The organism is Streptomyces sp. NPDC028305, assembly GCF_055569495.1.
In genome coordinates this window covers 838,977-894,048 of record NZ_JBVHTN010000001.1, presented here as the reverse complement: position 1 = coordinate 894,048, position 55,072 = coordinate 838,977, and the positions used below count along the sequence as shown (strand labels likewise).

Sequence of the window (55,072 nt, the reverse complement as noted above, 5' to 3'; positions counted from 1 at the left end):
GGAGTTCGGCGGCGACCGGGCTGCGCACGCCGACGACCTCGGGCTCCAGCCACAGCCCGGGGACCATGCCGCGCGAGCGGATGTGGTCGAGCACGGCCTGGATGCCGCCGCCGGGGAAGCGGCGGGCCGAGGGCTGCCAGGCGCCGACGCTGTCCCACCAGCCCTGGTCATCGTCGTCGTACCAGCCGGAGTCGATGCAGAAGTACTCCGCCCCGGCCTCGGCGGCGGCGTCGATCAGCGGCAGCAGCCGCTCGGTGGTGGGGTCGCCCATCAGGGTGTTCATGTAGTCGTTGAACACCACGGGCAGGGCGGTGTGGTCGGGGTGCGGGCGCCGGGTGGCGCGGCGGTAGGCGGTGAGGTGGGCCAGGGCCTGGTCGAAGCCGCCGTCCCGGGCGAGGGCCAGCGCGGCGGGGACGGTGGTGCAGGACTCGCCGGGGGCGAGCCGCGCGCGCCACTGGTGTTCGGCGTCGGTCGGCCCGTGGAGCGCGAGGTAGGTGCCGTGGGCCAGCTCCCCGGTCTCCCAGCGCCAGCCGGCCGGCGACTCGATCTGCCACACCCACGCCCGCCCGGTGGCGCGGTCGGTCAGTGCCCCCATGGCCAGATGGCCGTCGGTGGGCCAGCTGCCACGGCTGTGGCGGGTGAGGGCGGCGCGGCTGTCGTGCTGGTGGGCGTCGCGGCTGAGGTCGACGATCCGGTCGCGCAGGGGCTCGCCGTCCCAACGGCACTCGGCGAGCCAGTCGTTGCGGGCCCAGTGCGCGTCGAGCGCGTCGGGGGAGGGGAGCCCGCCGAGGGCGAGGCTGGTGACGGCCTGGACGACCAGCGGGTCCGTGCCCTCGTTGGTGAGCCGGACCTCGCCGCGCAGCACCGGCAGCCCGTCGGGGGAGGACAGCCGGACCTCGGCGGCCAGGCCGGAGTCGGGGTCGTGGAGGTCGACCGTCAGCCGGTGCCAGTCCTGTTCGTCCCGCATGTCCCGTACGGCCCGGTGGCCGCGGTGGCGCAGCCGGACGCCCAGCGCGGTCTCGATGCCGCGCTGCCCGGACCACTCGCTGCCGTGTCCGAGGGCCAGCACCTCGACGAGCGGCAGCGCTCCGTTGTCGGTGAACGGCCCGCCGTCGTCCGGAACCGCCAGCCGCACCAGCCGTACGACCCCGTCGGGGCCCGTCGCGAAGTGGGCGGTGAGCCCCGCGTGGCCCCAAGTGAACGTGTCCCGGGCGCCGCCTGACCCCGCCTCGGATGTCGTGTCGGATGCCGTATCGGTCAACGTGTCCCCTCCTGGTCCGCCTCGTGATTCCTCGTTGCGTTCTCTTGACGACCCCTATGTGACCGGTCACAATCCTGGCATGAATGTGACCGGTCACACAAGACGGCCCGGAATCCGCGATGTGGCGACGGCGGCGGGCGTCTCGTACCAGACGGTCTCGCGGGTGATCAACAACCATCCGAGCGTCAAGCCGTCGACCCGCGAGCGCGTCCTCGCCGCCATCGAGGAGCTGGGCTTCCGGCGCAGCGCCACCGCCCTCGCGCTGGCGAGCGGCCGCGCGCGCTCGGTCACCGTGCTGACCGCCGACACCACGCACTACGGCTACGCCGCGACCCTCCAGGGCATCGAGGAGGCCGCCCGCGCCTCCTCCTACGCGGTCGGCATCGGCGTACTGGAGACCGCCGACGAGGCCGCCGTACGCGACCAGGTGCAGCGCGCCGCCGACACCGGCGGCGGGCTGATCGTGATGGCGTACGACACCGCGGGCGTCCGGGCGCTGGCGGCGGTCCCCGAGGAACTCCCGGTGGTGGGCGTGGTGGAGACCCCCGCGAGCCCGCCCGGCGAGCACCGCCCCTGGGTGTGGACCGACGACCGGGAGGCGGCCCGCGCCGCCACCCGCCATCTGCTGGGCCTCGGCCACCGCACCGTGCACTACGTCGCCATCCCCTCCAGCACCCGCCGCACCGGCCAGCGCACCGCCGGCTGGCGCGACGCGCTGCGCGAGGCCGGGGCGGTCGAGCCACGCCCGGTGGCGGGCAGCTGGGACCCGGCCAGCGGCTACCGGGCGGGGCAGAAGCTGGCCCGCGACCCGTCGGTCACCGCGATCCTGTGCGGCAACGACGACCTGGCGCTCGGCGTGATCCGCGCGCTGCACGAGGCGGGCCGGGCGATCCCCGGCGAGGTGAGCGTGGCCGGATTCGACGACGCCCCGCACTCCGCGTATCTCACGCCCTCCCTGACCACCGTGCGGCTGGACTTCACGGGGCTTGGCCGGGCCGCGTTCGGGCTGCTGTACGGGCTGGTCGAACAGGCCGAGCCGGTCGCCCCGCACCCCGTGTCCGTACCCGAGCTGATCGTCCGGGAGAGCTCCGGCCCGCCGCCTCCCTAACCACGCCCCCGCCCGGCCCCGCTCCGCGCACCCCCCCACTACGTGTACGCCCCCGCCCCGCACTCCGACGACGCAGTGAGGCAGAGAACCGCGATGAGAAGAGTCCTCCCCGCCCTGGCGCTGATCTGCGCCACCGCCCTGACCGCCACCGCATGCAGCGACTCGACCTCCGCGGGCGGCGACGACACGGGCGGCGCGGCCAAGACGACGGTCGACCCCACGGCCCGGCTCGACGGCGTCAAGCTGACGATGTGGACCGCGCAGAACACGGTCAACGCCCCCAAGCAGGTCATCGAGGCGTTCGAGAAGGCCACCGGCGCCAAGGTCGACGTTCAGCCCATACCCGACCTCTACGAGCAGAACGTGCCGACCAAGCTCGCCTCGGGCGACCGGCCGGACCTGATGTTCTGGCAGCCCAGCATCTCCACCCTCCCCTTCATCCAGCCGTCGCGGAATCTGCTCACCCTCGACGGAGAGCCCTGGGAGGCGAAGCTCGGCGACACCGAGAAGAGCCTGGGCGTGATCGGCGGCAAGCGCTACGCCGCCATCGTCACCAGCCCCGCCATGCTCGGCGTCTACTACAACAAGGACGTCTTCAAGAAGGCCGGGATCGCCGAGAAGGACTTCCCCAAGAGCTACGCGGACCTGCTCGCCCTCGGCCACCGCATCAAGGACAAGGTGCCAGGCACCGCGCCCTTCTACGAGGCGGGCGGCGACAAGTGGCCCCTTCAGTGGCAGGTCCAGGTGCAGCTGACCGATCTGGACCAGCAGTGGTGGGAAGGGCTCAACAAGAACGAGAACAAGTGGACCGACCCCGCCGTCGTCAAGGCCATCACCACCTACAAGGACAAGCTGCTCGGCGCCGGGCTCGCCCAGAAGAACTACCGGACCGGGACCTTCACCGACTCCGCGGACGCCCTGTGGAACGGCGACGCGGGCATGGTCCTCAACGTCACGTCCTTCCAGACCCAGATCCAGGCCAAGCACGGCACCGCCGAGATCGACAAGAAGCTCGGCTGGTTCCCCGTCGCCAACTCCGGCGCCACCGGCCTGTACTCCCCGGACCAGACGAACGGCGTGGTCGCCTTCAAGACCGGTGACGAGAAGCGGCAGAACGCGGCCCGCCAGTTCCTCGCCTTCTGGCTCGGCCCCGACTACGCCGACTACATCAAGACGATGAAGATCCCGTCCGTCGAGCCGTCCGTGCCCACCCCCGACGGGCTGCCGCAGACCGCCAAGTCCCAGGTCGCCGAACTCCCCAAGGCCATCGGGGTGTTCCAGGCCAAGGCCATCGTCGCCCCCGATCTGCATCTCGCCCTCGCCGACATGATCTACGGCAAGAAGTCGCCGAAGCAGGTCGCCGAGTGGGTGCAGGGCCAGTTCGCCCAGGTGGCCAAGGCCCAGAGCGCTCCGGGCTTCTGAGCGAGGAGGGCCAGCCGTGGCAGACACCGCCGTACGAACGCGCGCCCGGGCCGCCGGGGGCAGCGGAGGCAAGAGGGCCGGGCGGCGCAAGAGCGTGGGGCGGCTGCCCAGGGCGGCCGTGCACCACCCCTGGTGGTTCGCGCTGCCGGCCGTCGTGGTTTTCGCGGGCTTCTTCCTGCTGCCGAACCTGCTGAACTTCTTCTATCCGTTCACCAACTGGTCGGCGTACCACACCGACATCTCCTTCGCCGGGTTCGACAACTTCACCACCATCGCCGACGACGGCTCCCTGCTCCGCGCCATCCGCACCACCCTGGTCTACGCGGTCCTCGCCGCGCTCTTCCAGAACGGCTTCGGGCTGGTGCTGGCCCTGCTGCTGGAGCAGGACACCCGCTTCAACCGCTTCTTCCGCGCGGTGTTCTTCCTGCCGGTGCTGATCTCGGCGCTCGCCGTCGGCTATGTCTTCCAGGCCCTGCTCGACCAGGACGGCGCGGTCAACCAGTTCCTCGGCACGGACATCCCGTGGCTGGGCTCCACCACCTGGACGATGGTGCTGGTCAGCGCCGTGCACGGATGGAAGTGGATGGGGCTGGCCATGCTCATCTACCTCGCCGGGCTCAAGGGCATCCCCGGCGACACGCTGGAGGCGGCCAAGGTCGACGGCGCGGGCGCCTGGCGCACGTTCTGGTCGATCCGTTTCCCGATGCTCGCGCCCGCGGTCACCTTCAACGTGACCACCGCGCTGATTGGCTCGATGAACACCTTCGACATCGTGCAGGCGACCACGGGTGGCGGTCCCGCGTCCTCCACCGAGGTCTTCAACATCTACATGTTCCGGGTCTTCGGACAGGGCCTGTACGCACAGGCGTCCGCGATGAGCCTGGTGCTCTTCCTGGTGGTCGTGGCCGTCGCGATCCCGCTCGTGATCGGACTGCGCCGAAGGGAGCAGATGCTGTGAGCGCACTCGTCATGAGTCCCACCGGCCGGGTCTGGCGGTACGCGCGGCCCGCCCTCGTCCTGCTGATCGCCGCGCTCGCCGTCGGCGTACCGCTGTGGCTGGTCCTGGCCACCTCGGCCAAGTCCCAGGGCGAGGCGGTCAAGCCCAACCTGGACCTGCCCGGCCACTGGCAGCCCGCCGCCAACTACGACCAGGCCCTCAGCGAGGGCGAGATGGTGCGCGGCTTCGTCAACAGCCTGCTGGTCGTGTTGCCCTCGGTGGTGCTGGTCCTGGTGCTGGGCGCGGGCGCGGCCTGGGTCTTCGCCCGGCGCCGGGGGCGGCTGGTGTCCGCCGCGTACGCCCTCACCATCAGCGGGCTGCTGCTGCCGCCCGCCGTGATCACCATCGTGATGGAGCTGCGGCAGCTGGGCCTGGCCGGCACCCGGCCCGGCATGATCGCCGTCTACACCGGGATGTACCTGTCCACGTCGATCTTCTTCATGACCGGCTTCATCCGCACCATCCCGCAGGAGCTGGAAGAGGCCGCGCGGATGGACGGCGCCTCGCCGCTGCGCGTCTTCACGCGGATCATCCTGCCGCTGCTGCGCCCCGTGATCGCCACCGCGACGATCATGGTGATGCTCTACGCCTGGAGCGACATCTTCTACGCCTTCTTCGTCCTGGGCGGCGGGGACAAGGCGACGCTCCCGCTGGGCCTCTACAAGGTCGCCAGCGCACAGCTCTACCTCAACAACTGGCATCTGGTCTTCGCGTATGTGGTGGTCATGAGCCTGCCCATGGTCGCGGTGTTCCTGATCGCCCAGCGAAAGATCGTTTCTGGAATCACCAGTGGAGCCGTCAAGTAACTGGAGGTCCTGTGAGAAGAGTTCCGATGAGAAAGCGACGAGCCCTCACCACCGTCATAGCCGGGGCGGCGCTGTTCGCCGCCGCGCTACCAGCCGCCTCGTACGCGGACAACCAGCCCAAGGCCGCCCAGGCCCAGCGCCTCTCCGTCGACCTCGCCGCGAGCGAGGGCCCGGTGCTGCACGGCGCCAACGGGGCGCTGTACGGGCTGAGCGACGACGGCGTGCCCAGCGACGCCGCCCTCGCCCCGCTGAAGCTGACCACCATCTCGCAGAAGCCGGAGGGCGGGGCGCAGCACCCCAACGGAGACGCGCTGACGGTCTCCAAGTCCTTCTTCCGCAACGGCGGGGACGCGGTCTACATTCTGCTCCAGGACATGTACACCCAGTGGCCGTACCAGGACCTGGGCATCGACGACTACCTCCCCAAGGTCGAGAAGATGGCCAAGGAGGTTGCGGGCGCGCCGAACAGCGAGCGCTTCGTCTATGTGCCGTTCAACGAGCCCGACCAGATCTGGTACAAGCTCGACTCCTCCGACCCCGCCGCCTACCAGAAGGGCCGGGACCGCTTCTTCGCCGAGTGGAAGACGGTCTACCAGCGCATCCGCTCCATCGACCCCGACGCCCGGATCGCCGGACCCAACGAGGCGGGCTACGACACCCGCTTCCTGCCGGAGTTCCTGACCTGGGCGAAGGCCAACAAGGTGCTGCCGGACGTGATGACCTGGCATGAGCTGTCGTCCGGCTCGCTGAGGGACTTCCAGTCCCACTACGACCACTACCGGGCGCTGGAGAAGAGCGTCGGGATCTCCCCGCTCCCGATCAGCATCGACGAGTACGCCAACCGCCGCGACCTGTCCGTGCCGGGCCAGCTGGTCCAGTGGGTGTCGATGTTCGAGCGCAACAAGGTGTACGCCAACCAGGCGTACTGGGACGCCGCGGGCAACCTCAGCGGCAATGTCGTCCGGTCGAACATCCCCAACGGCGGCTGGTGGTTCTTCCGCTGGTACGCCGGGATGACCGGCCGGACCGTGAAGGTCACCCCGCCCACCGCCAATGCCATCGACACCCTTCAGGGCCTGGCCTCGTACGACCCGTCCCGCAAGCAGGCGCAGATCCTGGTGGGCGGTTCGGCGGGCGACGCGGACGTGGCGGTCCAGCACGTCGACCGCGAGCTGTTCGGCTCGCGCGTGGTGGCGACCGTCTCCGAGGCCGAGTGGTCCGGCTACGAGGGCGCGGCCGCGCCGCCGCGTGTGCTGTCCCGCACCAAGCTCACGGTCGGCGAGGACGGCTCGGTGACCGTGCCGCTGACCGGCATGAAGCCCATGTCCGCCTACCGGATCACGCTCACCCCGGCCGGCACCGGCACCCCGCGGGCGGCCGACGTGCCGTGGAGCGCGTCGTACGAAGCGGAGGACCCCGAGAAGGCGACCATCACCGACGGCCAGGTCTACACCCAGGGCACCGTCTCCAACGCCAACGGCTACGCCGCCTCGGGCACCAAGGACGTCGGCTCCCTCAACAAGCCCACCAGCAAGGTCGCCTTCGACGTCGACGTCCCGAAGACCGGCACCTACGACCTGGCGGTCTTCTACGGCAACCAGTCCGGCGCCCCCTCCACCCAGACCCTGACCGTGGACGGCCAGTCCGCGCAGCCGGTCACCTACCCCTCCACGCTCAACTGGACCTACCGCGGCATCCAGCACATCTCCGTCCGGCTGAGCGCGGGCGGCCACACCCTCACCCTGGCCCACGACAAGGGCGAGGCCACCCTCGACAAGATCGACCTGACCGCCGCCGCCACCCCCGCCGCCTCGTCCGTCTCGTACGAGGCCACCCTGGCCGACCCCTCGGGCAGCCCCCGCTACGACTACTCCTCCGCGGCCGGAACCGGCACCGGATCCCTGGTCCTCGACGGCTCGGACACCGCGGTCTTCGACGTGTACGCGCCGCGCGACGGCTACTACACCCTGACCCCGCAGGGCTCCGGCGGCCGCGTCGAGCTGTCCCTGCACGGCACCACCACGGCCACCGCCCCGGGCCGGGCCGAGCGGCTCTTCCTCACCGCCGGCAACAACCGCGTCACCGCCGCCCCCGCCACCAAGTCCGCCGTCCGGCTCTCCTCCCTGGACGCGACGGGCGCGGGTGACACCAAGGGGCTCGCCTCGTACGAGGCGGAGAGCGGCACCCTCGGCGGGGCCGCCGCCAGGACCGCGAGCGACTACGCCTCGGGCGGCGCCTACGTCGGCTTCCTCGGCGACGGCGCGGCCAACGACCTGAAGCTGACCGTCCAGGCCCCCTCGGCGGGCCGCTACCTGCTGATCGTCCACTACGCCAACAACCAGCGCGCGGACGGCCACCAGTACAACACCAACATCATCTCCCGGACCGCCGATATCGCGGTCGGGGGCGGCGCGGCCCAGCGCGTCACGTTCAAGAACACCTGGACCTGGAACGACTACTGGAGCGTCGGCGTCCCCGTCGACCTGACGAAGGGCGCGAACAAGCTGACCTTCGCCAACCCGAGCTCGTACGCGCCGAACATCGACCGTGTGCAGCTCGCCCCCGTGAAGGGCTGAGCCGGACCCGGTGAAGGCGTGCCCCCGTATGGCGGATCAGCCCGCCATATGGGGGCGCGCCGCGTGCTGGTGCGCGGCGGCCTCCTCGGTGGGCGTGGGGCAGCCCACCGTGGCGGTCACGGCGGTCAGCAGCACCACTGAGTCCTCCACCGCGACCAGCCCATGGCGCTCCTGCGGGATGCGCTGCACCTGCCCGGCGATCAGCTCCATCCGGACATGGCCGGTCTTGCCCGCGGTGAGCCGGACATGCCCGTGCAGCACTTGGAGGCTGGCCGCCGGGGGCGCGTTGTGCTCGTCGAGCTGGCAGCCGGCGACCATGGCGATGACGCTCTGCCGCAGCGGCCCGTCGTGCAGGAACAGATGTGAGCTTCGGCCGTGCGGGTCGGTCTTGGCCCGGTCCAGGTGGTGACGTGCGAGTGTGGTGAGGTCGTCCATGGTGTCCCTCGATCGTCGCCGGGTCACCTCAATCGTGACCGGCTAGCGTGTTCCGCGCCAGTCGCACAGCCGGGACGCGTACAGAAGGGCTCTTCCGCCGTGGCCGACTTCCTGACCGTACTGACCACCACCGACACCCCCGAGAAGGCCGAGGCCCTGGCCCGCGGGGCGGTGACCGCGCGGCTGGCGGCCTGCGCGCAGATCAGCCAGCCCGTCACCTCGGTGTACCGGTGGCAGGGGGAGATCGAGACCGCGACCGAGTGGCAGGTGCTGTTCAAGACGACCGCGGCGCGGTACGGGGAGCTGGAGGCGCACCTCCGCGAGGCGCACGACTACGAGACGCCGGAGATCATCGCGACCCCCATCACCCAGGGCGGCGAGGACTACCTGGCGTGGGTGGTGGCGCAGACGACGATCGACTGAGCATTTGGCTCAGCGCGAGCCCTCGCCCTCCAGCGCCTTCTGGATCCCGCGCTCGCGCGGGCCCAGGAACTGCGGGTCCGGCTTGAAGGCCGCGTCCAGCGCCGCCTTGCCCGCCGCGACGGCCTCCCGCGCCCCGCCGAACAGCCACGTCGCGTCGCGCGGCTCGGCGACGCCGACCCCGTACGCGTCGATGCCCGCCGCCTCGCACAGCGCCAGCGCCCGGCGGATATGGAAGTCCTGGCTGATCAGCACCGCCCGGCGCACACCGAAGATCCGCTCGGCGCGGCTGCACGAGTCCCAGGTGTCGAAGCCCGCGTAGTCGCTGACGATGCGCCCGTCCGGCACGCCGTGCCGCACGAGATAGGCGCGCATCGCGTCCGGCTCGTCGTAGTCGTGCCGGCTGTTGTCGCCCGTCACCAGGATCGCGCGGACCTTCCCGCGCTCGTACAGCTCGGCGGTCGCGTCCAGGCGGTGCGCCAGATACGGGGACGGCTCGCCGTTCCACAGCCCGGCGCCGAAGACCACCGCCACCGGGGCGCTCGGGACGTCCGCGACCGTGCGGACCCGGGAGTCCGCGGCCAGCCGGAGCCATGTCGCGGGCAGCAGCGCGAGCACGCTGAGCGCCATCACCACCTGGACGGCGCGGCGCCGGCCGCGCCGGGTCCTGGGCAGCCGCAGCCGCGCCCGCACGGCTCTCCGTACCCGCTCTCCGGCACCCATCCGTCCACCGCTCCCTCCACTGTCCGACTGGACTGACGCTGATGACGGCCGATCGGTTGCTTGATCAGTTCGGCCGGCAGACGCCACCGCATTACTCTTGTCACCCTCCCCGTCAGCAAAAACAGCAGGTGATCCCGTCGTGCCCCCGACCCCGCCCCCGATCCCCAAAGCAGAGCTCCACCTCCACATCGAGGGCACCCTCGAACCCGAGCTGGCCTTCGCGCTCGCCGAGCGCAACGGCGTCGAGCTGCCGTACGCCTCCCAGGACGAGCTGCGCGCCGCGTACTCCTTCACCGACCTCCAGGACTTCCTGGACCTCTACTACGCGCTGATGGCGGTGTTGCGCACCGAGGACGACTTCGCCGACCTCGCGAACGCGTACCTCGCCCGCGCCCGCGCGCAGGGCGTCCGGCACGCCGAGATCTTCTTCGACCCGCAGGCGCACACCGCGCGCGGCGTCGCCATCGGCACGGTCATCGGCGGCCTGTCGCGCGCGCTGGACGCCGCGGAGCGGACCTACGGCATCACCACCCGCCTCATCATGTGCTTCCTGCGCGACGAGAGTGCCGAGTCCGCCCTGGAGACCTTCGAGTCGGCCCGCCCCTACCTGGACCGCCTCACGGCCGTCGGCCTCGACTCGGCGGAGGTCGGCAACCCGCCGTCGAAGTTCCGCGAGGTCTACGCGCGGGCGCGGGAAGCGGGGCTCAAGTGCGTTGCCCACGCGGGGGAGGAGGGCCCGCCCGCGTACGTCTGGGAGGCCCTGGACATCCTCGGCGTCGACCGCGTCGACCACGGCGTCCGCTCCCTGGAGGACGAGGCCCTGGTCGCCCGGCTGGTCGCCGACCAGGTGCCGCTGACCGTCTGCCCGCTCTCCAACGTCCGGCTGCGCGTCGTCGACCGGCTCGAGGACCACCCGCTGCGGGCGATGCTGGACGCGGGCCTGCTGGTCACCGTGAACTCCGACGACCCGGCGTACTTCGGCGGCTACGCGGGCGACAACTTCGACGCCGTACGGGACGCGCTGCGCCTGGACGACGCCACGCTGCGGACACTCGCCCGGAACTCGTTCCGCGCGTCCTTCCTGGACGAGGGGACGAGGGCGGCCTACCTGAAGGAAGTCGACGCGTACGAGGCCTGAGGCGCGGGCGGGAGCGCGCTACTCCCGCGGCGCTGCGCTCCGCGGCGGGTGCGGACCCGGCCCACCAGGAGACCCGGGCTACGCCCAGTACCAGTGACTTTCGCGTCCGAGGCCTGAGTTGTGGTGAGTATCGGACAGAGACTCGCCGACACTACGGCGTGTCTCTGTCCGATACTCACCGCACCGGTATAATTCCAGCAGCCAGGCGCGTGAAGAACCCGCTCTCTTCCCGAGTGACGCCACCGCCGTGCACAAGCACGACAGCGCGCGAGGCTGGCACGTCGGGGCACACGAGTGTGCCAGCCAGGTGCAGACCATCGAGCGTCCGAAGCGTCACGCTGTCCGATGTAGGCATGGCGCGAGAATCCACCCGACCCCACGGTACCGCCTTGACCTGCTGTGATATCGCCACTGGCGATCACTCCAGATCCACCCGTCTGGAGGATCGGGAAGGGGCGGGGCGGGGGACTAACCCACAGCCCGTTCCACCCGCACCGCGCACACCTTGAACTCCGGCATCCGGGAGACCGGGTCCAGCGCCGGGTTCGTGAGCGCGTTGGCCCGCCCCTCGCCCGCCCAGTGGAAGGGCATGAACACCGTGTCCGGCCGGATGTCCCGGGTGATGCGGGCCGGGGCGACGGCCCGGCCGCGGCGGGAGGTCACCGCGAGGGGGTCGCCCTCGGCGGCGCCCAGGCGCTCGGCGAGCTGGGGGTGCAGCTGGACGAACGGGCCGGGGGCGGCTCGGTTCAGCTCCTCGACCCGGCGGGTCTGCGCACCCGACTGGTACTGGGAGAGCACCCGGCCGGTGGTGAGAAACAGCGGATACTCCGCGTCGGGTTCCTCTGCCGCCGGGCGGTGGGACACCGGGACGAAGCGGGCCCGGCCGTCGTCGGTCGCGAAGCGGTGGAGGAAGAGGCGCGGCGTACCGGGGTGCGGGCCGGGGTGCGGGCCGGGCCCGGTCAAGGCCCCCTCCGGGCAGGGCCAGAAGACCCCGTCCTCCTCCGCGATCCGGCGGTACGTGATCCCCGAGTAGTCCGCCACCCCGCCCGCCGAAGCGCGGCGCAGCTCGTCGAAGACCTCCTCCGGGTCGGCCGGGAAGCCCTTCTCCCAGCCCAGCCGGGCGGCAAGACCGCCCAGCACCTGGAGGTCCGAGCGGACGCCGGGCGGCGGAGGAACGGCCGCGCGGCGCAGGATGACGCGGCCCTCCAGATTGGTCGTGGTGCCCGTCTCCTCCGCCCACTGGGTGACCGGAAGGACGACGTCCGCGAGCGCTGCGGTCTCGGAGAGGACCACGTCCGCGACCGCCATGAAGTCCAGCGACCGCAGCCGCGCCTCTATATGGCCCGCGCGGGGAGCGGAGACCACCGGGTTGGAGCCCATGAGCAGCAGGGCCCGTACGTCGCCGCCGAGCGCGTCCAGCAGCTCGTACGCGCTGCGCCCCGGCCCGGGGAGCGCGTCGGGCTCGACGCCCCACACGGCCGCCACATGGGCGCGCGCGGCCGGGTCGTCGAGCTTGCGGTAGCCGGGCAGCTGGTCGGCCTTCTGGCCGTGTTCGCGGCCGCCCTGGCCGTTGCCCTGGCCGGTGAGGCAGCCGTAGCCGGAGAGCGGACGGCCCGCGCGGCCGGTGGCCAGGCACAGGTTGATCCAGGCGCCGACGGTGTCCGTGCCCTTCGACTGCTGCTCGGGCCCGCGGGCGGTGAGCACCATGGAGTTCTCCGCGTCGCAGAACATCCGTACCGCTTCCCGGAGTTCGGGGACGGACACGCCCGTGATCCGCTCGACCATCTCCGGCCAGTGGGCCATCGCGGCGGCCCGCGCCTCGGGCCAGCCGCTGGTGCGCCGGGCGATGAACTCCTCGTCCACCCGCCCCTCGGCGACCACCAGGTGCAGCAGCCCCAGCGCGAGCGCCAGGTCCGTCCCGGGGCGCGGCGCCAGGTGGAGATCCGCCTGCTCGGCGGTCCGGGTCCGGCGCGGGTCGACCACGATCAGCCTGCCGCCGGACTCCTTCAGCTCGGTCAGATAGCGCAGCGCGGGCGGCATCGTCTCGGCGAGGTTCGAGCCGACGAGGATCACACACCCCGTGCGGGCCACGTCCGCGAGCGGGAACGGCAGTCCGCGGTCCAGGCCGAAGGCCTTGTTGTGCGCGGCGGCCGCGGAGGACATGCAGAAGCGGCCGTTGTAGTCGATCTGCGAGGTGCGGAGCACCACCCGCGCGAACTTCCCCAGCGCGTACGCCTTCTCGTTCGTCAGCCCGCCCCCGCCGAAGACCCCCACCGCGTCCCGCCCGTGCGCCCGGGCCGTGGCCGCCAGCCCCTCCGCGACCCGGTCCAGGGCCTCCTCCCAGGTGGCCGGTTCGAGCCTGCCGGTGTCAGGGCGGCGGACCAGCGGCTCGGTCAGGCGCACCCGGGAGGAGAGCACGGCGGGCGCGGTGCGGCCCTTGCCGCACAGCGCGCCGCGGTTCACGGGGAAGGCCGTCCGCTCCACCACCGCCACGCCCCCCTCGCTCCCCGGCGCGGGGCGCAGCGCCATGCCGCACTGGAGCGAGCAGTACGGGCAGTGGGTGTCGACGGCGTCGGGCGTCGTCACGGGGGTCGCGTGCGGCATGCGGCCAGCGTGCTACGGCCGTGTTACGGCCCGCGTCCGCTCGCGTTACGCACCGGGCAACCGGACCTCAGCGCGGGCGGCGGCGGGCGGTGAACTCGTGGCAATCACCTGTGACGGCCGCGCAACGGGGGTGCAATGTCCCGCTGCGAGGCTCTCGTCATGACGGCGTCGCCTCGCCCCGGTCCCGCAGCCCCTTCCGGCCCCCTCGACAGTACGGCGCAGCTCATGACCCGGATCACCGCCCAGCTCAGCTCGCAACTCGGCCATCTCACCCTCAGCGGCCCCCGCCCCACCGCGGCGCGCCGCCCGCCGACCCTCGTCGCCGTGGCGCACGGCAGCCGCGACCCCGAGGCGCTGCGCACCGTCACCGCGCTCGTGGACCGCGTCCGCGCGCTCCGCCCCGACCTGCCCGTACGGCTCGGCCATATCGAGCTGAACCAACCGCTGCTCGCCGACACGCTGGCCGCGCTGCACGGCGAGGCCGTCCTCGTACCGCTCCTCTTCGGGCGCGGCTATCACATCAAGCGGGACCTGCCGGACACCGCCGCGGCCGCGCCCCACCTGTCGGTCCGTATCGCCGCCCCGCTCGGCCCGCACCCGCTGCTCGCCGAGGCCCTGCACGCGCGCCTCGCCGAGGCCGGGTGGCGGCGGTCCAGGGGGCTGTCGGAGACGGGGGTCGTGCTGGCGGCGGCGGGCTCCCGCGACCCGGACTCGGCCGCCGACACGGCCCGCGCCGCGGCCCTGCTCAGCGCCCGGCTCGGCGGGGTGCCCGTGCTGCCCGGCTACGCCTCCGCCGGCGGGCCCACCGTGGCTGAGGCGGTGCGCGCGCTGACCGACCGGGGGCGCCGGCGGATCGCGGTGGCCTCGTACTTCGCCGCGCCCGGGCGGTTCGCGACCCAGTGCGCGGCCGCCGCGCCCGGCGTCGCCTCCGGCCCGCTCGGCGACCATCCGGCCGTCGCCCGGCTCGTGGTCCACCGCTATGAACAGGCGCTCGCCTCTGCACCCATGTCACACCCGGCGGTTACCGTCGGTGTATGAGCCGCACGGGACCCACGGCATCCGACCCCTCAGCTGAGACCACCCAGTCCACCCACCAACCTGATCCGGCCCGGACGACCGAGTCCACGGCCTCGGCGAGCCCCGGCTACGAGGCGTCGGACCTCGAACGATGGGCGCCCGAGCCCGACAAGCGCCCGGGCCGCACGGCCTTCCAGCGCGACCGGGCGCGCGTGCTGCACTCGGCCGCGCTGCGCCGGCTGGCCGGCAAGACGCAGGTCGTCCCGGCGGCCCCCGCCGCCGACCCCGGCCCTGGGGCCCCGGCCTGGGACGCCACCCCGCGCACCCGGCTGACCCACTCCCTGGAGTGCGCCCAGGTGGGCCGGGAGCTCGGCGCCGCCCTCGGCTGCGACCCGGATCTGGTGGAGATGGCCTGCCTCGCCCACGACCTCGGCCACCCGCCCTTCGGGCACAACGGCGAGCAGGCGCTCAACGAGGTCGCCGAGGCGTGCGGCGGCTTCGAGGGGAACGCGCAGTCGCTGCGGCTGCTCGCCCGCCTGGAGCCCAAGCGGTTCGTCGCCGACCCGGAGACCGGCGTGCCGGTGAGCGTGGGCCTCAACCTCACCCGCGCCGCGCTCGACGCCGCCACCAAGTACCCCTGGCCGCGCGGCGGCCACCCCCGCGACCCCGGCTCCCGCAAGTTCGGGGTCTATGAGGACGACATCCCGGTCTTCGCCTGGTTCCGGCAGGGCGCGCCCGAGCACCGCACCTGCTTCGAGGCCCAGGTCATGGACTGGTCCGACGATGTGGCGTACTCGGTCCACGATGTCGAGGACGGTCTGCACGCCGGCCATCTCGACCCCGGGCTGCTGCTCGCCGAGCCCGAGCGGCGCGAGGTCTTCGCCGTCGCCGCCGACCGCTACGCCCCCGGGGCCGAGCCGGACGAGCTGGCCGAGGCGCTGGACCGGCTGCTGGACCAGGAGTGGTGGCCACACGGCTACGACGGGTCCTCCGTCGCCCAGGCCCGGCTCAAGGACGCCACCAGCCAGCTCATCGGCCGCTTCTGCCTCGCCGCCGAGGGGGCCACCCGCGCCGCCTACGGCACCGGCCGGTTCACCCGCTACGAAGCGGAGCTGGTGGTGCCGCGCGAGGCGCGGCTGGAGTGCGCGGTGCTCAAGGCCGTCGCCGACCGCTATGTGATGCAGCGCGCCGACCAGGAGGCCGTCCGCGCCGACCAGCGGGTCATCATCGCCGAGCTCGGCGCGGCGCTGACCGCCCGCGCCCCGGTGGGCCTGGACCCGCAGTTCCGCGCGCTGTTCGACGAGGCGGACGCGGCCGGGGACGACGTGGGTCGCCTGCGCGCCGTCGTCGACCAGATCGCCGCCCTCACAGACGCCTCCGCGCGCTCCCTGCACACCCGCCTGACCGCGCCGCGCGCGGCGCGGCGGCCATGAGCGGGCTGGCCCGCCCGCGCCCGGGCCCGTGGCCCCGGCCCGCGGCTCGGCTGCCCCGGCCCGCGGCGTGCCGCCCGCGGGCGGGGCCCGCGGCTCGGAGGGCGACGATCCGCGTCCGCGGACGCGCGGCGCGCTGGCCCGTACGGCGTACTGCCTCTTCCCGCCGCACGCGCGGTGCGGGAGGCTCGAACATCGGCTCACACGACCGGGGCTCACACGACCGGCCTTGACATGGCGTAGCCGCGCACGGCGCACGGGCACCGCGCGGCAGCGAGGAGGAGACAAGTGGTCGACGCACACCAGACGTTCGTCATCGTCGGAGGGGGTCTGGCCGGGGCGAAAGCCGCGGAAACCCTCCGGGCCGAGGGATTCACCGGCCGGGTGATCCTGATCTGTGACGAGCGCGACCACCCCTATGAGCGACCGCCCCTGTCCAAGGGCTTTCTCACCGGCAGCCAGGAGCGCCACACCGTCTTCGTCCATGAACCCGCCTGGTACGCCCAGGCCGATATCGAGCTCCACCTCGGCCAGACCGCCGTCCAGCTCGACCGCGCCGCCAAGGCCGTGGTCCTCGGCGACCGCACCCGCATCCACTACGACCGGCTGCTGCTGGCGACCGGCGCCGAGCCGCGTCGGCTCGACATCCCCGGCACCGACCTGGTCGGCGTGCACCATCTGCGCCGCCTCGCGCACGCCGAGCGGCTGCGGTCGGTCCTGGCCGCCCTCGGCCGGGACAACGGCCAGCTGGTCATCGCGGGGGCGGGCTGGATCGGCCTGGAGGTCGCGGCGGCCGCGCGCGGGTACGGCGCCGAGGTGACGGTCGTCGAGCCCGAGCCCACCCCGCTCCATCTGGTCCTCGGCCCCGAGCTCGGCAGCCTCTTCACCGATCTGCACGGCGAGCACGGCGTCCGCTTCCACTTCGGCGCCCGGCTGACCGAGATCACCGGGCAGGACGGCGTGGTGCTGGCCGCCCGCACCGACGACGGGGAGGAGCACCTCGCCCACGACGTGCTGGCCGCGATCGGCGCCGCCCCGCGCACCGCCCTCGCCGAGGCCTCGGGCCTGGAGGTGGCGGACCGCTCGGCGGGCGGCGGGATCGTGGTCGACGCCGCGCTGCGCACCAGCGACCCGGACATCTTCGCGGCGGGCGACGTGGCCGCGGCGCCCCTCGCGTTCCCGGGCGGCGCGCAGCCGCCCGGCGGCCGGCTGCGCGTCGAGCACTGGGCCAACGCGCTGAACGGCGGGCCCGCCGCGGCCCGCGCCATGCTCGGGCAGGACGTCGCGTACGACCGCGTGCCGTACTTCTTCTCCGACCAGTACGACGTCGGCCTGGAGTACTCCGGCTACGCGCCGCCCGGCTCGTACGACCAGGTGGTGTGCCGCGGCGATGTCGGCAAGCGGGAGTTCATCGCCTTCTGGCTGAGCGAGGGCCGCCTGCTGGCGGGGATGAACGTGAATGTGTGGGATGTCGTGGAGCCCATCCAGCGCCTCATCCGCAGCGGCGCCCGGCTCGACCCCGACGACCTGGCGAACCCCTCCGTCCCGCTGGCGTCCCTGCTGCCGTAGGCGTCGCGCGCGGGCCCGGCCGGGCTCCGGCGATGTCGGAGCCCGGCCGTAGAATTCACGCGTGGCAGGCAGGATCAACGATGACGACGTGAAGGCGGTGCGGGACGCGGTCCCGATCGACGCCGTCGTGTCCGAATACCTCCAGCTGCGCAACGCGGGGGGAGGCAATCTCAAGGGCCTGTGCCCCTTCCATGACGAGAAGTCCCCCTCCTTCCAGGTCAGCCCCAGCAAGGGGCTTTTCTACTGCTTCGGCTGCCAGGAGGGCGGCGACACGGTCGACTTCATCATGAAGATCGACCACCTCTCCTTCGCCGAGACCATCGAGCGGCTCGCCTCCCAGGCCGGCATCACCCTGCGCTACGAGCAGGGCAGCGCGACGCCCGGGCGGCAGCAGGGCGAGCGCACCCGCCTGGTCGAGGCCCACAAGGCGGCCGCCCAGTTCTATGTGGAGCAGCTGGACAGCCCCGAGGCGGAGATCGGCCGCAGATTCCTCGCCGAGCGCGGCTTCGACCAGGCCGCGGCCCAGCACTTCGGCGTCGGCTACAGCCCGGCGGGCTGGGACCACCTGGTCCGCTTCCTGCGCGGCCGCGGCTTCAGCGACAAGGAGCTGATCCTCTCCGGCCTCGCCCAGGAAAGCCGCCGGAACCCCATCGACCGCTTCCGCGGCCGCCTCATGTGGCCTATCCGCGACATCACCGGCGAGGTCGTCGGCTTCGGCGCGCGCAAGCTGCGCGACGACGACAACGGCCCGAAGTATCTGAACACCCCCGAGACCCCGCTCTACAAGAAGTCCCATGTGCTGTACGGCATCGACCTCGCCAAGAAGGAGATCGCCAAGACCAGCCGGGCCGTCGTCGTCGAGGGCTACACGGACGTCATGGCCTGCCACCTCGCCGGCGTGACCACCGCCATCGCCACCTGCGGCACGGCCTTCGGCGGCGACCACATCAAGATCCTCCGCCGGCTGCTCATGGACAATTCCAGCGCCGAGGTGGTCTTTACCTTCGACGGCGACGCGGCGGGCCAGAAGGCGGCGCTGCGGGCCTTCGAGGACGACCAGAAGTTCGCCGCCGAGACCTATATCGCGATCACGCCCGGCGGGATGGACCCGTGCGACCTGCGCCTCGCCGAGGGCGACGAGGCCGTCAAGTCGCTGGTCGACAGCCGTACGCAGCTGTTCGAGTTCGCGATCCGGCAGATCCTGGCCCGGCACAACCTGGACACGGCGGTCGGGCGGGCCGCCGCGCTGGACGAGGCGGCGCCCGTCGTCGCGGGGATCAAGAACAGCTCGATCCAGCACGAGTCCGCGGTGCACCTGGCCGGGCTGCTCGGCATCCTCGACACCCAGTTCGTGGTGCGCCGGGTCGGGCAGCTCGCCCAGTGGGCCCGCGAGCGCGGCCAGCGCGGCCCGCAGCAGGGCGGCGGGCGCCGCGGTGGGGCGCCGGGCGGCCCGGCCGGGCCCGGCGGCGGCTACGACGGCCCCGGCGGTCCCGGTGGGCGCGGCGGTGCCAGCGGCGCCGCCTCCGGTGGCGGCGCGCCGCAGCCCCCGCGCGGCCCCGCGCTGAACCTCCGCAGCCCCGCCCACCGCGTCGAGCGCGAACTGCTGAAGCTCGCCCTCCAGCGCCCCGAGCTGGTCTCCCCGGCCTTCGACGCCTACGGGACCGACGAGTTCACCGCCGCTCCGTACGTGGCCGTGCGCCGCACCATCGAGGCCGCGGGCGGGGCGGGCGCCGCCGACGGCGACTATCTGGCGCGCGTCCGCGACGCCGCCCCCGACGACACGGTCCGCGCGATGGTCACCGAGCTCGCCGTCGAGGCCCTCAACACCCGCCGCGACCCCGACGAGGTGTACGCGGGCGTCCAGTTGGTGGCCGTCCGGCTGGCCGCGGTGAACCAGCGGATCGGCGAGGTCCAGGGCGCCCTCCAGCGCCTCGGCGCCGGCGCCGACCCCGCCCACCTCGCCGCCGTGCAGAACGAGCTGTGGGTCCTCCAGCAGTACGGGCAGTCCCTGCGCGAGAAGGGCGCGGCGGCCCTGTAGGGGGCCCGTGGTCCTGCGCTGTAACCGCCCGGTCACGGCCCGCTGCGCAAAAAGTGCTCGCACGCCCCTCGTGGCGGGCGTGCGTCGTACTCCACACTGGTTGCGGTGCCTGAGTCCTCGGAGCGCGGCGGTGTTGGCCAGGAAGGGCCGGATTCCCCCGCAGATCCGCTCATGAAGTACGGGACGGACGGTGGCGTGGCCGCCGCAGCCGTACCCGATCGTTCTGCCGCCTCAGCAGCGATCACCCTGGAGGTCGCCCCCGTGCAGACCCAGACCCTCACCGACGCGGCGCACGCCCCCGAGGGCACAGCAGACGCGGCAGGCACAGCAGGCGCGGAAGGCAGACCGGGCGCCGAAGCCGCAGCGGAAGCCGTGGAGGAAGCGGCGGAAGCCGTGGAGACGGCAGACACCACCGTGGAAGCCGTGGAAGCCGTGGAAGTCGAAGTCGTGGAGCCGGTGGTCCGCGCCGAGACCTCCAGCGGCCCCTCCTCCGACCTCTTCCGCCAGTACCTCCGCGAGATCGGCCGTATCCCGCTGCTGTCCGCCGCCGAGGAAGTGGAGCTCGCGCGCCGGGTCGAGGCGGGGCTGTTCGCCGAGGAGAAGCTCGGCAACACGCCCGACCTCGACAGCCAGCTCGCCCTCGACCTCGACCGGCTGGTCGTCCTGGGCCGCATGGCCAAGCGCCGCCTCATCGAGGCCAACCTCCGCCTTGTCGTCTCCGTCGCCAAGCGCTATGTCGGCAGAGGCCTGACCATGCTCGACCTGGTGCAGGAGGGCAACCTCGGGCTGATCCGCGCCGTGGAGAAGTTCGACTACGCCCGCGGGTACAAGTTCTCCACGTACGCGACCTGGTGGATCCGCCAGGCCATGTCCCGCGCCCTCGCCGACCAGGCCCGCACCATCCGGGTCCCGGTGCATGTCGTCGAGCTGATCAACCGCGTGGTGCGGGTGCAGCGCCGGATGCTCCAGGAGCGCGGCTACGAGCCCACGTCCGAGGAGGTCGCCCACCACCTCGAACTCCCCCCGGAGCGGGTCAGCGAGGTGCTGCGGCTGGCCCAGGAGCCGGTGTCGCTGCACGCGCCCGTCGGGGAGGAGGACGATGTCGCGCTCGGCGACCTGATCGAGGACGGGGACGCCGCCTCGCCGGTCGAGTCCGCGGCGTTCCTGCTGCTGCGCGAGCACCTGGAGGCCGTGCTCTCCACGCTCGGGGAGCGGGAGCGGAAGGTGGTGCAGCTGCGGTACGGGCTGGCCGACGGGCGGCCGCGGACGCTGGAGGAGATCGGGCGGATCTTCGGCGTCACGCGGGAGCGGATCCGGCAGATCGAGTCGAAGACGCTCAACAAGCTCCGCGACCACGCGTTCGCGGACCAGCTCCGCGGCTACCTCGACTGACGCCTACCCCAGCTGCCCGGCGCCCGGGCCCGCCTCGAACGCGCCCGGGTGGGTCTGCTCGCGGACCGCGACGTACTGCTGCCGCACCGCCTGCCCCACCGCCAGCTCGTCGCCCGGCTCGAAGACCTGGCTCGCGGCGGCGGGCCACAGCGGCGGCTGGTGCGGCGAGAGGGTGCCGTGCGCGGCGCCCAGGGCCCAGGCGGCCTGCCGGGCGGCGCCCAGCGCGGCGTAGTCCGCGGGCTGTGGCACCACGACCTGGGCGCCCAGCAGCGCGGGGGCGACGGCGCGCACCGCCGGGAGATCGGCCGCGGGCCCCAGCAGAAACACCCGCCGCACCGCGACGCCGCGCCCGCGCAGCACGTCCAGCGCGTCCGCGAGCCCGCACAGCATGCCCTCGAAGGCGGCGCGGGCCAGGTGCTCGGGCTTCATGCTCTCGCGCCGCAGACCCGTCAGCGTCCCGGCGGTGTGCGGCAGATGCGGGGTGCGCTCGCCCTCCAGGTAGGGCAGCAGCACCAGCCCGTACGACCCGGGCGTGGACTTCAGCGCCAGCGCCGAGAGCCCCTCCAGGTCGGCGCTCAGCAGCTCCGCCGTACCGCGCAGGGTCCGTACGGCGTTGAGCGTATGGACGACCGGCAGATGCATGCCGGTGGCATCCGCGTACGAGATGATCGTGCCGGAGGGGTCGGCGAGCGCCTCATGGTGGACGGAGAAGACCGACCCCGAGGCGCCCAGCGAGATCACCGCGTCGCCGATCCCGACGCCGAGGCCGAAAGCGGCCGCCATCGTCTCGCCGGTCCCGGCGGAGATCAGCAGCCCCTCGGGGGTGTGGCCGGCGGCCTCGGCCGGGCCGATGACCTCGGGCAGCCGTACCTGATGGCCGAGCGCCAGCTCGATCAGGTCGGGGCGCCAGGAGCCGGTCGCCGCGGACCAGTAGCCCGTACCGGAGGCCGTACCCCGGTCGGTGGTGCGCCGCACGGGCCGCCCCAGCAGCTGCCACACCAGCCAGTCGTGGGGCTGCATCAGCTCGGCCACCCGCCGCGCCGCGTCCGGCTCGGTGCGGGCCAGCCAGCGCAGCTTGGCCACCGCCTGGGTCGCGGCCGGCACGGAGCCGACCGCGTGCGCCCACGCGGCGCGGCCGCCGAGCGCCTCGGTGAGGTCGGCGGCCGCGGACTGGGCGCGCTTGTCGTTGCCCACCAGCGCGGGTCTCACGAGCCCCCCGCCCGCGTCCAGGGCGAGCAGCCCGTGCCCCTGCGCCGATACGCCGATGGCCTGCACGCCCTCCAGCAGCTTGCCCTCGGCCGCCTCGCCGAGCGACAGCAGCCAGGACTGGGGGTCCACGTCGTACGGCGACGCGGCCGAGCCCCCCGGGGAGGGCGCGGGATGCGGGGCGTAGCCCTGCCTGAGTACGGCTCCCGTGTCCGTATCGCAGACGACGATTCGTGTGCTCTCGGACGAGCTGTCCAACCCGGCGACTATCCCCATGGACCAGATGATGCCACCGGCGGGGGCTAGGTGTTGCTCGTGCCCCAGTCGTCCTCGCCCTCGGCGGCCTTCTCCCGCTGCCCGATCCGCTCGCGCAGCGGCTTGACCCGCTCGAACGCCTTGGTCGCCGCCTGCCGCCCGCCCAGCGCGGCCGTCTCGGCGGTATTGCGGACCGCCGGGTTCTCCACGAACTGCCGCGCGCAGGTGCGCAGCTGCTCGTACCGCTCGCGGCCGGCCCGCGTGCCGAGCACGTATCCGACGGCCAGCCCCGTGATGAACGTCAGCCGGTAGCGCATCGACCTGCCCTTCTGGTTGTCCCTCGCATCGGACCCTGGGGTCGCGCTGCGCCTACCCGTCCCGACCGCAGATCACCCGCGGCCCGCCGTGGACACCCACGAGGTTACCGATTGGCGGAGCACCCCCCTGCTTGCGCTAATGTATGTGTCGCAGCGAGCGAGCGCCGTCCGGAAGCCCCGGACGGGGTCACGGTCGATGCACACGGAGCAATCCCCTGTAGCTCAATTGGCAGAGCAGCCGGCTGTTAACCGGCAGGTTACTGGTTCGAGTCCAGTCGGGGGAGCTCGGTCCCCTGTAGCTCAATTGGCAGAGCATTCGGCTGTTAACCGGAGGGTTACTGGTTCGAGTCCAGTCGGGGGAGCAGCGGGAGAGGACCCCATCGGGGTCCTTTTTCATTTCCGGCCCCAGAGTTGGCGCGCCCATCCGCGCGCGGGCATGGGAGTACCCATCTTCGGCCCCCCGAAGCAACAGATCGTATGAGCGGCTATGCTGCGGCAGACGGCGTGCGCGGATGCGCGCGACGCGCCGTTACGGGGCGGTAGCTCAGCCGGTTAGAGCAGCGGACTCATAATCCGTCGGCCGTGGGTTCGAGTCCCACCCGCCCCACTGAAGCGTGGCGGTGCAAGGGGGTCCTCACCTGCACCGACCGTGCTTCCGTCGCTCCGCGGAAGCCTGGAGCGACACTCTGGAGATCACCAGCTCGCCCCATGCTCGCGTGAGACGTCAGCGACCCCTTGGCTCAGGCCGGTCGGCGGCCGGTGAGTAACTGCAAACGACGAAGGGGTCCGGACGGCGGGTCCCTTCGTATGCCGTTGCAAGGTCCTCGTTATTGGATCGTTTCAGCGTCGGTGCGAGTGGCCCAGAGATCGTCGTGCAGGTCCTGGTCGTCTCGGTGGCAGAAATCGAGGAACGGGAAGAGCCCGCGCCCAGTCGGTGCTCAGGTGCAGGGCGCGGTCGATCAGCGCGTGGCCCCGGTGGCCCGTCCAGGTCCCCAGTCCGCTCTCGGCGTCCGGCGGCGTGTCCACATCACGTCGCATGCGCAGCGAATGGCGATATCTGGTGGCATGAAATTTGATATCTTCGGGAGGTGTGGGTGCGTCGGCCTGGAGGAGGACTCATGACGCGAACCGTGATCGATGTCGATGACGAGAAGCTTGCCGAGGCCGCGGAGATCTTTGGGACCACGACCAAGGTTGCGACGGTGAACGCCGCGCTGGAGGACGCGATCAAGAGGCGTAAGCGTGCATCGTTCCTGAACTGGATTGCCGAAGGTGGCCTGCCGGACCTGACGGGTCCCGTTGAGACTCCAGCTGATCCGCACCAGGCCGCATGACCGATTGCTACCTCATCGACAAGTCCGCACTTGCCCGTTACCCGAAGTCAGCTGTTCGTGCGGTGATCGAGCCGCTGCACAATGCGGGCCTGCTTGCCGTGTGTGGCGCCGTCGAACTCGAGGTGTTGCACAGTGCCCGGTCGAAGGCCGACGCGGAGCGCATTCGCGACGAGATGCGCGGGTTCGACTGGCTTCCGACCCCCGATGAGGCATGGGACCGTGCCCTGGATGTGCAGACCCAGCTCATCGCGGCCGGTAACTGGAAGGCTCTCTCGGTATCGGCCCTCGTGATCGCGGCGACCGCCGAACGTCACGGCGTGATCGTCCTGCACTACGACGGCGACTACGACATGATCGCAGCCGTGACGGGGCAGCCGACGCGATGGGTTGTGCCCTCTGGAACAGCAGACTGAGGCCCCTCTCGGCTCGCGCGGCGCGCTCTGCCTGCCGCCCTTCACTTCCGCCCTGGCGGCGGAGGCGGAGCCTGAGCACGAGGGAAAGCACTTCGCTGCTTGGTTCGGTTTCCTCCTGCTCACAGCAGTGGTCGGCCCTTCAGTGGCTCGGAGAGGGGGCCCGGCAGAGCCCAAGAGGGGCCCAGGGGCCGGAACGACCAGGAAGGATCAGGAAAGGCCAGGTCGTTACCGGCCGGAAATACGCCTCTGACCTGCAAAAACGGGAAGCATAAGGCAGGATCGGGAAGATCACGGACAATCCTCAAAGGACTCATAATCCGTCGGCCGTGGGTTCGAGTCCCACCCGCCCCATCCAGTGGGTCTCTGAGCTGCGGAAACGTCGCAGCGGGCGTGCGGATTCAGGACTTTGGGCCAACGGACTGAATCCGCTGCTCGTGAGTTCGACGCCGTGGCCATCAGGGTTGGTTGGCGCCGCTCTGGCCTCGGCGGCGGGGTCGGTGCACGACTGGTGGTCCACTGCCGCTGCCCGAGCTGGGCGCCGGGGAGGGGCCGGACGGACGAGACGTGTGCTCGGGGCCGCAGACTGGCGTCATGACGCTGGGCAACGCCGTCGTCCCGGTGAGAGGCTCGGACTTCCGCTGTGCTTTCGCGGAGTTCTACTGCCTGAGGTCGATCATGCGGACCGGCTGCCCTGTCGTGCGGGCGATGGTTTCGAAGTCGCGGTCGCAGTGGAGCAGTGTGAGCCCCGCCTCCTCGGCTGCGGCGGCCACGAGAAGACCGACGGGACCCGCGCTGCGGTGTTCCCCCTTTGCGGTCAGTTGTTCCTGGACGGTGCGGGAGCGGCGGTAGACGCCGTCCGGCATGGGGCACCAGGTGTAGTGGGCGTCGAGCGCCGCCTTCAAATGCGTACGGTCTGCGGCCGAACGGGCCGAGTAAAGGACCTCGAGTTCCGTGATGTCACAGATCGCGACGAGACCGGCGCCGATCCTGTCGTCCCACTCGGCTGTGTTCTGGCGGAGCAGGACGCGGGCGAGGGCGGAGGTGTCGATGAGGTAGTCGGCGACGGTCACTCGTCCGCTCCGCTGCCGCGGTCGTCGCTTGTCGCGCTCGTGGGGCGGTAGGCGCGCTTGTCCAGCAGCAGATCCATGTCCAGGGCGCCGTCGGCCACGAGTCCGCGGGCCTCTTCGAGAGCGCGCAGGCGTCGGTAGCGGGCTGTGATCTCCCGTAGGGCCGTGTTGATGGTGTCGCGCTTGGTGGTGGTCCCGAGTTCCCTGGCGGCTGCCTCCAGGGCCTCGTCGTCGAGATCGATGACGGTGCGACTCATGGTGAGCCCCCCTTCTTCGTGTATCAGTCGAAGTGCATCAAGATACAAGATCCTTTGTATCTTTCTGGTGGCGCGGATGCGGTCAGGAAGTGGCCCTCGCCCCCTCGCCCGCTTCTGTCGGCGAATCTCCGACTCGGGTCGCCAAGATCCTTCTGAAGCCTGGGCGTCCCCGCCGGTGAGATCCGCGATGTGCTCGCCACCGGCCGCTACGCCGACGCCGTACAGGCCGATCACGGCGCCGCGGTGGCCCTGGGCGCCCGTGGGGTGCCCTTCACCGTCCTCGCTGCGAACGTCGCGGCCGACCGGGAGGGTCCGCTCCCCGGGGGCGAAGCCGCTGCCAGCGATATGTGACCCACGCCACTTAGGAAACGGCACCGTTTTCTCCGCGGTCTCGCTAGCCTGGTGCCATCCAAAGAAAACGGCACCGTTTTGCACAGGGAAGGAGCAGGTCATGGCCGAGCAGCCCACCGCTCGAGGCAGCCGCTTCACCCCCCTGCGCGCGGCACAGCTCTACGACGCCGTGCTCGACCTCCTGCGGGAGGTCGGATACGAGGCCCTTTCGATGGAGGCCGTGGCCACCCGCGCACGGTTCAGCAAGGCCACCCTCTACCGCGACTGGGGAGGCAAGCCGCAACTGGTCGCCGCGGCCGTGGAGTTCCGCAGGCCGACACGCGTCGACCTGATCGACACCGGTTCGCTGCGCGGCGACCTGTACGTGATGGTGGAGCACGCCGACGACAATCAACTCGCGCGGGACGCCGCTCTGCAACTGAGCGTGGGCCACGCGATCTACGGCAACCCCGAACTCCGTCGCACCCTGAGAGAGGTGAGGCTCAACCCGGCCCTCGACGACATCGGCGCCATCCTCCGGCGTGGCGTCCACCGAGGCGAGGTCGCCGCGGACAACCCGGCGCTGGACCTCGTCCCGCCGATGCTGGTCAGCCTCATCGTCGCCCGCCCACTGCTGAGCGACACGGCGATGACCCAGGACGACCTCAGGCGGAGCATGGAAGCACTGGTCTTCCCCGCACTCGGTATCTGACCCGCCCGTATCCGGGTCCTCACGCACCGACCTCCCCCAACATCGGCGTGTACCGCGCGCCTTTCCCGCCCGGCCTTCCCGCGCCGTCGGCTTCCCGCGCCCTGTCCGGCCAATGACGGCCCCGCGATGAGGCGCCCTTCCCTCTTTCCGCGTCCCCGCACAACCGCACACACCCCCACCTGACGCGCACCGCTCACGTCGTCGGGCCACCCCCGCACGCCCTCATGTCCTGACGGGCATTCCCAACGACCTGACCCCGAGAGAGCTCCACCATGGCTATATTCCTGTACAGACTGGGTAATACCGCCTTCCGGCGACGCCCCGTCGTCCTCCTCGTCTGGCTCGCCCTGCTGGGCGCGGCCATCATCGCCGCCCTCAGCGCGCCGGCCATGAAGGCACTGCCCTTCGCCCTGCCCGGAGCGGAGTCCCAGAAAGCGTTCGACCTGCTGGACCAGCGGTTCCCCGGCTCCGCTTCGGACGGAGCGACCGCCCGGATCGTCTTCAAGGCCCCCGAGGGGCAGACGATGACCACCGCGGCCAACAAGGCCGAGGTGCAGAAGGTCACCGAGGAGATCGCGAGTGGCTCCGACCAGGTCGCCTCCGCCGTCGACCCCTACACCGCAGGGGCCATCAGCAAGGACGGCTCCACCGCGTACATCTCCGTCACCTACAAGGTGACCGCGGCCGAGGTCGACTCCGACTCCCACGATGCGCTCGACAAGACCGTCGAGCAGGCGCGTGAGTCCGGGCTGACCGTGGAAGCCGGCGGAAACGCCGTCAAGGTGGCGTCCCACGGCGCGGCCGCCGAGGTCATCGGCGTGATCGTCGCGGCGATCGTCCTGGTCATCACCTTCGGCTCCCTGGTTGCCGCCGGACTGTCGCTGCTGACCGCGCTCATCGGCGTCGGCATCGGCTTCCTCACCCTCACCGCGCTGAACTCGCCCCTCGAACTAGGCGACAACGCAGGGGTGTTGGCGCTGATGCTGGGTCTGGCGGTCGGTATCGACTACGCGTTGTTCATCGTCTCCCGCTACCGGTCCGAACTCGCCGAGGGACACCCGAAGCAGGAGGCCGCCGCCCGCGCCACGGGCACTGCGGGCTCCGCGGTGGTCTTCGCGGGCCTGACCGTGATCATCGCGCTGGCCGGACTCGCCGTGGTCAACATCCCGATGCTGACCAAGATGGGCCTGGCCGCCGCCGGATCCGTCACCATCGCGGTGATCATCGCCGTCACTCTCGTACCCGCCATGCTCGGCTTCGCCGGTGACCGTGTCCTGTCCAAGGCCGGAAAGAACAAGGTCGCAAAGAGCAGGGCCGGAAGGAACGAGGCCGGGGAGAACGAGGCCGGGGAGAACGAGGCTGGAAAGTACGAGAAGGAGTCCGCGGCGGCGGACAGCACCGCGAAGGTCCCGATGGGTCTGCGCTGGGCTCAGTTCGTGCTCCGGCGCCCGGTCGCCGTCCTGCTCGCAGGTGTCGTCGGCCTCGGTGTGATCGCCATCCCGTCGGCCTCCATGACCCTGGGCCTGCCCGACGACGGGGCCCAGCCCTCCGACACCACCCAGCGCCGCGCCTACGACCTGCTCTCCGAGGGCTTCGGCGTCGGCTTCAACGGTCCCCTCGTCGTCGTGGTCGACGCCGCCAGGAGCGACGACCCGAAGACGGTCGCCTCCGAGGTGGCCAGCAGGATCGGCAAGCTCGACGACGTGGCTGCTGTCGCCCCGGCCCGCTTCAACCAGACCGGGAACACGGCGATCGTCACCACCATCCCGTCGTCCAAGCCCGCCTCCGAGGCCACCGAGAAGCTGGTCGAGCGCATCCGCGACACCGGCACGGCCATCGAGAAGGACACCGGCGCCCGGCTCCTGGTCACCGGCCAGACCGCGGTCAACGTCGACTTCTCCCAGAAGGTCAACGACTCCCTCATTCCCTACCTGGCCCTGGTCGTCGGACTCGCCTTCCTGCTGCTGATGGCCGTCTTCCGGTCCGTCCTCGTCCCGCTCAAGGCCGCACTCGGCTTCCTGCTCTCCGTTCTCGCCGCCCTCGGCGCGGTCGTCGCCGTCTTCCAATGGGGCTGGCTCGCGAGCGCGATCGGCGTGGAGGAGACCGGGCCCATCATGAGCCTGATGCCGATCTTCATGGTCGGTATCGTCTTCGGCCTGGCCATGGACTACGAGGTCTTCCTGGTCACCCGCATGCGGGAGGCGTACGTCCACGGCGAGGGGCCGGCGCAGGCCGTCCTCACCGGCTTCCGCGACGGAGGACGCGTGGTCACCGCCGCCGCCGTCATCATGATCTCCGTCTTCTCCGGCTTCATCGGCGCCAGCGGGGCCATGATCAAGACGATCGGCTTCGGCCTCGCGGTCGCCGTCCTCTTCGACGCCTTCGTCGTCCGCATGGCCATCGTGCCCGCCGTCCTGGCCCTGCTCGGCAAGTCCGCCTGGTGGCTGCCCACCTGGCTCGACAAGATCCTGCCGAACGTGGACGTCGAGGGCGAGAAACTCGCCAAGTCCCCCGCTCCGGAACCGGGTTCAGGACCGGGCACTGACGACCACCCCCAGCCCGTCCGCGTCTGACCCGTACGTCGACGCCCTCGGGCACGCGCACAACCCCCGTGCCCGGGGCCCGACCGGACCGCCCTCGCGCACCCCGCACACCGCTCCCACCACCCTGTGGACGCCCACCCCCACACTGGAGCAGTCCGGCATGATCACCGTCCTCCTCGCCGACCCCCACGCTCTGCACCGCCTCGGCCTGCGCACACTCCTCGGCCCCCGGCCCGGCCTGACCATCGCCGGCGAAGCGACCACCGGCGCCGAGACAGCCCGTATGCACAAGCGCCTCCGTCCGGATGTCGTACTGCTGGGCAGCGGCCTGCCTCCCACGGACGTCACCACGACCGTCCGCCGCCTCAGACAGACCCGCACCCCCGACTCCGGACCGCCGCGGATTCTGGTCCTGAGCTCCGCACACCGCGACGAGCACGCCTACGACGTCCTGCGCGCCGGAGCCGACGGGTTCCTCCCCGCCACCACAACCCCCGACGAACTGATCGCGGCCCTGTTCACCGTGGCCGCCGGAGACGCCGTCGTCTCGCCCGGCCTGGCCCGCGCCCTCATCCGCGCCGTCCGTCATGGCCCCCGCCCCGAAGTCCCGATCGCGAAGGGTCGGTTGGAGGACCTCACCGAGCGCGAACGCGACGTCCTGGTGGCCGCGGCCTCCGGCCGGTCCAACGCCGAGATCGCCGCACAGCTCTCCATCGCCACGACCACCGTCAAGTCCCACGTCAGCAGGATCCTCACCAAGATCGGAGCCCGTGCCCGCGTCCAGGCCGTGGTCTTCGCCTACGAATCCGGACTCGTACGGCCTCCCCCAACCCCTGCCGGTCCCTCCCCCTCACCTGGTTCCTGGCCCCGGCCGCCACCGGCGCTGACCATGTCGGCGTCCGCTTCTGGGCCGACCAGACCTTCTGGGCCCTGATGCTGTGCGCCGCAGGCTTCGGCGGCTTCGGCGTCATCGGCCCCGCCCTCGGCCTCCTGCTCAGCTTCACGGCACCGGACCGCACCGGTCGAACCATCCAGTCGCTCGAATAGCCCGAAGCCCGTGCCCTCCAGCGACCATCGCCCTCCAGGAGGGTGCGGACCAGGCGGGCGAAGGGCCATCCACGCTGATCACAGAGGCTCCGTCGTCACTGCTTGGGGCGGAGCCTCTGTGTGTTGGAAAGGAAATCCGCTGCGGACGGGCTCGGAACCCATCTCTGAGCTGGCGTAATCGCCCGACTGTCCGGTGTTCCTAGCCGTCTGGGGGCGGTGTCGGGACGCAGTTGGGACGCAAGGATAGGAACAGACAGGCAAAGACTGAGGGGTGTAGACACGGTGCACCCGGCCTGAACAGCACAAACGTCGTGAACGGACACTGATCGGCAAGGACCGCCAAGATCCTCAAAGGACTCATAATCCGTCGGCCGTGGGTTCGAGTCCCACCCGCGGCTGCTGCTGGGTGCACATGACTCCATCCCTGAGACCGATCAGTCCTTGAGAGCGATCATCCGTACTGGCTGTCCCGTCGTACGGGCGATCGTCTCGAAGTCGCGGTCGTAGTGAAGCAGGGTCAGCTCCGCCTCTTCCGCGGCGGCTACCAGCGGGTCGACGGGGCCCGCACTACGGTGCTCGCCCTTGGCGGTGAGCAGCTCCTGGATGACGCGTGCGCGTCGGTAGATGCTCTCGGGCGTGGGGCACCAGGTGTAGTGGGCGTTCAGCGTGTGCTTCACGCGCTCCCGGTCCGCCGCCGCGCGTGCGGAATAAAGGACTTCCAGCTCGGTGATGTCGCACAGGGCGACGAGTCCCGCGCCGATTCTGTCGTCCCACTCGGCCGTGGTCCGGCCGACGAGGACGCGGGCGAGGGCGGAGGTGTCGATCAGGGGGTGGGTGTTACTTGTTCCGCGTTGCCTGCGCCTGGCAGCCCAGCCGTTCGCGGCGCATGTGCGACCCGAGGACGTGCGGTCACCGAAGCCGACACCGGTGGTCGGCGCCCCGCACGCCGGTCTTACCGCAGGTGGGCGAGGTGTGTCATCGAGTAAAGGTCTCGCAGGTGAGGTCACAGCGGCTACGAGGACACCCCGCCGGTGCAGGCAGCCCCTGGCTCGGGGGTCTGTGCGCCCTGGACGTACTTGTCGAGGAATTCGTCGACCCGCGCGTCGGACGCGTTCTGGACGTCGAGCTGGTGTCCCCAGGCCGTCAGCGTGATCGGTGACGACTGGTTCTTGTAGGGGCTCATCAGGGTGTACGGCGTCTTGGCCACCTTGGCCTCCAGCGCCGTGACGTCCGTGCGGGCGGCCTTGTCGTTGTACGTGACCCAGACGGCACCGTGTTCCAGGGAGTGCACGGCGTTCTCGTCGCGGATCTGGCTGCTGTAGACGTCGCCGTTGCAGTTCTGCCAGGCGGGGTCGTGGTCGCCGCCGGCGGGAGGCGTCATGGGGTAGCTGATCGGGTCGGTGACGTGGTTCTGGCTCAGGTTGGGCCACGTCTTCTCACCGGCGGCCCCAGCCCCCTGGGGCGTGGACGTGGGCGTGGACGTGGGCGTGGACGTGGACGTGCGCGTGGGCGTAGCTTTTTCCGCCTGCTGTTCAGACTTTGCGTCGTTGTCGGAGTCGTCTCTGAGGAGGAAGAAGGCTCCACCTCCCAGAAGAAGCGCCACCACCACCGCAAGGGCGATCCACATGGCCCCTTGCTTCTCCGCCCCGGGCGTGGGGGTCGGGGGGTGAGCCGGTGGGGCGTACGGCATGGGGCCGGGCGCGTGGGCGGCGTAGGCGTGCTGTCCGATGGCGGTCGGGTGGCCCTCCCAGGTGGCTTGGGGGGAGTGTGCCGGTGGAGCTGACGGCGTATGCGGTGGCGTCGTCATCGGCCTGGCAGCGGTGGTGTGGCCCTCACCCGTCGTCTGGCCTGGGCGGGGCGGTTCTGCCGGGGGCGGTGCGGTGGGGGCGGATGCGAGCAGGGTGCCGGCTTCGTCGCTGGTCATCCGGGCGGTGGTGTCGCGAGTGAGGAGGCCGGTGATGAGTGTGGAGAGCGGGGGGTGGCTGTTCAGCGGCGGCAGGTCGTCGTGGAGGATGGCGTGCAGGGTGGCGGCCGGGGTCTCGCGGGCGAATGGGTCGTGTCCCTCTGTGGCGTGGAACAAGGTGGCGCCGAGTGACCATAGATCCGTCGCGGGAGAGGGACCAGCGCCCTGGAACAGTTCCGGGGCCATATAGCCGGTCGAGCCGGCGACGCCGTCGCGGGTCAGGCGGGTGTCGTCCATGGCGTGAGCGATGCCGAAGTCGACGAGCTTGACGTGGTCGCCGGGCAGCACCATGACATTGCTGGGCTTGATGTCCCGGTGCACGAGTCCGATCGAGTGCGCCGCGTTCAAAGCGGCCAGCAACTGACCGGCTATAGGGACCACTCGCTCCTGGGGCAGAGTCCTGTACCACTCCAGGAGCTCCGCCAGCGAGGGTGCCTCCACCAGCTCCATGACGATGTAGACAGCGTCGTCCTCGGACGTCGCCGGCACGAGATCGTAGATCGCCACAACACCGGGATGGTTGAGCCGACCCGCCGTATGGGCCTCGCGCAAGGCCCGTTCGCCGAACGTCGACCGCTCCTCGGCCGACAGCCCTGGCGGAGTACGCAACTCCTTGACTGCCGCAACCCGTCCGATCAGCTCATCGGTCGCCCTCCAGACCACTCCCATCCCGCCCTGGCCCAGCCCGCCTGCCAGTCGGTACCGGCCGGCCACCAGCCGCCCGGCCCCCTGGGAATCCGTCTCCACAACCGTGCTCCTCATGCAATCGCCCACCGGCCGGCACCCCGCGCGCCGGCCTGGCAGCAGGTTATCCAGTGGTGCTATCACGTAAAGATCTCACGGGGGAGGTCACGAGCCGATGGCTGGGAAATTCGCCTGCGATCCGCAGGAGGCCGAGCTGTTTGTACGGGAGTTGACCCGCGTGCGCTCCGATATGCGGCTCTCGCTCGAGGCATGGGACCGTGCCCTGGACGTGCAGACCCAAGGTGCGAGCAGGCGTGCCCTCGGGTTCGCTCCCGGTTCACCGGTGGCACCGCCGGCGAGGCAGACGTTCGAACCCTACGCACCGTGATCAGCGTGCTGCCGCCGTCTTGTCTGCGCCGAACGCGACGTCCCGTTCCCTGTTCGCGACCGCCCGCCGACCGTAGGCCGCAGGCGGACTCGGGCGTCCAGGCCGCCGCCGGGAGCGTCGTGCAGGGTGATCTCGCCGCCGGAGGCGCGGACGAGGTGGCGGACGATGGGCAGGCCGAGGCCCGTGCCGTCGTGGTGGGTGTCGGAGGCGCGCCAGAAGCGGTCGAAGGCGCGCTCGCGGTCGGACGCGGACATTCCCGGACCCTGGTCGACGATGTGGAGTTCGGCGCCGGGGGTGCGGGCCAGAGCGATGGTGGTGCCGGGCGGTGAGACGCGCAGGGCGTTGGCCACCAGGTTGTCGATGATCTGCTCCAGGGCCCCTGGAATCGCCCATACCCGGCCCGCCGGTACGCCGGTGATGCTGACGGCGACGTGCTGTTCGGCGGCGAGCGGCTCCCACATCGCGGCGCGCTCGGTCAGGACCGCGTCCAGGTCCACCGGTTCGGCGGTGGTCGCCGCGTTCTCGAGCCGGGCCAGCGCGAGCAGGCCCTGGACCATGCGGCCGAGGCGCTCGACCTCGCCGACGGACTCCTCCAGGCTGCCGTGGGCGCGAGGGTCGAGGTAGGGCTCGAAGTTCTCCAGCCGCAGGCGCAGCGCGGTCAGCGGGGTCTTGAGCTGGTGGGAGGCTTCCGAGGCGAACGCGTGCTGGGCCTCGAGCAGGTGCTGCAAGCGGGTGGCCGTGTGGGTGAACGAGGCGGCCAGGCGGCGCAGTTCGGGCGGGCCGGTGCTCGTGTCCGGCGGGTTCGCGAGGTGCCCGTCGGCGAGCTGGGCGGTGGCGGCCTCCAGCGTGCGCAAGGGGCGGGTGATCCAGCGGGCCAGGGTGAAGGCGACCAGCGCCACCCCGGCCAGGATGCAGGCGCCGGCCAGCGCGAGGGCGCCCCAGATGCGGTGGACGCGGGCGGTGACCTCGGCCATCGGATAGGTCAGGCGCAGGGCGCCGCGGATCGTGGTGCCGGAGGCGCCGGGCATGGTGGCCGACAGGACGTCGTCCCCGGCGACCACGGTGGGCTCGTTGCGCAGGGCACGGGCGATGTCGGGCTCGCCGGAGAGATCCGTGCCCGTGCCGGCCTGCGTTCGGGAGTCGGCGAGGACGATGCCGGTGCGGTCGGTCACCACGACCCGTCCGCCGGTACGGGTGGCGTAGTCGCCGATCACGTCGGGCAGCGCGTCGAGGTTGCCCTTCTCGATGTTCTCCTCGGTGACCTCCGCGAGCATGGAGGCGTCGCGCTCCACGATCTGGGAGGCGCGGGAGACCTCGGCGCGGGCGTAGATGACGCCGAGCGGGATCTCCAGCCCGGCCAGCACCAGCAGGGCCAGGCCGAGGTAGCTGAACAGCAGGCGGCGGGTCATCCCGAGGCCTCGGACGGCAGGTCCTGGTCGGGATCGGTGAGGCGGAAGCCGACCCCGCGCGCGGTGGTGATCCACCCGGGGTTTCCCAGCTTGCGGCGCAGCGCGGCGACATGGGCGTCGAGAGTCTTGGTGGGGCCGAAGAAGTGCGGGTCCCACACCGCGTCCATGATCTGCTGACGTGAGTGCACGGCGCCGGGGTCCTGAGCGAGATACGCGAGCAGATCGAACTCCCGTGGAGTCAGGGATATCTCACCACCGTCGAGGCGGACCTGACGGGTTCTACGGTCGATCTCCAGCGGCCCCAGCCGCTGTGCGCCGCCCCCCGGAGCGGCGGGCGGCCCGGCGGGTTCCGGCGAGTCGACGGGCAGGGCGCCGGTGGTGCGCCGGGTGACCGCACGGATGCGGGCGACCAGCTCCCGTACGCCGAACGGCTTGGCCAGGTAGTCGTCGGCGCCGAGTTCGAGCCCGACGATGCGATCGGCTTCCTCGCCACGCGCAGTGATCATGATGATCGGCACGCCGGACTTCGCCCGCAGGCTGCGGCACACGTCCAGCCCGTCCATGTCCGGCAGACCGAGGTCGAGCAGCACCAGGTCCGGGGAGGCCGCGGCGTCCGTCAGGCCGGCGGCGCCGGTACGGGCCCGGTCCACCGTGTAGCCGTAGCGTCCCAGCCCTTCGGTGAGCGGTCCGGCGATCCGGTCGTCGTCTTCGATCAGCAGCAGCCGCATGGCGACAGGCTCGCACAGCAGTGCCACGGGAGTTGGGGCGTTCACGAGAACCCGCCTGGGGCCTGAGGGGCATGGATTGAGGAGTCCGGCCGGGGGAGTCAGCCATCGCCGGATCGGTCGCCGTCCTCCTCCTCGTCGGCGCCGCGCCACCGCCGGGAGGAGACGTTGCGGAGGCCGTCGCCCCGGGCAACGAGGGTTGCTCGGTGGGCGACTTCGGCCGGAACCCGCGCGGTGCCGGCTCCCTCCGTCTCCCTCGGCCGTCAGCCGGCGTTCTCCGTTTCCTCTTCCTCGGTGCCCTCCTGCTTGGTGCCGGTGACGTTGTACGACTTGTCGAGGTAGATCTCGACCGTCGATCCGTCCTGCTTCCGCACCTCGACCGCGTACATGCCGGGCTTCTCCGCGTCCACCTCGGACTTCAGGACCGTGCCCGGGTACTTGGCCAGCGCGGCGGCCTCGGCCTTCTGCTTGATCTCGCCGGTCAGCGGCGGCTCCTTCTTGTCGTCGGCGTCGCCTCCGGCCTCCCCGCCCGCTTCGGCACCGCCCGTGCTCGGGGCGGACTGCTGGGTGTCGGCGGCGTTGGAGCTGCTGGAGCTGTCGTCGGAACCGCCACCGCAGGCGACGAGGGTGAACATCAGGACGGCGGCGGGAGCGGCGAGAAGGACACGACGGGGCAGGGCACGCATCGGATGTCTCCAGATCAGTGGGGATGCGGAGGTCCGTGAACCGGCCCTCCGGGGGACAGCCATGACCCTAGGAACCCGCTCTCCAGAGCGAGCCCAGCAAATAGAGAGAGGCAGACCAGGAAACGACCAATGTTTCGCAGCACGGATACCGGCCAACTGTGGGAGCGCTGCGCCCGTGCTGCGGGTCGTCCGCGAACTTGTCCCCGCCCGGAGCCACTTGGGAAGTCCTCGGGTCAGGTGGCGGCGGGACGCCCGTCGAGGGTCACGTACGCTTTCCGCGGTGGTGCGAAGGGGAAGGGACCGCAGGTGACTCGACATGCGACGCCGGTGCGCCGCGCCCTTTTCGGCCATCCTGCCCGGAGCGTGGTCTTCGCCTTCGCGCTGGTGATTCTCGTCGGCACGGTGCTGCTGTCGCTGCCGGTGGCCGCCGAGGGGCGGGGCTCGGCCGGTTTGGTCACCTCGCTGTTCACCTCGACCTCCTCGGTCTGTGTGACAGGCCTTGCGGTGGTGGACACGGGCACGTATTGGAGTGGCTTCGGAGAGGGCGTCATCCTGGGCCTGATCCAGGTGGGCAGTTTCGGCATCATGGCGATGGCCTCGCTGCTGGCCCTGCTGGTGTCCGGCAAGCTGGGGCTGCGGATGCAGCTCACCGCTCAGGCGGAGACCAAGAGCCTGGGCATCGGGGATGTGCGCCGGGTACTGCTCGGCGTGGCCGGGACCACGCTGATCGTCGAACTGGCGGTCGGCGCGATCCTCGCCCTGCGCTTCCGCTTCGCCTACGGCATGCCCCATGGGGAAGCCGCCTACTTGGGTTTCTTCCACGCCGTCTCGGCCTTCAGCAACGCCGGTGTCGGGCTGCACGCCGACAGCCTGACGCGCTACGCGCAGGACCCGTGGGTGACCCTGCCCACAGCGGCTGCGGTCATCCTGGGCGGGCTCGGCTTCCCCGTACTGCTGGAGCTGCTGCGCCACCGCAGGCGGCAGCGGCTCACGGGACGACGCGGCTGGTCGCTGCACACCAAGCTGACGCTCGGCGCCACCGCGATCCTGCTGGCCACCGGCACCGTACTCATCTGCCTGCTCGAATGGGACAACGAAGGGACGCTGGGGGCATTCGGCACCCCACGCAAGGTGCTGAACGGGTTCTTCACTTCCACGATGACCCGGAGCGCGGGCTTCAACAGCATCGACACCGGTGCGCTTCAGCCGTCGACGCTGCTCCTGATGTGCATACTGATGTTCATCGGCGGGGGCAGCGCGGGGACGGCGGGCGGCATCAAGGTCACCACCTTCGCGGTACTGGGTGCCGCGATACTGGCGGAGGTACGGGGCGAGCCCACGTCGGCTGTCATGGGGCGGCGGCTGGCGCCGCACGTGCTGCGCCAGGCACTGACCGTCGCGCTGCTGAGTATCGGCCTGGTGATGGCCGCCACGCTGGCCCTGCTGACCGTGACGCAAGCACGCTTCGAGGCAGTGCTCTTCGAGGTCGTCTCGGCGTTCGGCACGGTGGGCCTGTCCACGGGCATCACCGCGGATCTGCCCGTCTCCGGCCAGTTGATCCTGACCGTGCTGATGTTCATCGGGCGACTCGGCCCGGTCACCCTGGTCTCGGCGCTGGCGCTGCGCGAGCGAACCCGCCGCTACCAGCTACCCGAGGAGCGACCTATCATTGGCTGATTTTCTGCGAACCCTGCGCAACCTCCGCCGCAAGCGGCCGGCGCGACAGTCGCCGCCGCGCGGCGACCAGCGGGTGGCGGTGATCGGACTCGGCCGGTTCGGCAGCTCCCTCGCCGCTGAGCTCATGCGGCGCGGCTGGGACGTCCTGGGCGTCGACGAGAACGCTCGGCTCGTCCAGAGGTACAGCGACTCGCTCACCCACGCCGTGGTGGCCGACTGCACCGACCCGGAAGCACTCGCGCAGCTCGGCGTCGAGGACTTCAGCAGCGCCGTCGTCGCCATCGGAACGGATATCGAAGCGAGCATGCTCGTCACCTCCAACTTGCTGGAAGCGGGCGTCACCAACATCTGGGCGAAGGCCATCAGCCGCCAGCACGGCCAGATTCTGGAACGGCTCGGCGCCCACCACGTCGTGCTGCCGGAGCACGAGATGGGTGAGCGCGTCGCGCATCTGGTGACCGGTCGGATGCTGGACTTCATTGAGTTCGATGACGACTACGCCCTGGTGAAGACGCTCGCGCCGAGTGTCGTGCGGGGTGTTCCACTTGGTGAGAGCAGGCTGCGCAGCCTGTACGGGGTCACGATCGTGGGCATCAAGCCCATGGGCGAGGATTTCACTTACGCGACGGCCGAGACAGTGGTCGAGAAGGGCGACGTCATCATCGTCACCGGGAAGACCGCCGCTGTGGAGGCTTTCGCCGAGCTCAGCTGAGCCGAGCTGAGCCCCGGGCAGGCCGACTGCCCGCCACCCTCGTCGTCCCGGGGACCGCAGTCGGCGCTGGGAGGCCGAGTGCTGGAGCGGCCACCACGACATGCCGCGCGTGCCGGTACCGGGCTGCCCAACGACCGTGTCCGCCGCCTGGTTTGATGTTCATTCGGACAACCGTCGATGCCACCCTGACGAGCATCCGGATTCAGCCGACGAGGGCACGGTCGAGGGCGCGGTGGAACAATCCCCGGACAGGGACCACGCCGCCGGGAAGGCACCCCCCACTGCTTGGGGCAGGACCGGAAGGAAGCGACAGCATGATCGAGTGGGCGCCCCTGAGCTACGGGCCCAGGCCTGTTCCTCAACCCGTCGCCACCCCGCTGGTGTGGGCCACGGCCGTTGGCGGGGCAATGGTGCTGGTCGCACTGCACTACGCCCTCGTGGGCACGGACCGTCCCGGGCTTGCGCTGACGGCGCTGTCCCTGCTGGCCGGCCTCTTGGGCTTGTGCGCGCGCTTCACCGCCGCTCCTGGCACGGCCGTGCTGTGCTGGCTGTTCCTCAACGGCTTCGCCATTCCGCCCGCGGGAACCCTCACCTGGGCCGGGCACCGTGACACGTTCTGGCTCGCCTGCCTGTGTGCCGCGGCTCTCGTCGGCACGGCGCTGGCCCGCATCATCCATGCCCGCGCCGCCTACCGCCGTATCACCCCAGCAGCCGCCGCTACGGAGGCGGAGCCGGACGATGGACCGCGTGATCTTTGACCCGTGCGGGGGACGCAGGAGTGACCACGCCGGCGGCAATGTGCCCTTCCCGGGGATGCGGCGCCTCCGGCGTGCGTCGACCACCGGTTCCTTGGCCGTCGCCGTCGCGGCTGCGATCGAGCTCAGCGGGTGCGGTTTCGTCGGCGGGTATCCCCGGACGCGTGGGGCGAGCTTTGCATGCGATAGCTGCATTGCATGCAATGCATGCAATGCAGCTACGATGGAGGTATGACCGCATTGACCATCCGGGATGTCCCGGACGACATCCTCATCGCCGTGAAGGTGCATGCTGCTCAAGCCGGCAAGTCGCTCCAGGCGTACGCTCTCGACCTCCTCGCCCGCGACGCGGCTCACCCTGCCCCGGTGCTCCGGGCGGAAGAGACACGCGGGCAGCGTGCGGTACGGCGAGCCCGTGGCACCGCGAACAACCCCGAGACCCGGGGCATGTCCACCGACGAACTCATGGAGTTGCTGCGCGGTGAGTAACGTCCCGACTCTGGTCGACTCCTGCGTCCTGCTTGACATGCTGGGTGACGACCCGAAGTGGGCCGAATGGTCCGTCGAGAAGATCGCTGAGGCTATCGACGGCGGCGCGGTGATCAACCCACTTATCTATGCCGAGGTGTCCATCCAGTACACCCGCCGTGAGGACCTGGACACAGCCATCCCCGCCGAGGACTACGCACGCGAAGCCCTCCCCTGGGAAGCCGGATTCCTCGCGGGCAAGGCGTTCTTGAAGTACCGGCGAGCCGGAGGAGCCAGGACGTCTCCGCTGCCCGACTTCTACACCGGTGCGCATGCGGCGGTGAAGGGGTATCGGCTCCTGACCCGGAACCGAAAGGACTTCCGCTCTTACTTCCCGAAACTGGAGATCATCGCCCCCGGCGAGTAGTGCAAGGCTGCTCAACATCGGCAGCACTGTCTGGACCGCCATTCAAGCGGCGGCGCTGGGCTGCCAGGCCGGTCGGAGGCTCCCAGCCGTCCAGGTCTGGAGACTCGCAACGGGCGATCACGAAGCGTGCTGTCCACTGGGTCGGACGTCTCGGCACCGCGACTGCACGCGTCCTTGTTCTCCGCGTCCTCCTCGGACTTACAGGAGAGTGCCGCGACCTGCTCGCGCAGATGCGCATTCCGTTGCTCCAGCTCCGCCAGCTTGCTCGCGATCTCCGGGAGGGTCGGATCTGAGGGATTTCCGTGAATTCTGGACATCGGTATCCACCTTCGCAGGCGTGAATGTCTACAGATATCCACCGCTGAGGAAACAAGCGCTTTTTAGCGCTGGCAGAATCAGCAAAGAGCTACTCTCGTCGGGGTGTCAAGGGGGAGGTCCGGGGAGAATGTGAGCCACCAAGCCGTATCGCATCTGGGGCGCGTTCCCCGCCGGGAGACTTACTGGCGGGCATCGTCTGGCGGCTCATGAAGTCGATGTCCAAGGCGCCGTCGGCCACACGCTCATGCGCTTCGTCGAGAGCCCGCAGCCGTTGGTAGCGGGCTGTGACCTCGCGCAGGACGGTGTTGATCGTGTCGCGTTCGGTGGTGGTGCCGAGCTCCTTGGCGGCTGCTTGTCCCGAGGGTTCCGGTGCCGGAGTTTCCGTAGCCCGGCATCGGAGGTGTCCCCCGTGTCCCCCGCGACCATCGTGACGGCTGCGCCCGTCCTGCCGCATTGCTGTGATCCGGCAATATTGACGCGTTATTAATGCCGGGCGCCGGATGCCGTGCGGTCGTCCGGGCGCGTCAGGAGGACTCGTGGGGGAACGGGAGATGGCCGGCGACGCTCTGGAGGGGTACGTCCGGATTCTGGCCGATGTGTGTCCGACCGGCCGTCGGCTCACGCGGGACGAGCTGGAGTTTCTGCGGGCGCAGGGGGAGCGCGCCGCGGAGGAGGGGGAGGGGCTGCGGGTTCTGGTCCGGCGGCATCTCGCCGCGGCCCGCGAGGTGGGGGCCGGTCTTCCCGCCACGGGCACCGACCGTCTGCTGGTGGCCGTCGAGCAGGCGATCGACGCGTTCGCCGAGGGGCATGAGCGGGCGCAGCGGCTCGCGGTGCGGCGGGAGGAGGCCGCCCGGCGGGAGTTCATCGACGATCTGCTCTACGGCCGAAGCGACCTGGGCCGCCTGGCCGAGCGCGCCGTACGCTTCGGCCTGCTGCTCTCGCACGCGCACGCGGTCGCCGTGGCCCAGGGCGGCCCGGCGGTCGACGACACCCACCCGGCCACCCGGCAGGTGACGAGCGCGCTGGTCGCCCGGTTCGGCGAGCGGAGCATCCTGCTGGCCACCAAGGAAGGGCGGCTGATCTGCGTCGCGCCCGGTGACCAGGACGACGTTCTGACGTTCTTCGCCAAGCAGGCGTACGCGGCCACCGAGGGCGGCCGGGTGGCCATCGGGCGGGCCCATCCCGGCGCCGGCGGCGTCGTCCACTCGTATGAGGAAGCCCTCAACGCCCTCGATCTGGCCGACCGCCTGGAGCTGGACGACCCCGTGCTGCGCGCCGCCGATCTGCTGGTCTATCCGGTCCTGACCCGGGATCGGCAGGCCATGGCCGACCTGGTCCGCCACACCCTGGGGCCGCTGCGGGACGCACGGGGCGGCGCGCAGCCGCTGGTCGACACGCTGAACGCGTACTTCGACTCCGGATGCGTCGCGGCCGAGGCGGCACGCCGCCTCAACCTGAGCGTGCGCGCCCTGACGTATCGGCTGGAGCGCATCCGCACGCTCACCGGCACCGACCCGGCCGACCCCGTCCACCGTTACACCCTTCAGACCGCGGTGATCGGCGCCCGGTTCCTCGGCTGGCCGGACAACGAGGTGTGACGCGGCACCCCTGAGCCGGCGTTGTCGGTCCCGTGACGTTGACTGGGCCGCATGGACAGCACCACCGAGCTCCGCGCCCTGCTCGATCAGACCCTGACCGACCCCCGGCCGCACTGCCCGCTGCCCGGGCACGGGGCGGGGCATGTGTGTCTGGTGCGCGACGGATGGGATCCGGCGCTGCTGGAGCAGGTCGTCCTGGAGGTGCTGCCCTGGACCCGGCAGCCCGTCCGGCGGCTGGTCACCGCGGGCGTCCCCACTCCCGCGTTCGGCGGTCCGCCCACCGGGGCGGGCGACGGCGAGGTGGTGGAGCTGCGCGGCTGGGCGCTGAACGAGCACTGGTTGGGGTACGGCCTGACGGCCATGGCGGACGGGCCGCGCGGGGTGATCGTCGTCGCCCGCCGGGGCGACTTCCCGCCCGGCACCGGGTGGCCGGAGCGGCTGGCGGTCGTCACCGGGTGGGAGGGGCCGCGGCCGTCCGGCGCCGACGGCGCGATCGACTGGGCGGCCGCGGAATCCGCGCTCGGCACGGCCCTGCCCGGCGGCTACAAGGAGATCGTCGACCTGTTCGGCGCGGGCGGCTTCGACGGCTATCTGGATCTGCTGGTGCCGGGCGCCCTGGGCTGGGATCTCGTCGACTGGGGCGTGAGCACGCCGAAGTACGCCGAGCTGTACCGGCCCTACCCGGTGTATCCCGCGCCCGGCGGCGTGCTGATCTGGGGCAGCTCGGAGCAGGAGGTGACGTTCCACTGGCTGACCGGCGCCGACGACCCGGACGACTGGCCGGTGCTCGTGCTGAAGGACTTCAACGACTGGCAGCGCTTCGACTGCGGCACCGGCGAGTTCATCCTGCGCATGCTCACCGACCGGAAGCAGCCGTTCAGCTTTCCGCCCGCGGCGCGGGTGGCCGCCCACTGGTTCGAGCCATGCTGAGATAGGGACCGGATTCCCGGTACGAGCGGTGGCGGTACTCGCGCGGCGGCAGGCCGTAGGCGCCGCGGAAGGCGCGGGTGAAGTCGCCGGGGCGGGGGAACCCCCACCCCGCGGCGATGGCGTGGATCGGCCGGGCGGCGAGCCGGGGGTCGGCGAGGTCGCGGCGGCAGCGCTCGAGGCGCTGGTCGCGGATCCAGGAGGCCACGGTCAGGCCGTGCCGCTGGAAGAGGCGGTGGAGCGAGCGGGTGGAGATGTGGTGGGCCGCGGCGACGGCGTCCGGGGTGAGGCCGGGCTCGTGCAGATGGCGGCGGACGAAGGCCTGGACCGTGAGCAGCAGCGAGCGCTCCCGGCTCTCGGGCGGCAGGGCGGCGACGGTGTCGAGCCGCTGGGCGACGGTGTGGGACAGCAGATCGATCAGCGTGGTGGACAGCCGGGCCGCGTCCTGGGGGCCGAACTGGTGCGGATTGCGGGCGACATGGGTGAGGAACTGGGCCAGCAGCGCGGCGAATCCCCCGCCGCCGGGTATGCGGGTCGCCGCGACATGGTCCACCTGCCGCGCGGCCGGCGGCAGGGCCGCCCGGGGCAGATGCAGGAGTAACTGGCGGACCGGGGCCGTGCCCTCGGGGCCGGCCCAGCCGTCGAACGGCTCCGAGGAGCTGTACACCGCCAGATCCCCGGAGCCGAGCAGGGTGTGGCTCCTGAACTGCGACAGCCCCATGTTCCCGGAGAGCGTGAGCGACAGCTGCACAAAGCCGGGGTCGCTGTGCCGGATGAGCCGTGGGGTCCGGGTCACGGTCAGCGTGGGATAGGTCATGTCGGAGACCTGGACGTCACCGAGGTTCAGCACGCGGGCCGTGGCCTCGAAGTCCGCCGCCCGGTCGCTGCCCATCGCGGTCGGGATCAGCGTCGAGGCCGTCATGTCGTGCCACCAGCCGAACCGCTCCTCCGGTGTCAGCCATGTCGTCGTCATGCGTGCCATGTCCACGGTTCCCCCTCGGCCCCGCTCATCCGTCGCTGTTCCATAGTGCTCCGCACCGCTCGGCCCCGTTGTCAGTGGCTCGCCCTACCGTGGAAGACGTCCTTATCCACGCTGCGGGCTGCGCGTGACTCGGACGCGAGAAGGCCGGACCCGAACAGCGCGGGTCCGGCCTTCACCGACCCCCAAGGCCTGTCCGGGGCCTCGAAATCTCGTTGCCCGGTCCGTCGCGTACGGCATAGAAAGAATCCCGTGATCCGCAAGTACCCGAGGACCCCGCATCTCCAGGGCTCCCGACTCCAGCCCGGCGACGAGGACTTGGCCGCCGTGCCGTTCGCCGAGATCGCGGGCCGGTATCTGGTGGTCGAGGAGAAGCTCGACGGTGCCAACGCGGCGATCAGCTTCACGCCGGACGGCGAGCTGCGGCTCCAGAGCCGTGGCCACTTCCTCACCGGCGGGCCCCGGGAGCGCCACTTCTCGCCGTTCAAGGCGTGGGCGGCGCTGGTCCGGGATCTGCTGTGGCCGCGCCTGGGCAGCCGCCATGTGCTGTACGGCGAGTGGCTCTACGCCAAGCACACGGTGTACTACGACGCGCTGCCGCACTACTTCAACGAGTTCGATGTGCTGGACCGCGACGAGGACGTGTTCCTGTCCACGGCCCGCCGCCGCGAGCTGCTGGAGGGGCTGCCGGTCCACTCGGTGCCCGTGCTGCACACCGGGCCGCTCTCCGGCCTGGACGCGCTCACCGCGTTCGTCGGGCCCTCGACCTGCCGTACGGAGGGGTGGCGGGCGGCGCTGCGGGAGACGGCCGAGTCGGGCGGGCTCGACCCCGGGCGGGTGGCCGCGGAGACCGACTCCTCGGACTTCATGGAGGGCCTGTACGTCAAGGTCGAGGAGGACGGCGTGGTGGCGGGCCGCTACAAGTGGGTGCGCCCCGGCTTCCTCACCAGCGTGCTGGACTCCGGCACGCACTGGCTCGACCGCCCGATCGTGCCCAACCGGCTCCGGGACCCGGCGGTGATGTATGCGCGCGCCTGAGGCCCCCTTCCGGGAGTTGTTGGAGCTGTGCCCCGTGGCGCCGGACTGGACGGTGCCCTGGGACCGGATCGTCTCGGCGTATCCGTGGATCCGCCGTCTGGCGGGCGTACCGCAGGACACCGTCCACCACGGCGAGGGCGATGTGGCCACCCACACCCGGATGGCCGCCGAGGCGCTGGCGGGGCTGCCCGAGTGGCGGGCCAGGCCCGCGGCCGGGCGGGAGCTGCTGTTCGCCGCCGTGCTGCTGCACGACGCGGCGAAGCCGGACTGCACGGCCACCGACCCCGAGGGGCGGATCACCGCCCGCGGCCACTCCCGGCGCGGCGAGCTGATCGCCCGCAGGGTGCTGTGGGAGCTGGGGGCGCCGATCGCCTGGCGCGAGCATGTCGCCGCCCTGGTCAGACACCACCAGGTGCCGTTCTGGGCGCTGGAGCGGCCCGACCTGGAGCGCATCGCCTTCCGGGCCTCCCTGCTGGCGAGCAACGACGACCTGGCGGTGCTGGCGACGGCCGACATCCTCGGCCGGATCTGCGGCGACATGGACGCGATGCTGGAGAACGTCGCCCTGTACCGCGAGTACTGCGCCGAGCAGGACTGCCTGACCACCCCGCGCCGGTTCCCCTCCGACCACGCCCGCTTCGAGTACTTCCGCACCCCCGGCCGGGACCCGGACTACGCCGCGTACGACGACACCCGGATGACGGTGACCGTCCTGTCGGGCCTGCCTGGCGTCGGCAAGGACCACTGGATCGGAGCCCACCGCCCCGGCCTGCCCGTCGTCAGCCTGGACGCGCTGCGCGCCGAGCTGGGCGTGGATCCGGCCGCCGACCAGGCGCCGGTGGTGGCGGCCGCGCGGGAGGCGGCCCGGGGGCATCTGCGCGCGGGCGAGCCGTTCGTCTGGAACGCTACCAACGTCTCGCGGCGGCTGCGCGAGCAGTCCGTGGGGCTGGTGGCCGGGTACGGCGGGCGGGTCGAGCTGGTGGCCCTCGAGGCGCCGCCCGCGGTGCTGCGCGCCCGTAACGCCGCGCGGCCCCGGCCGGTGCCCGAGGCGGTCATCGACCGGCTGATCCGCCGCTGGGAGACCCCCGACCCCACCGAGGCACACCAGGTCACCTGGGTCGACACGGCCTGAGCCCGCGGCCGCAGCCGACTGTCCTACGGCCGGTACGCCCCCTCTGACCTGCGGCGCGACCCGGACAGGAATAGCGTTCGGGTCCGTCTGGTTGACGCGGGCACGGCCACTGCCGACAGCACGGAAGCAGGTAACGCAGGCATGAGCACCGTTGAACTCACCAAGGACAACTTCGACGAGATCGTCTCGGGGAACGACTTCGTCCTGATCGACTTCTGGGCCTCCTGGTGCGGACCGTGCCGGATGTTCGCGCCCGTCTACGACCGGGCCTCGGAGACCCACCAGGACGTGGTCTTCGCGAAGGTGGACACCGAGGCGCAGCCGGAGCTGGCCGCCGCGTTCGACATCCAGTCCATCCCGACCCTGATGATCGTGCGCGAGAACATCGCCGTCTTCGCCCAGCCCGGTGCCCTCCCCGAGGCCGCCCTGGAGGACGTCATCGGCCAGGCCCGCGGCCTGGACATGGATACCGTCCGCGCCTCCATCGCCGAGGAGCAGGCGAAGGCCAAGGCGGCCGCGGGTGAGGCGGGAGCGCCGGGCAGCCATGGGTGAGCTGGTGCTGATCCGGCACGGCGAGACCGAGTGGAGCCGGACGGGCAAGCACACCAGCTGGACCGATCAGCCGCTCACCCCGCGCGGCGAGGACCAAGCCCGCTCGCTGCGCCCGCTGCTCGCCGACCGCAAGGTCGCGCTCGCTCTGGTGAGTCCGTTGAGCCGGGCCGTGCACACGGCCCGGCTGGCGGGCATCGAGGGGGCGCGGATCGAGCCGGATCTGCACGAGTGGGACTACGGCGGTTACGAGGGCATCACCACCGACGAGATCCACCGCACCCGGCCCGACTGGACCCTGTGGACCGACGGCGTCGCCCCGGGCGGGGCCGAGCACCCGGGCGAGTTGCCCGAGCAGATCGGCGCCCGCGTCGACCGGGTGCTCGCCGCCGTGGAGTCCGAGCTGCGCGCCGACCGCGGCGATGTGGTTCTTGTCGCCCACGGGCATGTCCTGCGCGTCCTCACCGCGCGCCGCCTCGGGCTGCCGCCGTCCGCGGGCGCGCTCTTCCGCCTCGACACGGCGACCGTCAGCCGGATCGGAATCGAGCACGGCCGCCCGGCTCTTGTCGCGTGGAACGTGGGCTCCGGGTCGTAGGCTCAGGGTGATCACCACAGGCAGGGTGATCACCACCGGCAGGTCACCCGTCCAGGTGATTCACTCGGGTGATCCACAGCAGGCTCGCAGAAGTCGATAGAACCCGGTAGAAGTCGGTAGAAGTCGACGACAGAGGCTCACAGAAGGCAGGAAGCATGGCTACGACGCGCACCGCGCACACCGTCTGGCACGGCAATCTGGTGGAGGGCAAGGGGGCGGTGACCTTCGACTCCTCCGGGATCGGAGAGCAGCCCGTCTCCTGGCCCTCGCGCGCCGAGCAGGCGAACGGCAAGACCAGCCCGGAGGAGCTGATCGCGGCCGCGCACTCCAGCTGCTTCTCGATGGCGCTGTCGCACGGCCTCACCCAGGCCGGCACCCCGCCGACGCAGCTGACCACGCAGGCCGATGTCACTTTCCAGCCGGGCACCGGCATCACCGGCATCCACCTCACCGTGGAGGGCACGGTGGAGGGCGTGGACGAGGACACGTTCGTCGCGGCGGCCGAGGAGGCCAAGAAGAACTGCCCGGTGAGCCAGGCGCTCACCGGTACGACGATCACCCTGACGGCGAAGCTGTCCTGACGGCGTCGACACGCTGGAGCAACCCCCAGGTGAACTCCGCCACACAGTGGTGGAGTTCACCTTTTTCGTCCGGGGCGGTGAACGCGAGCCGCCAGCGGGTGGGCGCCGAGCCCTCCATCGGCCGGGCGGGCGCGAAGGCCCCCGCCACCTCGTCCACCGTGCAGGACCAGGGCGCCAGGTCCGCCACCGTACGCAGCGGAGGACCGGCCGCGCCGGGCGCGCGCACCAGCCACTCGTTCCACACCCCGCCGCCCGGGGCGGTCAGCACCTCGAACCGCAGATCCGGCCACAGTGGCACCGGCCAGCTCAGCGCCTCGCAGGTCAGATCGCCGATCCGGCGGGCGGCGCGGGCCTCGGGCGCGCCGAGCACCGAGCGGTAGTGGGCCACCGCCGACCGGCGCCGCGGGGAGCGCCGCATGGCCTGCCAGCGGCGGTTGGTCTCGCGCATCACGGCGCGGCTGAAGCCCAGCTCCCGCAGCGCGTCCTCGACCAGATCCGGGTGGTAGTCGGCCATTCTCCGCAGCAGCACCAGAACGAAGGGGAAAGGTGTGGGGAAGGAGTCGGCAGACGGGTCGAGCGCGGAGTTCATGGCGCCATCGTGACGCACCCGACGTTACCCAGGGGTACCAATCCCTGGCCATTGCCTCGAGAAGTCACCCCTGCGTAATCTGTGTTCGCGATACCGGCCGCTGGCCGTAATCTCGAACGAATGGTGTCATCTGGACCAGGAGGGGTGGGCGAGCGATATGGGACGCCTGGTGCCCGCGGTAACCCGGGCTCTGGACATACTCGAGCTCTTCCTCGACGGGGACGGCACGCTTTCCGCGCCCGAGATCACCCGTAAGCTCGGGCTGCCCCGCACCACGGTCCATGAGCTGGTGACCACCTTGGCCGCCCGCTCCTACCTGGTGCAAGTGCCCGACCAGCCCGGCCGCTACCGGCTCGGGGTGCGCCCGTACCAACTGGGCAGCCGTTACGCCGAGCAGCTGGACCTGGCCGCCGAGGGCCGGCAGGTGGCCCGCAGCGTCGCCGAGACCTGCGACGAGACCGTCCATGTCGCCATCCTCGAAGGCGCGGATGTCATCTACATCGCCAAGGTCGACTCCACCCACGCCGTCCGCATGGTCTCCGCCGCCGGCCGCCGGCTGCCCGCCCACTGCACCTCGGTGGGCAAGATGCTGCTCGCCTCCCTCTCGGAGGAGGCCCTGGCGGCCCGGATCCCGGAGGGCGCGCCGCTGATCGCGATGACGGACAACAGCATCACCTCCCCGGAGGAGCTGCGCCGCCATCTCGCCGTCATCCGTGAGCGCGGCATCGCGGTCGAGCAGCGCGAGTCCAACCCGGATGTGAGCTGTGTGGCGGCGCCGGTACGGGACTCGACGGGCCAGGTCGTGGCGGCGCTGTCGATCTCCGTGCCGATGATCCGCTGGAGCGAGGAACGGCAGGAGGAGCTGGCGGAGCTGGCGGCCAAGGGCGCCGGCGAGCTGTCGGCCCGACTCGGACACCGGAGGCGCGGAGCATGAGCGGAGCGAACGGCAGCGGCAGCAGCGACGGGCTCGATGTCGCCGTGCGGGCGATGGCCGAGCTGGGCGAGGGCCCGACCTGGGACGCCGCGGCGCAGCGGCTGATCTGGGTCGACATCCTCTCGTCCCGGGTGCACACCTACGACCCGGCCACCGGTCGGCGCACGGTCCTGGCCACCGAGCAGCACGTCGGCGCCGCCAAGCCCCGGGCGGGCGGCGGCCTGGCCGTCAACCTCCGCGACGGCATCGGCCTGTACGGGGCCGACGGCGCGTTCTCCTGGCTGGTCCACGAGGTGGTCCCCGGCCGCCGGGGCAATGACGCGGCCGTGGCGCCGGACGGCTCGCTGTGGGCGGGCACCATGCGCTACGACGAGGCGACGGGCGGCGGCACGCTGTCCCGTATCGCGCCGGACGGCTCCGTCGCGGAGATCCTGCCGGACGTCACGGTCAGCAACGGCACCGGCTGGAGCCCGGACGGCCGCCTCATGTACTACGCCGACACCCCGACCCGCCGGATCGACGTCTTCGACGTGGCGGGCGCTGAGGTCACCGGCCGCCGCCCCTTCGCGCGGATCGAGGACGGCGCGGGCTTCCCCGACGGGCTGTGCGTGGACGCCGAGGGCTGTGTGTGGGTCGCGCTGTGGGACGGCGGCGCGGTCCGCCGCTACACCCCGGACGGCACCCTCGACCGGGTGGTCGAGCTGCCGGTGCGCCGCCCGACCGCGTGCGCCTTCGGCGGCTCCGGCCTGACCGATCTGTACGTCACCTCGGCCCGGGTCGGGCTCGGCCCCGCCGAACAGCCGCTCGCCGGGTCGGTCCTGGTGCTGGCGGGGGCGGGGCAGGGGCTGGCGCAACCGGCGTTCGGGGGCTGACGAGGCGCCGGGGCCCGGCCCGCCGGGGGCGGACAATTTCGGCCAAGCGGTCCATCCCCGGCGTGAAATCGATCCTTGCACAGGATTCTCACAATCCGCGGTTCCTCCGCTAGCCGCCGGGCACATAACCTGCCCGGCGAAATGGATTACTGCCCTTCCTGCCACCGCCACCTCAACGGCGCTGTGTCCTGCCCCGGTTGCGGCGCCTACGCCGGAGCTGAGGAGTACGCGTATCCCGCCGCCGAGGCCGCCGCCATCGAGGCCGCCGCCGTCGAGGCCGCCGCCGTCGAGGCCGCCGCCGTGGACTACGGCAGGGACGGTGACGAGGGCGCGGAGGTCGAGCCCGCCCCGGAGCCCGTGGCGGCCTCGACCCGCGCGGACCGGCGCAAGGCCGCCCGCCGGAAGCCGAAGCCCCGTGGCATCGTCGGCGGCCGGGCGCGCAGGGCCCGCCGCGGCCGGGGGCGCCGGGTGACGATCATGGCGTCGGTGCTCGGCCCCATCCTGGCCGCGCTGTTCGTGGCGGAGATCGCCACGGAGGGCGGCATCTTCCATGAGCCCTCGACCACGTCAAGCCCCGACAAGTCGGAGGCGGAGCGCGGCCCGGGCGAGGGGGACTCCAGCGGGCCGAGGGTGCGCGAGAGCGGAGCGCCGGGCGCGGGGCCGGCGGGGTCGTCGGCGGGGGTGGACGGCCCGAGCGCGGACGAGAGCCGGAGCGAGGACGCCGCGTCGGACGAGGACAAGGACAAGGGCAAGAAGAAGGCCAGGGACAGCTCGTCGCCCAGCGCCGACGACCCCTCGTCGACCGACGGACCGGACGACCCCTCCGCCACGGCCCCGACCACGGGCGGTGGGGGAGGAGGCGGGGGAGGCGGGGCCACCCAGTCTCCGACCACGCCGTCCGACCCCGGCACCACCACCTCCGTGCCGACCCAGCCCACGCCCTCGCCCTCGGACACCTGTGACCGCTTTCTGTGGTGGTGCACGTAGGAAAGGCCGGGCCGGGGACGGTCGGGCCGGGGATCAGGCCGGGGCTGTCCCGACCATCCGCGTGAGCAGGTCGCGCAGCACCGTGCGCTCCTCCTTCGACAGCCCGGCCAGCGGGGCGCGCGCGAAGTCGAGCGATCCGCGCAGCCGGTCGGCGGTCTCTCTGCCCCGGTTCGTCGCGGCGGCCAGCTTGACGCGGCGGTCGGCCGGGTCCAGGCGGCGCTCGGCGAGGCCGCGGGCCTCCAGCCGGTCGATGATCCCCGTGATGTTCGACGGCTCGCACTTCAGCTGCTGCGCTATGTGCCGCATGGGCGTCGGGCCGCGGGACAACAGCCCGAGCACCCGGGCCTGCGCGCCGGTGAGGGAGTGCTTCGCGGCGGCCTGTTCGTATTCCTCGTGATAGCGAGCGACGATGGTGCCGATGAGTTCGACGACTTCGAGCGTCAGCGGATCAGGAGGTTCGTTACTGGAGGTCATGGGCACCAGGGTACCCACTTATTTGACATCATAAAATATTCAGTCACATGATTGTTTCATCACCTGAAACACTTGGAGGACCCATGCCCGCCACATCAGAGATTCCCGCCACCGGCCGCGAGTGGCACCTCGTCGCCCGCCCCCAGGGGTGGCCGAAGCCCGAGGACTTCGCGCTGCGCGAGACCCCCGTCACCGAGCCGGGCCCCGGCCAGGTGCTGGTCCGCAACCTGTACATGTCGGTGGACCCCTACATGCGCGGCCGGATGAACGACGTGAAGTCCTACGCCCCGCCGTACAAGCTCGACCATCCGATGGACGGCGGCGCCGTGGGCCAGGTCATCGCCTCCGCCGCGGACGGCATCGCCGTCGGCGACCACGTTCTGCACTTCGGCGGCTGGCGCGAGTACGCGCGGGTGGACGCCCAGCACGCGGTCAAGGTGGACCCCGCCGCCGCCCCCCTCTCCGCCTACCTCGGCGTCCTCGGCATGACCGGCCTCACCGCGTACGCGGGCCTGATCGAGGTCGCCTCCTTCAAGGAGGGCGACGCGGTCTTCGTCTCCGGCGCGGCCGGCGCGGTCGGCAGCCAGGTCGGCCAGATCGCCAAGCTCAAGGGCGCCTCGCGGGTCATCGGCAGCGCGGGCTCCGACGACAAGGTGAGGCTGCTGACCGAGGAGTACGGCTTCGACGCGGCGTTCAACTACAAGAAGGGTCCGGTCGCCGAGCAGCTGAAGGAGGCCGCGCCCGACGGCATCGACGTCTACTTCGACAACGTCGGCGGCGAGCACCTGGAGGCCGCGATCGGCCGCCTCAACGTGCACGGGCGCGTCACCGTCTGCGGCATGATCGCCCAGTACAACGCGCCCGAGCCGCCCGCCGCGCCGCGCAACCTCGCCCTCGTCATCGGCAAGCGGCTGCGCATCCAGGGCATGCTCGTGAACGACCACCAGCACCTTCAGCAGCAGTTCGTCGAGGAGGTCGGCGGCTGGCTGCGCGAGGGCACGCTGCACTACCGGGAGACGGTGGTCAAGGGCGTCGACAACGCGGTGGATGCGTTTCTGGGCATGCTGCGCGGTGAGAACACCGGCAAGATGATCGTCTCCCTGACCGACTGACCTCACCGGGCGCCGGCCGCCGGGCCGCCAGGCCCCGGGGCCGCCCCGGCCCTCGGGCCCGGGGCCCGGGCCCCGGGCCTCGGCCCTCGGGCGCCTGCGGCGGGCTTTTCCCCTCCCCGCCCCTTCCCGTAACCAGGGGCTTCGCCCCGGTCGCACGCTGCGCCCGCAGCCGCAGCGCCGCCGTCGTGGCGGGCGGAGTCCTCCGGCAGGCCGTTGCGGGGCGCCGCCAGACGGTCGGTGAGCGCGGTGGGGAAGGTCTCCAGGCCGATCACGGCTCCGGTTCCGTCCGCGCCGCCCGTATCGTCCGCGCCGCCCGGCGCCCCGTCCCGCGGGTAGCGGACCGTCAGATCTCCCAGCTCGAACATCCGTTACCCGCCTCGCTCGCCCGAAATAGACCTGATCGTCGTTCGGTATACCGGCACACGTCTGGCATTCCGGTAAGCGCATCGGCCCGGACGGTAAGCGCTTGCTCCGAGGTGGGTCAAGAGGTGAGGCGAGTCGTGTTCAAAGCGTTGACGTGCACTCCTCAGCGGCTTATGTTCCCGTCCGAAGTTACGAGCGGCATTCGAAATAGCGAACAGCGCTGCCTGGGCAGCAGGAATGAGCCGCAATGCAACGATCCTCCCCGAGTCGCCGCGGCGTGCTCTCCGGGCTCGGCGCGCTCGCCGCCGCCGGGGCCATGGGCGCGGGCGCCACCGGTTGCGCCGCGCCCGCAGCATGCTCACCGGGCTGCGCGGGCAAGACCCGGCTGCGCTACTGGCACCTCTTCGGCGGCGGCGACGGCGTCAACATGAACGCGATGCTGGACGCCTACCGCGCGGCCCATCCCGCGATCGGCCTGGAGGCCGCCACGTTCCAGTGGGGCTCGCCGTACTACACCAAGCTCGGCATGGCGGGCGCGGGCGGCCGCGCGCCCGAGGTCGCGGCGCTGCACCTGGCTCGGCTCGCGGGCTTCGCGCCCGGCCGCCTCCTCGACGCCTTCGACCTCGACCTGCTCGCCGACCACGGCGTGACCGCCGCCGACTTCCCCGAGGACATCTGGAAGCGCGGCGCGGTCGGGGGCAAGCAGTACGCCATCCCGCTCGACACCCACCCCATGGTGCTCTTCTACAACACCGAGGTGTGCGAGAAGGCCGGGCTGCTCGGCGCCGACGGCAAGCTCAAGCCCATCCACGGCGCCGAGGAGTTCACCGCCGCCCTGCGCGCCGCCAAGAAGGCCACCGGAGCGCCGGGGCTGGTCACCGAGACCATCGGCGGCGATGTCATCGGCCCCTGGCGGGTGTTCTCCACCTTCTACTCCCAGACCGGCGGGAAGGTCCTGTCAGCCGACGGCCGCCGCCTCGCCCTCGACGACGCCAAGGCGCTCAAGGTGCTGGAGTACATGGCCATGCTCGCCGACGAGGGACTGTGCCCCCGCCGGGTCGACTACCCGGGCTCCGTCGGCGTCTTCAACGGCGGCAAGACCGCCTTCTACCTCAACGGCGAGTGGGAGATCAGCTCCTTCCGCACCACCAAGCTGCCGTTCTCCATGACCCGCGTGCCGGCCCTCTTCGGCCGCCCCACCGCCCAGGCCGACTGCCACTCCTTCGTGCTGCCCCACCAGACCGACCGGGGCGGCGAGACCAACGAAGCGGCCCATGAGTTCGTGGCCTGGATGCTGAAGCACACCGTCGAGTGGGCCAAGGGCGGGCATGTGCCGGCCTATCTGCCGACACTGGAGAACCCCGCGTATCTGAAGCTCCAGCCGCAGTCCGAATACCGCTCGGTCGTCAACGACGTCGCGCTCGACGAGCCCGCCTGGTTCGCCGGCTCCGCCTCCCTCATGTGGATCGAGCTCGGCTCGGCCTTCTCCGGCGTGTTCACCGGCTCCCGTACGCCCCGGAACGCGCTGAACGAGGCCAAGGCCCGGCTGCGCGAGCTCCTCGACACCCCCAACCCCTTCGGAGGTGCGAAATGAGCGCGCCGACCGTCACCGCGCCCCCGCCCCCGCCCCGCTCCTCCGAGAGCACGGCCACCACCTCGCCCGGGACCGTGCGCCGCCACTGGACCGAGCACGGGCTGGTCTTCGTCGGACCC

General features: G+C 71.5%; 52 protein-coding genes, 3 tRNA genes and 1 pseudogene (2 of these 56 only partly in view). 38 read left to right on the top strand and 18 right to left on the bottom strand.

Annotated elements, in window-relative coordinates:
• Positions 1–1,261 carry the 5' portion of a glycoside hydrolase family 36 protein gene (locus tag ACZ4WQ_RS04135; RefSeq protein WP_468022015.1) on the bottom strand. Its footprint begins 908 nt before the window's first position, so only the first 1,261 of its 2,169 coding nucleotides appear in the window; the start codon lies at positions 1,259–1,261; its stop codon lies beyond the left edge, outside the window.
• A gap of 79 nt (positions 1,262–1,340) precedes the next feature.
• Here ACZ4WQ_RS04135 and ACZ4WQ_RS04130 point away from each other — a divergent pair, with 79 nt between their 5' ends.
• The 5 genes from ACZ4WQ_RS04130 to ACZ4WQ_RS04110 all read left to right on the top strand — a co-directional run bounded on the left by ACZ4WQ_RS04130 (position 1,341) and on the right by ACZ4WQ_RS04110 (position 8,170).
• Positions 1,341–2,369 (top strand): LacI family DNA-binding transcriptional regulator, encoded by a 1,029-nt coding sequence (locus ACZ4WQ_RS04130; protein WP_311722661.1) that lies wholly within the window; start codon positions 1,341–1,343, stop codon positions 2,367–2,369.
• A gap of 93 nt (positions 2,370–2,462) precedes the next feature.
• Complete coding sequence (locus ACZ4WQ_RS04125) at positions 2,463–3,791, top strand: ABC transporter substrate-binding protein (RefSeq protein ID WP_468022014.1); 1,329 nt, start codon at positions 2,463–2,465, stop codon at positions 3,789–3,791.
• 16 nt (positions 3,792–3,807) lie between these two features.
• Positions 3,808–4,749, top strand: a complete 942-nt coding sequence (locus ACZ4WQ_RS04120; RefSeq protein ID WP_311722663.1) for a carbohydrate ABC transporter permease — start codon at positions 3,808–3,810, stop codon at positions 4,747–4,749.
• An 11-nt stretch (positions 4,750–4,760) separates the two neighbouring features.
• Entirely contained in the window at positions 4,761–5,594 is an 834-nt protein-coding gene (locus ACZ4WQ_RS04115) for a carbohydrate ABC transporter permease (RefSeq protein ID WP_311722931.1), read from the top strand.
• Between the two features lie 26 nt (positions 5,595–5,620).
• Positions 5,621–8,170, top strand: coding sequence for a CBM35 domain-containing protein (locus ACZ4WQ_RS04110; RefSeq protein ID WP_468022013.1), 2,550 nt, complete (start codon positions 5,621–5,623; stop codon positions 8,168–8,170).
• Positions 8,171–8,206: 36 nt separating this feature from the next.
• Here the strand turns inward: ACZ4WQ_RS04110 and ACZ4WQ_RS04105 are convergent, their stop codons facing one another.
• The gene (locus ACZ4WQ_RS04105) at positions 8,207–8,605 is read right to left on the bottom strand and encodes a cupin domain-containing protein (RefSeq protein ID WP_358847492.1); all 399 of its coding nucleotides are present in this window, start codon (positions 8,603–8,605) and stop codon (positions 8,207–8,209) included.
• A 99-nt stretch (positions 8,606–8,704) separates the two neighbouring features.
• Here ACZ4WQ_RS04105 and cutA point away from each other — a divergent pair, with 99 nt between their 5' ends.
• Entirely contained in the window at positions 8,705–9,028 is a 324-nt protein-coding gene (cutA, locus tag ACZ4WQ_RS04100) for a divalent-cation tolerance protein CutA (protein ID WP_311722666.1), read from the top strand.
• A 9-nt stretch (positions 9,029–9,037) separates the two neighbouring features.
• On the opposite strand, the gene ACZ4WQ_RS04095 is transcribed toward cutA, so the two are convergent.
• Positions 9,038–9,748 carry a vancomycin high temperature exclusion protein gene (locus tag ACZ4WQ_RS04095; protein ID WP_398369637.1) on the bottom strand — a complete coding sequence of 237 codons (711 nt, stop codon included), beginning with the start codon at positions 9,746–9,748 and terminating at the stop codon, positions 9,038–9,040.
• A 139-nt stretch (positions 9,749–9,887) separates the two neighbouring features.
• Between ACZ4WQ_RS04095 and ACZ4WQ_RS04090 the strand changes: the two genes are divergently transcribed.
• Positions 9,888–10,886 carry an adenosine deaminase gene (locus tag ACZ4WQ_RS04090; RefSeq protein ID WP_385341564.1) on the top strand — a complete coding sequence of 333 codons (999 nt, stop codon included), beginning with the start codon at positions 9,888–9,890 and terminating at the stop codon, positions 10,884–10,886.
• Between the two features lie 468 nt (positions 10,887–11,354).
• Here the strand turns inward: ACZ4WQ_RS04090 and ACZ4WQ_RS04085 are convergent, their stop codons facing one another.
• A complete protein-coding gene (locus ACZ4WQ_RS04085; protein WP_398369639.1) occupies positions 11,355–13,490 on the bottom strand; it encodes a molybdopterin oxidoreductase family protein in 2,136 nt (711 codons plus the stop codon).
• 225 nt (positions 13,491–13,715) lie between these two features.
• Between ACZ4WQ_RS04085 and ACZ4WQ_RS04080 the strand changes: the two genes are divergently transcribed.
• The 5 genes from ACZ4WQ_RS04080 (at position 13,716) to ACZ4WQ_RS04060 (ending at position 20,936) form a co-directional block, all read left to right on the top strand.
• On the top strand, positions 13,716–14,528 hold the full coding sequence (locus ACZ4WQ_RS04080; protein ID WP_385341569.1) for a sirohydrochlorin chelatase: 813 nt from the start codon (positions 13,716–13,718) through the stop codon (positions 14,526–14,528).
• Positions 14,525–15,940: a deoxyguanosinetriphosphate triphosphohydrolase gene (locus ACZ4WQ_RS04075; protein ID WP_398369642.1), complete on the top strand. Its 1,416-nt coding sequence runs from the start codon at positions 14,525–14,527 to the stop codon at positions 15,938–15,940. Before ACZ4WQ_RS04080 ends, ACZ4WQ_RS04075 begins: the two co-directional genes overlap by 4 nt.
• A gap of 285 nt (positions 15,941–16,225) precedes the next feature.
• A complete protein-coding gene (locus ACZ4WQ_RS04070) occupies positions 16,226–17,506 on the top strand; it encodes an NAD(P)/FAD-dependent oxidoreductase (RefSeq protein WP_311722672.1) in 1,281 nt (426 codons plus the stop codon).
• Positions 17,507–17,567: 61 nt separating this feature from the next.
• Entirely contained in the window at positions 17,568–19,544 is a 1,977-nt protein-coding gene (dnaG, locus tag ACZ4WQ_RS04065) for a DNA primase (protein WP_398369644.1), read from the top strand.
• A gap of 105 nt (positions 19,545–19,649) precedes the next feature.
• The gene (locus tag ACZ4WQ_RS04060; RefSeq protein WP_385345718.1) at positions 19,650–20,936 is read left to right on the top strand and encodes an RNA polymerase sigma factor; all 1,287 of its coding nucleotides are present in this window, start codon (positions 19,650–19,652) and stop codon (positions 20,934–20,936) included.
• 3 nt (positions 20,937–20,939) lie between these two features.
• Here ACZ4WQ_RS04060 and ACZ4WQ_RS04055 read toward each other — a convergent pair whose 3' ends face one another.
• Both ACZ4WQ_RS04055 and ACZ4WQ_RS04050 read right to left on the bottom strand, forming a co-directional pair.
• Entirely contained in the window at positions 20,940–22,418 is a 1,479-nt protein-coding gene (locus ACZ4WQ_RS04055) for an FGGY family carbohydrate kinase (RefSeq protein WP_398369647.1), read from the bottom strand.
• 26 nt (positions 22,419–22,444) lie between these two features.
• Entirely contained in the window at positions 22,445–22,714 is a 270-nt protein-coding gene (locus ACZ4WQ_RS04050) for a YtxH domain-containing protein (protein ID WP_311722676.1), read from the bottom strand.
• A gap of 211 nt (positions 22,715–22,925) precedes the next feature.
• On the opposite strand from ACZ4WQ_RS04050, the gene ACZ4WQ_RS04045 reads away from it, so the two are divergent.
• The 5 genes from ACZ4WQ_RS04045 to ACZ4WQ_RS04025 all read left to right on the top strand — a co-directional run bounded on the left by ACZ4WQ_RS04045 (position 22,926) and on the right by ACZ4WQ_RS04025 (position 24,461).
• Positions 22,926–22,998, top strand: a tRNA-Asn gene (locus ACZ4WQ_RS04045).
• A gap of 5 nt (positions 22,999–23,003) precedes the next feature.
• Positions 23,004–23,076: transfer RNA gene (locus ACZ4WQ_RS04040), tRNA-Asn, on the top strand.
• Positions 23,077–23,247: 171 nt separating this feature from the next.
• A tRNA-Ile gene (locus ACZ4WQ_RS04035) sits at positions 23,248–23,321 on the top strand.
• Between the two features lie 511 nt (positions 23,322–23,832).
• Positions 23,833–24,048 carry a type II toxin-antitoxin system VapB family antitoxin gene (locus tag ACZ4WQ_RS04030; protein WP_311722677.1) on the top strand — a complete coding sequence of 72 codons (216 nt, stop codon included), beginning with the start codon at positions 23,833–23,835 and terminating at the stop codon, positions 24,046–24,048.
• Positions 24,045–24,461 (top strand): PIN domain nuclease, encoded by a 417-nt coding sequence (locus ACZ4WQ_RS04025; protein WP_398369649.1) that lies wholly within the window; start codon positions 24,045–24,047, stop codon positions 24,459–24,461. The genes ACZ4WQ_RS04030 and ACZ4WQ_RS04025 overlap by 4 nt, the downstream gene beginning before the upstream one ends.
• Before the next feature lie 656 nt (positions 24,462–25,117).
• Here the strand turns inward: ACZ4WQ_RS04025 and ACZ4WQ_RS04020 are convergent.
• Both ACZ4WQ_RS04020 and ACZ4WQ_RS04015 read right to left on the bottom strand, forming a co-directional pair.
• Positions 25,118–25,531, bottom strand: a complete 414-nt coding sequence (locus tag ACZ4WQ_RS04020) for a PIN domain nuclease (RefSeq protein ID WP_398369651.1) — start codon at positions 25,529–25,531, stop codon at positions 25,118–25,120.
• Positions 25,528–25,785: a type II toxin-antitoxin system VapB family antitoxin gene (locus ACZ4WQ_RS04015; RefSeq protein WP_398369653.1), complete on the bottom strand. Its 258-nt coding sequence runs from the start codon at positions 25,783–25,785 to the stop codon at positions 25,528–25,530. Before ACZ4WQ_RS04015 ends, ACZ4WQ_RS04020 begins: the two co-directional genes overlap by 4 nt.
• A 451-nt stretch (positions 25,786–26,236) precedes the next feature.
• Between ACZ4WQ_RS04015 and ACZ4WQ_RS04010 the strand changes: the two genes are divergently transcribed.
• The 3 genes from ACZ4WQ_RS04010 to ACZ4WQ_RS04000 all read left to right on the top strand — a co-directional run bounded on the left by ACZ4WQ_RS04010 (position 26,237) and on the right by ACZ4WQ_RS04000 (position 30,304).
• Complete coding sequence (locus tag ACZ4WQ_RS04010) at positions 26,237–26,827, top strand: TetR/AcrR family transcriptional regulator (RefSeq protein ID WP_398369655.1); 591 nt, start codon at positions 26,237–26,239, stop codon at positions 26,825–26,827.
• A gap of 272 nt (positions 26,828–27,099) precedes the next feature.
• A complete protein-coding gene (locus tag ACZ4WQ_RS04005; RefSeq protein WP_398369657.1) occupies positions 27,100–29,400 on the top strand; it encodes an MMPL family transporter in 2,301 nt (766 codons plus the stop codon).
• 130 nt (positions 29,401–29,530) lie between these two features.
• Positions 29,531–30,304 carry a LuxR C-terminal-related transcriptional regulator gene (locus ACZ4WQ_RS04000; RefSeq protein WP_398369659.1) on the top strand — a complete coding sequence of 258 codons (774 nt, stop codon included), beginning with the start codon at positions 29,531–29,533 and terminating at the stop codon, positions 30,302–30,304.
• 547 nt (positions 30,305–30,851) lie between these two features.
• Here the strand turns inward: ACZ4WQ_RS04000 and ACZ4WQ_RS03995 are convergent.
• From ACZ4WQ_RS03995 to ACZ4WQ_RS03975, 5 genes are all read right to left on the bottom strand, one after another.
• The gene (locus ACZ4WQ_RS03995) at positions 30,852–31,244 is read right to left on the bottom strand and encodes a PIN domain nuclease (protein ID WP_398370503.1); all 393 of its coding nucleotides are present in this window, start codon (positions 31,242–31,244) and stop codon (positions 30,852–30,854) included.
• 185 nt (positions 31,245–31,429) lie between these two features.
• Entirely contained in the window at positions 31,430–33,127 is a 1,698-nt protein-coding gene (locus tag ACZ4WQ_RS03990; protein WP_398369661.1) for a DUF3105 domain-containing protein, read from the bottom strand.
• 312 nt (positions 33,128–33,439) lie between these two features.
• Positions 33,440–34,861, bottom strand: coding sequence for a sensor histidine kinase (locus ACZ4WQ_RS03985; protein WP_398369663.1), 1,422 nt, complete (start codon positions 34,859–34,861; stop codon positions 33,440–33,442).
• The gene (locus tag ACZ4WQ_RS03980) at positions 34,858–35,589 is read right to left on the bottom strand and encodes a response regulator transcription factor (protein WP_468022097.1); all 732 of its coding nucleotides are present in this window, start codon (positions 35,587–35,589) and stop codon (positions 34,858–34,860) included. The genes ACZ4WQ_RS03985 and ACZ4WQ_RS03980 overlap by 4 nt, the downstream gene beginning before the upstream one ends.
• 260 nt (positions 35,590–35,849) lie before the next feature.
• Positions 35,850–36,272, bottom strand: coding sequence for a PepSY domain-containing protein (locus ACZ4WQ_RS03975; protein ID WP_468022012.1), 423 nt, complete (start codon positions 36,270–36,272; stop codon positions 35,850–35,852).
• 306 nt (positions 36,273–36,578) lie between these two features.
• Between ACZ4WQ_RS03975 and ACZ4WQ_RS03970 the strand changes: the two genes are divergently transcribed.
• The 5 genes from ACZ4WQ_RS03970 (at position 36,579) to ACZ4WQ_RS03950 (ending at position 40,311) form a co-directional block, all read left to right on the top strand.
• On the top strand, positions 36,579–37,949 hold the full coding sequence (locus tag ACZ4WQ_RS03970) for a TrkH family potassium uptake protein (RefSeq protein WP_311722683.1): 1,371 nt from the start codon (positions 36,579–36,581) through the stop codon (positions 37,947–37,949).
• Positions 37,942–38,661: a potassium channel family protein gene (locus ACZ4WQ_RS03965; RefSeq protein ID WP_398369668.1), complete on the top strand. Its 720-nt coding sequence runs from the start codon at positions 37,942–37,944 to the stop codon at positions 38,659–38,661. The genes ACZ4WQ_RS03970 and ACZ4WQ_RS03965 overlap by 8 nt, the downstream gene beginning before the upstream one ends.
• 314 nt (positions 38,662–38,975) lie before the next feature.
• A complete protein-coding gene (locus ACZ4WQ_RS03960; RefSeq protein WP_311722685.1) occupies positions 38,976–39,419 on the top strand; it encodes a hypothetical protein in 444 nt (147 codons plus the stop codon).
• Between the two features lie 228 nt (positions 39,420–39,647).
• Positions 39,648–39,905, top strand: a complete 258-nt coding sequence (locus ACZ4WQ_RS03955; protein WP_311722686.1) for a FitA-like ribbon-helix-helix domain-containing protein — start codon at positions 39,648–39,650, stop codon at positions 39,903–39,905.
• Positions 39,898–40,311: a type II toxin-antitoxin system VapC family toxin gene (locus tag ACZ4WQ_RS03950; protein WP_468022011.1), complete on the top strand. Its 414-nt coding sequence runs from the start codon at positions 39,898–39,900 to the stop codon at positions 40,309–40,311. The genes ACZ4WQ_RS03955 and ACZ4WQ_RS03950 overlap by 8 nt, the downstream gene beginning before the upstream one ends.
• A gap of 406 nt (positions 40,312–40,717) precedes the next feature.
• On the opposite strand, the pseudogene ACZ4WQ_RS03945 reads toward ACZ4WQ_RS03950, so the two are convergent.
• Positions 40,718–40,984, bottom strand: a pseudogene (locus tag ACZ4WQ_RS03945) (hypothetical protein); the annotation flags it as partial.
• Between the two features lie 196 nt (positions 40,985–41,180).
• On the opposite strand from ACZ4WQ_RS03945, the gene ACZ4WQ_RS03940 reads away from it, so the two are divergent.
• Together ACZ4WQ_RS03940 and ACZ4WQ_RS03935 are read left to right on the top strand one after the other, a co-directional pair.
• Positions 41,181–42,227, top strand: coding sequence for a PucR family transcriptional regulator (locus ACZ4WQ_RS03940; protein ID WP_468022096.1), 1,047 nt, complete (start codon positions 41,181–41,183; stop codon positions 42,225–42,227).
• 51 nt (positions 42,228–42,278) lie between these two features.
• Positions 42,279–43,157 carry an SMI1/KNR4 family protein gene (locus ACZ4WQ_RS03935; protein ID WP_358847081.1) on the top strand — a complete coding sequence of 293 codons (879 nt, stop codon included), beginning with the start codon at positions 42,279–42,281 and terminating at the stop codon, positions 43,155–43,157.
• Here ACZ4WQ_RS03935 and ACZ4WQ_RS03930 read toward each other — a convergent pair.
• Complete coding sequence (locus ACZ4WQ_RS03930; RefSeq protein WP_468022010.1) at positions 43,105–44,136, bottom strand: AraC-like ligand-binding domain-containing protein; 1,032 nt, start codon at positions 44,134–44,136, stop codon at positions 43,105–43,107. The genes ACZ4WQ_RS03935 and ACZ4WQ_RS03930 overlap by 53 nt on opposite strands.
• Positions 44,137–44,385: 249 nt before the next feature.
• On the opposite strand from ACZ4WQ_RS03930, the gene ACZ4WQ_RS03925 reads away from it, so the two are divergent.
• From ACZ4WQ_RS03925 to ACZ4WQ_RS03905, 5 genes are all read left to right on the top strand, one after another.
• Positions 44,386–45,171, top strand: a complete 786-nt coding sequence (locus tag ACZ4WQ_RS03925; RefSeq protein WP_468022009.1) for an RNA ligase family protein — start codon at positions 44,386–44,388, stop codon at positions 45,169–45,171.
• On the top strand, positions 45,158–46,303 hold the full coding sequence (locus ACZ4WQ_RS03920) for an AAA family ATPase (RefSeq protein WP_398369677.1): 1,146 nt from the start codon (positions 45,158–45,160) through the stop codon (positions 46,301–46,303). Before ACZ4WQ_RS03925 ends, ACZ4WQ_RS03920 begins: the two co-directional genes overlap by 14 nt.
• A 141-nt stretch (positions 46,304–46,444) precedes the next feature.
• Positions 46,445–46,855, top strand: a complete 411-nt coding sequence (gene trxA, locus ACZ4WQ_RS03915; RefSeq protein WP_468022008.1) for a thioredoxin — start codon at positions 46,445–46,447, stop codon at positions 46,853–46,855.
• The gene (locus tag ACZ4WQ_RS03910; protein ID WP_468022007.1) at positions 46,848–47,447 is read left to right on the top strand and encodes a histidine phosphatase family protein; all 600 of its coding nucleotides are present in this window, start codon (positions 46,848–46,850) and stop codon (positions 47,445–47,447) included. The genes trxA and ACZ4WQ_RS03910 overlap by 8 nt, the downstream gene beginning before the upstream one ends.
• A 155-nt stretch (positions 47,448–47,602) precedes the next feature.
• Complete coding sequence (locus ACZ4WQ_RS03905; RefSeq protein WP_311722693.1) at positions 47,603–48,028, top strand: OsmC family protein; 426 nt, start codon at positions 47,603–47,605, stop codon at positions 48,026–48,028.
• Here ACZ4WQ_RS03905 and ACZ4WQ_RS03900 read toward each other — a convergent pair.
• Positions 48,003–48,617 (bottom strand): hypothetical protein, encoded by a 615-nt coding sequence (locus tag ACZ4WQ_RS03900; RefSeq protein ID WP_468022006.1) that lies wholly within the window; start codon positions 48,615–48,617, stop codon positions 48,003–48,005. The genes ACZ4WQ_RS03905 and ACZ4WQ_RS03900 overlap by 26 nt on opposite strands.
• Before the next feature lie 157 nt (positions 48,618–48,774).
• Here ACZ4WQ_RS03900 and ACZ4WQ_RS03895 point away from each other — a divergent pair, with 157 nt between their 5' ends.
• From ACZ4WQ_RS03895 to ACZ4WQ_RS03885, 3 genes are all read left to right on the top strand, one after another.
• The gene (locus ACZ4WQ_RS03895) at positions 48,775–49,551 is read left to right on the top strand and encodes an IclR family transcriptional regulator (protein WP_311722695.1); all 777 of its coding nucleotides are present in this window, start codon (positions 48,775–48,777) and stop codon (positions 49,549–49,551) included.
• Entirely contained in the window at positions 49,548–50,423 is an 876-nt protein-coding gene (locus ACZ4WQ_RS03890; protein WP_468022005.1) for an SMP-30/gluconolactonase/LRE family protein, read from the top strand. Before ACZ4WQ_RS03895 ends, ACZ4WQ_RS03890 begins: the two co-directional genes overlap by 4 nt.
• A gap of 141 nt (positions 50,424–50,564) precedes the next feature.
• Positions 50,565–51,410, top strand: a complete 846-nt coding sequence (locus tag ACZ4WQ_RS03885; protein ID WP_468022004.1) for an SCO2400 family protein — start codon at positions 50,565–50,567, stop codon at positions 51,408–51,410.
• A gap of 33 nt (positions 51,411–51,443) precedes the next feature.
• Here ACZ4WQ_RS03885 and ACZ4WQ_RS03880 read toward each other — a convergent pair whose 3' ends face one another.
• Positions 51,444–51,884 carry a MarR family winged helix-turn-helix transcriptional regulator gene (locus ACZ4WQ_RS03880; protein WP_311722698.1) on the bottom strand — a complete coding sequence of 147 codons (441 nt, stop codon included), beginning with the start codon at positions 51,882–51,884 and terminating at the stop codon, positions 51,444–51,446.
• Positions 51,885–51,967: 83 nt separating this feature from the next.
• Between ACZ4WQ_RS03880 and ACZ4WQ_RS03875 the strand changes: the two genes are divergently transcribed.
• Positions 51,968–52,996 carry an NADP-dependent oxidoreductase gene (locus ACZ4WQ_RS03875; protein WP_398369687.1) on the top strand — a complete coding sequence of 343 codons (1,029 nt, stop codon included), beginning with the start codon at positions 51,968–51,970 and terminating at the stop codon, positions 52,994–52,996.
• A gap of 2 nt (positions 52,997–52,998) precedes the next feature.
• Here ACZ4WQ_RS03875 and ACZ4WQ_RS03870 read toward each other — a convergent pair whose 3' ends face one another.
• A complete protein-coding gene (locus ACZ4WQ_RS03870; RefSeq protein ID WP_398369689.1) occupies positions 52,999–53,361 on the bottom strand; it encodes a hypothetical protein in 363 nt (120 codons plus the stop codon).
• Positions 53,362–53,606: 245 nt separating this feature from the next.
• Here ACZ4WQ_RS03870 and ACZ4WQ_RS03865 point away from each other — a divergent pair, with 245 nt between their 5' ends.
• Positions 53,607–54,953: an extracellular solute-binding protein gene (locus ACZ4WQ_RS03865; RefSeq protein ID WP_385345756.1), complete on the top strand. Its 1,347-nt coding sequence runs from the start codon at positions 53,607–53,609 to the stop codon at positions 54,951–54,953.
• Positions 54,950–55,072: the beginning of a carbohydrate ABC transporter permease gene (locus ACZ4WQ_RS03860; protein WP_398369691.1), read on the top strand. The gene runs 843 nt beyond the window's last position; the window shows 123 of its 966 coding nt (coding positions 1–123); the start codon lies at positions 54,950–54,952; its stop codon lies beyond the right edge, outside the window. The genes ACZ4WQ_RS03865 and ACZ4WQ_RS03860 overlap by 4 nt, the downstream gene beginning before the upstream one ends.

Bases quoted from the DNA above. Each gene is read 5' to 3' on its own strand.
- ACZ4WQ_RS04015 (WP_398369653.1), bottom strand. From the start codon at position 25,785: ATGAGTCGCACCGTCATCGATCTCGACGACGAGGCCCTGGAGGCAGCC.
- ACZ4WQ_RS04030 (WP_311722677.1), top strand. From the start codon at position 23,833: ATGACGCGAACCGTGATCGATGTCGATGACGAGAAGCTTGCCGAGGCC.
- ACZ4WQ_RS03910 (WP_468022007.1), top strand. From the start codon at position 46,848: ATGGGTGAGCTGGTGCTGATCCGGCACGGCGAGACCGAGTGGAGCCGG.
- ACZ4WQ_RS03975 (WP_468022012.1), bottom strand. From the start codon at position 36,272: ATGCGTGCCCTGCCCCGTCGTGTCCTTCTCGCCGCTCCCGCCGCCGTC.
- ACZ4WQ_RS04055 (WP_398369647.1), bottom strand. From the start codon at position 22,418: ATGGGGATAGTCGCCGGGTTGGACAGCTCGTCCGAGAGCACACGAATC.
- ACZ4WQ_RS04105 (WP_358847492.1), bottom strand. From the start codon at position 8,605: ATGGACGACCTCACCACACTCGCACGTCACCACCTGGACCGGGCCAAG.
- ACZ4WQ_RS03870 (WP_398369689.1), bottom strand. From the start codon at position 53,361: ATGTTCGAGCTGGGAGATCTGACGGTCCGCTACCCGCGGGACGGGGCG.
- ACZ4WQ_RS03885 (WP_468022004.1), top strand. From the start codon at position 50,565: ATGGATTACTGCCCTTCCTGCCACCGCCACCTCAACGGCGCTGTGTCC.
- ACZ4WQ_RS03895 (WP_311722695.1), top strand. From the start codon at position 48,775: ATGGGACGCCTGGTGCCCGCGGTAACCCGGGCTCTGGACATACTCGAG.
- ACZ4WQ_RS03875 (WP_398369687.1), top strand. From the start codon at position 51,968: ATGCCCGCCACATCAGAGATTCCCGCCACCGGCCGCGAGTGGCACCTC.
- ACZ4WQ_RS04115 (WP_311722931.1), top strand. From the start codon at position 4,761: ATGAGTCCCACCGGCCGGGTCTGGCGGTACGCGCGGCCCGCCCTCGTC.
- ACZ4WQ_RS04110 (WP_468022013.1), top strand. From the start codon at position 5,621: ATGAGAAAGCGACGAGCCCTCACCACCGTCATAGCCGGGGCGGCGCTG.
- ACZ4WQ_RS03985 (WP_398369663.1), bottom strand. From the start codon at position 34,861: ATGACCCGCCGCCTGCTGTTCAGCTACCTCGGCCTGGCCCTGCTGGTG.
- ACZ4WQ_RS03900 (WP_468022006.1), bottom strand. From the start codon at position 48,617: ATGAACTCCGCGCTCGACCCGTCTGCCGACTCCTTCCCCACACCTTTC.
- ACZ4WQ_RS04075 (WP_398369642.1), top strand. From the start codon at position 14,525: ATGAGCCGCACGGGACCCACGGCATCCGACCCCTCAGCTGAGACCACC.
- ACZ4WQ_RS03955 (WP_311722686.1), top strand. From the start codon at position 39,648: ATGACCGCATTGACCATCCGGGATGTCCCGGACGACATCCTCATCGCC.
- ACZ4WQ_RS03930 (WP_468022010.1), bottom strand. From the start codon at position 44,136: ATGGCACGCATGACGACGACATGGCTGACACCGGAGGAGCGGTTCGGC.
- ACZ4WQ_RS04005 (WP_398369657.1), top strand. From the start codon at position 27,100: ATGGCTATATTCCTGTACAGACTGGGTAATACCGCCTTCCGGCGACGC.
- ACZ4WQ_RS03980 (WP_468022097.1), bottom strand. From the start codon at position 35,589: ATGCGGCTGCTGCTGATCGAAGACGACGACCGGATCGCCGGACCGCTC.
- ACZ4WQ_RS03940 (WP_468022096.1), top strand. From the start codon at position 41,181: ATGGCCGGCGACGCTCTGGAGGGGTACGTCCGGATTCTGGCCGATGTG.
- ACZ4WQ_RS04125 (WP_468022014.1), top strand. From the start codon at position 2,463: ATGAGAAGAGTCCTCCCCGCCCTGGCGCTGATCTGCGCCACCGCCCTG.
- ACZ4WQ_RS03920 (WP_398369677.1), top strand. From the start codon at position 45,158: ATGCGCGCGCCTGAGGCCCCCTTCCGGGAGTTGTTGGAGCTGTGCCCC.
- ACZ4WQ_RS04130 (WP_311722661.1), top strand. From the start codon at position 1,341: ATGAATGTGACCGGTCACACAAGACGGCCCGGAATCCGCGATGTGGCG.
- ACZ4WQ_RS03890 (WP_468022005.1), top strand. From the start codon at position 49,548: ATGAGCGGAGCGAACGGCAGCGGCAGCAGCGACGGGCTCGATGTCGCC.
- ACZ4WQ_RS03935 (WP_358847081.1), top strand. From the start codon at position 42,279: ATGGACAGCACCACCGAGCTCCGCGCCCTGCTCGATCAGACCCTGACC.
- ACZ4WQ_RS04085 (WP_398369639.1), bottom strand. From the start codon at position 13,490: ATGCCGCACGCGACCCCCGTGACGACGCCCGACGCCGTCGACACCCAC.
- ACZ4WQ_RS04025 (WP_398369649.1), top strand. From the start codon at position 24,045: ATGACCGATTGCTACCTCATCGACAAGTCCGCACTTGCCCGTTACCCG.
- ACZ4WQ_RS04010 (WP_398369655.1), top strand. From the start codon at position 26,237: ATGGCCGAGCAGCCCACCGCTCGAGGCAGCCGCTTCACCCCCCTGCGC.
- ACZ4WQ_RS04095 (WP_398369637.1), bottom strand. From the start codon at position 9,748: ATGGGTGCCGGAGAGCGGGTACGGAGAGCCGTGCGGGCGCGGCTGCGG.
- ACZ4WQ_RS04050 (WP_311722676.1), bottom strand. From the start codon at position 22,714: ATGCGCTACCGGCTGACGTTCATCACGGGGCTGGCCGTCGGATACGTG.
- ACZ4WQ_RS04080 (WP_385341569.1), top strand. From the start codon at position 13,716: ATGACCCGGATCACCGCCCAGCTCAGCTCGCAACTCGGCCATCTCACC.
- ACZ4WQ_RS03905 (WP_311722693.1), top strand. From the start codon at position 47,603: ATGGCTACGACGCGCACCGCGCACACCGTCTGGCACGGCAATCTGGTG.
- ACZ4WQ_RS03865 (WP_385345756.1), top strand. From the start codon at position 53,607: ATGCAACGATCCTCCCCGAGTCGCCGCGGCGTGCTCTCCGGGCTCGGC.
- trxA (WP_468022008.1), top strand. From the start codon at position 46,445: ATGAGCACCGTTGAACTCACCAAGGACAACTTCGACGAGATCGTCTCG.
- ACZ4WQ_RS03960 (WP_311722685.1), top strand. From the start codon at position 38,976: ATGATCGAGTGGGCGCCCCTGAGCTACGGGCCCAGGCCTGTTCCTCAA.
- ACZ4WQ_RS04000 (WP_398369659.1), top strand. From the start codon at position 29,531: ATGATCACCGTCCTCCTCGCCGACCCCCACGCTCTGCACCGCCTCGGC.
- ACZ4WQ_RS03880 (WP_311722698.1), bottom strand. From the start codon at position 51,884: ATGACCTCCAGTAACGAACCTCCTGATCCGCTGACGCTCGAAGTCGTC.